This window comes from Hydrogenophaga palleronii NBRC 102513 (assembly GCF_001571225.1).
GTDB lineage: Bacteria > Pseudomonadota > Gammaproteobacteria > Burkholderiales > Burkholderiaceae_C > Hydrogenophaga > Hydrogenophaga palleronii.
Map to the genome: position 1 here is coordinate 1 of NZ_BCTJ01000018.1, position 56,700 is coordinate 56,700.

At 64.4% G+C, this 56,700-nt stretch carries 49 protein-coding genes (1 of these 49 only partly in view); 20 read left to right on the forward strand and 29 right to left on the reverse strand.

The window, feature by feature from the left end:
• Positions 1-43: 43 nt before the first annotated feature.
• A complete protein-coding gene (locus HPA01S_RS13645) occupies positions 44-700 on the reverse strand; it encodes a glutathione S-transferase (RefSeq protein ID WP_066270912.1) in 657 nt (218 codons plus the stop codon).
• Positions 701-840: 140 nt separating this feature from the next.
• Here HPA01S_RS13645 and HPA01S_RS13650 point away from each other — a divergent pair, with 140 nt between their 5' ends.
• Positions 841-2,052, forward strand: coding sequence for a polyhydroxyalkanoate depolymerase (locus HPA01S_RS13650; protein WP_066270914.1), 1,212 nt, complete (start codon positions 841-843; stop codon positions 2,050-2,052).
• A gap of 25 nt (positions 2,053-2,077) precedes the next feature.
• Here HPA01S_RS13650 and HPA01S_RS13655 read toward each other — a convergent pair whose 3' ends face one another.
• The 7 genes from HPA01S_RS13655 to HPA01S_RS13685 are packed head-to-tail and all read right to left on the reverse strand — an operon-like array spanning position 2,078 to position 11,513.
• The gene (locus HPA01S_RS13655) at positions 2,078-4,291 is read right to left on the reverse strand and encodes a TonB-dependent receptor (protein ID WP_066270916.1); all 2,214 of its coding nucleotides are present in this window, start codon (positions 4,289-4,291) and stop codon (positions 2,078-2,080) included.
• Between the two features lie 30 nt (positions 4,292-4,321).
• On the reverse strand, positions 4,322-5,272 hold the full coding sequence (locus tag HPA01S_RS13660) for a siderophore ABC transporter substrate-binding protein (protein WP_066270921.1): 951 nt from the start codon (positions 5,270-5,272) through the stop codon (positions 4,322-4,324).
• Positions 5,269-6,048, reverse strand: coding sequence for an iron ABC transporter ATP-binding protein (locus HPA01S_RS13665; protein WP_066270923.1), 780 nt, complete (start codon positions 6,046-6,048; stop codon positions 5,269-5,271). Before HPA01S_RS13665 ends, HPA01S_RS13660 begins: the two co-directional genes overlap by 4 nt.
• Positions 6,045-6,992, reverse strand: a complete 948-nt coding sequence (locus tag HPA01S_RS13670) for an iron chelate uptake ABC transporter family permease subunit (protein WP_066270925.1) — start codon at positions 6,990-6,992, stop codon at positions 6,045-6,047. Before HPA01S_RS13670 ends, HPA01S_RS13665 begins: the two co-directional genes overlap by 4 nt.
• A complete protein-coding gene (locus HPA01S_RS13675; protein WP_157085017.1) occupies positions 6,992-7,942 on the reverse strand; it encodes an ABC transporter permease in 951 nt (316 codons plus the stop codon). Before HPA01S_RS13675 ends, HPA01S_RS13670 begins: the two co-directional genes overlap by 1 nt.
• Positions 7,943-7,950: 8 nt before the next feature.
• On the reverse strand, positions 7,951-9,714 hold the full coding sequence (locus HPA01S_RS13680; protein ID WP_066270929.1) for an ABC transporter ATP-binding protein: 1,764 nt from the start codon (positions 9,712-9,714) through the stop codon (positions 7,951-7,953).
• A complete protein-coding gene (locus HPA01S_RS13685; RefSeq protein WP_066270933.1) occupies positions 9,714-11,513 on the reverse strand; it encodes an ABC transporter ATP-binding protein in 1,800 nt (599 codons plus the stop codon). Before HPA01S_RS13685 ends, HPA01S_RS13680 begins: the two co-directional genes overlap by 1 nt.
• 101 nt (positions 11,514-11,614) lie before the next feature.
• Here HPA01S_RS13685 and HPA01S_RS13690 point away from each other — a divergent pair, with 101 nt between their 5' ends.
• The gene (locus HPA01S_RS13690) at positions 11,615-12,241 is read left to right on the forward strand and encodes a TetR/AcrR family transcriptional regulator (RefSeq protein ID WP_174525301.1); all 627 of its coding nucleotides are present in this window, start codon (positions 11,615-11,617) and stop codon (positions 12,239-12,241) included.
• A gap of 24 nt (positions 12,242-12,265) precedes the next feature.
• Here HPA01S_RS13690 and HPA01S_RS13695 read toward each other — a convergent pair whose 3' ends face one another.
• Positions 12,266-13,459: a calcium:cation antiporter gene (locus HPA01S_RS13695; RefSeq protein WP_066270936.1), complete on the reverse strand. Its 1,194-nt coding sequence runs from the start codon at positions 13,457-13,459 to the stop codon at positions 12,266-12,268.
• A gap of 312 nt (positions 13,460-13,771) precedes the next feature.
• A complete protein-coding gene (locus tag HPA01S_RS13700) occupies positions 13,772-14,245 on the reverse strand; it encodes a CBS domain-containing protein (RefSeq protein WP_066270938.1) in 474 nt (157 codons plus the stop codon).
• A gap of 130 nt (positions 14,246-14,375) precedes the next feature.
• Between HPA01S_RS13700 and HPA01S_RS13705 the strand changes: the two genes are divergently transcribed.
• The 6 genes from HPA01S_RS13705 to HPA01S_RS13730 all read left to right on the forward strand — a co-directional run bounded on the left by HPA01S_RS13705 (position 14,376) and on the right by HPA01S_RS13730 (position 21,083).
• Positions 14,376-15,686 carry an O-acetylhomoserine aminocarboxypropyltransferase gene (locus HPA01S_RS13705; RefSeq protein ID WP_066270940.1) on the forward strand — a complete coding sequence of 437 codons (1,311 nt, stop codon included), beginning with the start codon at positions 14,376-14,378 and terminating at the stop codon, positions 15,684-15,686.
• A 2-nt stretch (positions 15,687-15,688) separates the two neighbouring features.
• On the forward strand, positions 15,689-16,507 hold the full coding sequence (locus HPA01S_RS13710; RefSeq protein WP_066270946.1) for an alpha/beta fold hydrolase: 819 nt from the start codon (positions 15,689-15,691) through the stop codon (positions 16,505-16,507).
• Between the two features lie 14 nt (positions 16,508-16,521).
• Positions 16,522-17,805, forward strand: a complete 1,284-nt coding sequence (locus tag HPA01S_RS13715) for a cytochrome P450 (protein ID WP_245638653.1) — start codon at positions 16,522-16,524, stop codon at positions 17,803-17,805.
• A gap of 139 nt (positions 17,806-17,944) precedes the next feature.
• Positions 17,945-19,525: a hypothetical protein gene (locus tag HPA01S_RS13720; protein ID WP_066270947.1), complete on the forward strand. Its 1,581-nt coding sequence runs from the start codon at positions 17,945-17,947 to the stop codon at positions 19,523-19,525.
• On the forward strand, positions 19,522-19,977 hold the full coding sequence (locus HPA01S_RS13725; protein WP_157085018.1) for a hypothetical protein: 456 nt from the start codon (positions 19,522-19,524) through the stop codon (positions 19,975-19,977). Before HPA01S_RS13720 ends, HPA01S_RS13725 begins: the two co-directional genes overlap by 4 nt.
• Entirely contained in the window at positions 19,974-21,083 is a 1,110-nt protein-coding gene (locus HPA01S_RS13730) for a M48 family metalloprotease (protein WP_084360680.1), read from the forward strand. The genes HPA01S_RS13725 and HPA01S_RS13730 overlap by 4 nt, the downstream gene beginning before the upstream one ends.
• A gap of 7 nt (positions 21,084-21,090) precedes the next feature.
• On the opposite strand, the gene HPA01S_RS13735 is transcribed toward HPA01S_RS13730, so the two are convergent.
• Positions 21,091-22,380 carry a YihY family inner membrane protein gene (locus HPA01S_RS13735; RefSeq protein WP_066270952.1) on the reverse strand — a complete coding sequence of 430 codons (1,290 nt, stop codon included), beginning with the start codon at positions 22,378-22,380 and terminating at the stop codon, positions 21,091-21,093.
• 35 nt (positions 22,381-22,415) lie between these two features.
• On the opposite strand from HPA01S_RS13735, the gene HPA01S_RS13740 reads away from it, so the two are divergent.
• From HPA01S_RS13740 to HPA01S_RS13770, 7 genes are read left to right on the forward strand one after another with little or no spacing between them, the layout of a single operon-like run.
• The gene (locus HPA01S_RS13740; protein WP_084360681.1) at positions 22,416-22,895 is read left to right on the forward strand and encodes a DUF2069 domain-containing protein; all 480 of its coding nucleotides are present in this window, start codon (positions 22,416-22,418) and stop codon (positions 22,893-22,895) included.
• Complete coding sequence (locus HPA01S_RS13745) at positions 22,892-24,325, forward strand: FAD-binding oxidoreductase (RefSeq protein WP_066270958.1); 1,434 nt, start codon at positions 22,892-22,894, stop codon at positions 24,323-24,325. The genes HPA01S_RS13740 and HPA01S_RS13745 overlap by 4 nt, the downstream gene beginning before the upstream one ends.
• Positions 24,322-25,230, forward strand: coding sequence for a transglycosylase SLT domain-containing protein (locus HPA01S_RS13750; RefSeq protein ID WP_066270961.1), 909 nt, complete (start codon positions 24,322-24,324; stop codon positions 25,228-25,230). The genes HPA01S_RS13745 and HPA01S_RS13750 overlap by 4 nt, the downstream gene beginning before the upstream one ends.
• Complete coding sequence (locus tag HPA01S_RS13755) at positions 25,227-26,039, forward strand: thymidylate synthase (protein ID WP_066270968.1); 813 nt, start codon at positions 25,227-25,229, stop codon at positions 26,037-26,039. The genes HPA01S_RS13750 and HPA01S_RS13755 overlap by 4 nt, the downstream gene beginning before the upstream one ends.
• Positions 26,040-26,060: 21 nt before the next feature.
• Positions 26,061-26,954: a DMT family transporter gene (locus HPA01S_RS13760; RefSeq protein WP_084360682.1), complete on the forward strand. Its 894-nt coding sequence runs from the start codon at positions 26,061-26,063 to the stop codon at positions 26,952-26,954.
• A 4-nt stretch (positions 26,955-26,958) separates the two neighbouring features.
• The gene (locus tag HPA01S_RS13765) at positions 26,959-27,465 is read left to right on the forward strand and encodes a dihydrofolate reductase (RefSeq protein WP_066270971.1); all 507 of its coding nucleotides are present in this window, start codon (positions 26,959-26,961) and stop codon (positions 27,463-27,465) included.
• 49 nt (positions 27,466-27,514) lie between these two features.
• The gene (locus HPA01S_RS13770; RefSeq protein ID WP_066270972.1) at positions 27,515-27,868 is read left to right on the forward strand and encodes a VOC family protein; all 354 of its coding nucleotides are present in this window, start codon (positions 27,515-27,517) and stop codon (positions 27,866-27,868) included.
• 35 nt (positions 27,869-27,903) lie between these two features.
• Here HPA01S_RS13770 and HPA01S_RS13775 read toward each other — a convergent pair whose 3' ends face one another.
• Positions 27,904-28,581 carry a helix-turn-helix transcriptional regulator gene (locus tag HPA01S_RS13775; RefSeq protein WP_066270974.1) on the reverse strand — a complete coding sequence of 226 codons (678 nt, stop codon included), beginning with the start codon at positions 28,579-28,581 and terminating at the stop codon, positions 27,904-27,906.
• Between the two features lie 70 nt (positions 28,582-28,651).
• Here HPA01S_RS13775 and HPA01S_RS13780 point away from each other — a divergent pair, with 70 nt between their 5' ends.
• The 3 genes from HPA01S_RS13780 (at position 28,652) to xth (ending at position 31,397) form a co-directional block, all read left to right on the forward strand.
• Entirely contained in the window at positions 28,652-30,106 is a 1,455-nt protein-coding gene (locus HPA01S_RS13780) for an MFS transporter (RefSeq protein ID WP_066270976.1), read from the forward strand.
• Positions 30,107-30,142: 36 nt separating this feature from the next.
• Positions 30,143-30,460: a tetratricopeptide repeat protein gene (locus HPA01S_RS13785; protein WP_066270978.1), complete on the forward strand. Its 318-nt coding sequence runs from the start codon at positions 30,143-30,145 to the stop codon at positions 30,458-30,460.
• Positions 30,461-30,620: 160 nt separating this feature from the next.
• Entirely contained in the window at positions 30,621-31,397 is a 777-nt protein-coding gene (gene xth / locus HPA01S_RS13790) for an exodeoxyribonuclease III (protein WP_066270980.1), read from the forward strand.
• Positions 31,398-31,448: 51 nt separating this feature from the next.
• On the opposite strand, the gene ntrC is transcribed toward xth, so the two are convergent.
• From ntrC to HPA01S_RS13820, 6 genes are all read right to left on the reverse strand, one after another.
• Complete coding sequence (gene ntrC / locus HPA01S_RS13795; RefSeq protein WP_066270982.1) at positions 31,449-33,020, reverse strand: nitrogen regulation protein NR(I); 1,572 nt, start codon at positions 33,018-33,020, stop codon at positions 31,449-31,451.
• A 48-nt stretch (positions 33,021-33,068) separates the two neighbouring features.
• Entirely contained in the window at positions 33,069-34,217 is a 1,149-nt protein-coding gene (glnL, locus tag HPA01S_RS13800; protein ID WP_281193135.1) for a nitrogen regulation protein NR(II), read from the reverse strand.
• A 5-nt stretch (positions 34,218-34,222) separates the two neighbouring features.
• On the reverse strand, positions 34,223-34,759 hold the full coding sequence (locus HPA01S_RS13805) for a hypothetical protein (protein WP_066270983.1): 537 nt from the start codon (positions 34,757-34,759) through the stop codon (positions 34,223-34,225).
• A 210-nt stretch (positions 34,760-34,969) separates the two neighbouring features.
• Positions 34,970-36,385: a type I glutamate--ammonia ligase gene (gene glnA / locus HPA01S_RS13810; protein WP_066270985.1), complete on the reverse strand. Its 1,416-nt coding sequence runs from the start codon at positions 36,383-36,385 to the stop codon at positions 34,970-34,972.
• Between the two features lie 266 nt (positions 36,386-36,651).
• Positions 36,652-37,467 carry a competence/damage-inducible protein A gene (locus tag HPA01S_RS13815; protein WP_066270988.1) on the reverse strand — a complete coding sequence of 272 codons (816 nt, stop codon included), beginning with the start codon at positions 37,465-37,467 and terminating at the stop codon, positions 36,652-36,654.
• Complete coding sequence (locus HPA01S_RS13820) at positions 37,464-38,375, reverse strand: EI24 domain-containing protein (protein ID WP_066270990.1); 912 nt, start codon at positions 38,373-38,375, stop codon at positions 37,464-37,466. Before HPA01S_RS13820 ends, HPA01S_RS13815 begins: the two co-directional genes overlap by 4 nt.
• Positions 38,376-38,445: 70 nt before the next feature.
• Here HPA01S_RS13820 and HPA01S_RS13825 point away from each other — a divergent pair, with 70 nt between their 5' ends.
• Positions 38,446-39,258: an alpha/beta fold hydrolase gene (locus HPA01S_RS13825; RefSeq protein WP_066270992.1), complete on the forward strand. Its 813-nt coding sequence runs from the start codon at positions 38,446-38,448 to the stop codon at positions 39,256-39,258.
• Between the two features lie 248 nt (positions 39,259-39,506).
• On the forward strand, positions 39,507-40,235 hold the full coding sequence (locus HPA01S_RS13830; protein WP_066270994.1) for a DUF2726 domain-containing protein: 729 nt from the start codon (positions 39,507-39,509) through the stop codon (positions 40,233-40,235).
• Between the two features lies 1 nt (position 40,236).
• Here HPA01S_RS13830 and HPA01S_RS13835 read toward each other — a convergent pair whose 3' ends face one another.
• The 11 genes from HPA01S_RS13835 to HPA01S_RS13890 all read right to left on the reverse strand — a co-directional run.
• Entirely contained in the window at positions 40,237-41,001 is a 765-nt protein-coding gene (locus HPA01S_RS13835; protein ID WP_066271104.1) for a 16S rRNA pseudouridine(516) synthase, read from the reverse strand.
• Between the two features lie 399 nt (positions 41,002-41,400).
• Positions 41,401-41,583: a hypothetical protein gene (locus HPA01S_RS23120; protein WP_157085020.1), complete on the reverse strand. Its 183-nt coding sequence runs from the start codon at positions 41,581-41,583 to the stop codon at positions 41,401-41,403.
• Positions 41,584-41,843: 260 nt separating this feature from the next.
• Positions 41,844-42,935, reverse strand: a complete 1,092-nt coding sequence (locus HPA01S_RS13840; RefSeq protein WP_066270997.1) for a hypothetical protein — start codon at positions 42,933-42,935, stop codon at positions 41,844-41,846.
• Positions 42,935-44,611 (reverse strand): AAA family ATPase, encoded by a 1,677-nt coding sequence (locus HPA01S_RS13845; protein ID WP_066270999.1) that lies wholly within the window; start codon positions 44,609-44,611, stop codon positions 42,935-42,937. The genes HPA01S_RS13840 and HPA01S_RS13845 overlap by 1 nt, the downstream gene beginning before the upstream one ends.
• Entirely contained in the window at positions 44,608-45,939 is a 1,332-nt protein-coding gene (locus HPA01S_RS22740) for a restriction endonuclease subunit S (RefSeq protein WP_084360683.1), read from the reverse strand. Before HPA01S_RS22740 ends, HPA01S_RS13845 begins: the two co-directional genes overlap by 4 nt.
• Entirely contained in the window at positions 45,939-47,393 is a 1,455-nt protein-coding gene (locus HPA01S_RS13860; protein ID WP_066271006.1) for a class I SAM-dependent DNA methyltransferase, read from the reverse strand. Before HPA01S_RS13860 ends, HPA01S_RS22740 begins: the two co-directional genes overlap by 1 nt.
• A 41-nt stretch (positions 47,394-47,434) precedes the next feature.
• Positions 47,435-50,938 carry a type I restriction-modification system endonuclease gene (gene hsdR / locus HPA01S_RS13865; RefSeq protein ID WP_066271011.1) on the reverse strand — a complete coding sequence of 1,168 codons (3,504 nt, stop codon included), beginning with the start codon at positions 50,936-50,938 and terminating at the stop codon, positions 47,435-47,437.
• Positions 50,939-51,685: 747 nt separating this feature from the next.
• The gene (locus tag HPA01S_RS13875) at positions 51,686-55,381 is read right to left on the reverse strand and encodes an ATP-dependent DNA helicase (protein WP_066271014.1); all 3,696 of its coding nucleotides are present in this window, start codon (positions 55,379-55,381) and stop codon (positions 51,686-51,688) included.
• Positions 55,381-55,908 carry a hypothetical protein gene (locus HPA01S_RS13880; RefSeq protein WP_066271015.1) on the reverse strand — a complete coding sequence of 176 codons (528 nt, stop codon included), beginning with the start codon at positions 55,906-55,908 and terminating at the stop codon, positions 55,381-55,383. The genes HPA01S_RS13875 and HPA01S_RS13880 overlap by 1 nt, the downstream gene beginning before the upstream one ends.
• 188 nt (positions 55,909-56,096) lie before the next feature.
• Complete coding sequence (locus HPA01S_RS13885) at positions 56,097-56,345, reverse strand: helix-turn-helix transcriptional regulator (protein ID WP_066271017.1); 249 nt, start codon at positions 56,343-56,345, stop codon at positions 56,097-56,099.
• Between the two features lie 138 nt (positions 56,346-56,483).
• Positions 56,484-56,700, reverse strand: partial view of a tyrosine-type recombinase/integrase gene (locus HPA01S_RS13890; RefSeq protein WP_066271019.1) — the 3' portion only. The gene runs 1,022 nt beyond the window's last position; 217 of the gene's 1,239 nt are visible here — the last part of the coding sequence; its start codon lies beyond the right edge, outside the window; the stop codon is at positions 56,484-56,486.

A 56,700-nucleotide genomic window follows, 5' to 3' on the forward strand; every position in this document is an offset into this window, starting at 1 on the left:
CTCGCCACGAAAGAAGAAGCACCACGCAGAACAAAAAAGAGACTCAGAACTCCGCATCCAACTCATCAATATCATCCGGCTCCGCCTCAGCAGCCGCCACCCATTCCCTCATCGCAGGCAAAGCCATGATGGTGTCGCAATACGCCACACAAGCAGGGCTGATCGCCACCCCGTAGGTGATGAAGCGCGTCACCACCGGCGCGAACATCGCGTCCGCCATGCAGGGCTTCTCGCCGAAGAGATACGGGCCGCCATAGGTGTCCAGGCACTCACCCCAGATCGCCTCGATGCGGTCGATGTCGGTCTGCGCACGCGACCACAGCTTGAAGTTCGGGAACGACGCCTTGATGTTCATCGGCAGCGACGAACGCAGTGCCGAAAAGCCCGAGTGCATCTCGCCGCAGATGGCGCGGCAGTGCGCGCGCGCCGCACGGTCGGCCGGCAGCAGGCCCGCCTTGGGCTTGATTTCGTTCAGGTACTCGCCGATCGCCAGCGTGTCCCAGACGTGGATGCCGTCGTGCTCCAGCGCCGGCACGCGCATGGAGGCGGAGAGCAGCAGCATCTCTGCCTTCATCGCCGGGTCGTCGGGCGAGATCACGTTTTCGGTGAACGGCAGCTTGGCCAGCCGCACCATCAGCCAGCCTCGCAGGGCCCAGGCACCGTAGTTCTTGCTGCTGATCGTGAGTACCGCATGGGCCATGGTGAACGTGCTCCTCGTTGGAGCCACCCTAAGAGCAAGGGTTGTGCCATCGCCGTGCGGTATCAGCGCACCGGCCCGGTGCACCTGCTGCTGGCCCGCAACTTGCCTGCAGTGCAGCACGTCGTCCCAGGAAAGAACCCATGCTGTATCAGGCCTATCAACTCCAGTCCGACCTGATTTCGCCACTGCGACTGAGCGCCCAGCACCTGGGCGCCGCGCTCTGGCTGCGCGACACAGAAGGCAGCCTGATGCGCAAGGTCGCCGCCGCCTGCGATGTGGTCTCGCGCATGCGCCTCACGCACACCCGGCCGCCCTACAAGATTCACCACATCACGGTGGGTGAGCAAACCTGTGCGGTGAGCGAAGACACCGTGCTCAGCCTGCCCTTCGGCACGCTGCTGCACTTTCGCAAAGCCGACGCGCCGGCTCAGCCCAAGGTGCTGCTGGTGGCACCGCTCTCGGGCCACTTCGCTACCTTGCTGCGCGAAACCGCGCGCACCCTGCTGCAGGACCACGACGTCTACATCACCGACTGGCACAACGCGCGCGACGTTTCGCTGCGCCACGGCGGATTTTCGCTCGATGACTACATCAGCTACATGATCCGCTTCACCGAGGCCGTGGGCCCGGGGTCCCACATGCTCGCGGTGTGCCAGCCCTGCGTGGCGGCGCTCGCGGCCACGGCCATCATGGCCGAGGACGACAACCCGGCACAGCCCCGCAGCCTCACGCTGATGGCCGGCCCGGTGGACTGCCGCGTCAATCCCACCGAGGTCAACAAACTGGCGGTGAGCCAACCCATCGGCTGGTTCGAGAAAAACCTCATCAGCCACGTGCCGCTGCCGCACGCCGGCTTCATGCGCCGCGTCTACCCCGGCTTCGTGCAGCTCACCGCCTTCATGAGCATGAACCCGGACCGGCACAAGCAGTCCTTCCGCAACATCTACGACCACCTCGCGGCCGGGCGCACCGAAGAGGCCGGCGTGATCCAGGACTTCTACGAGGAGTACCTCGCGGTCAACGACCTGCCGGCCGAGTTCTACCTGGAGACGGTGGAGAAGGTGTTCCAGACCTACGATTTGCCGCGTGGCGTGTTGACCTGGAACGGCCGCACCGTGAACCCGGCCGCGATCCGCCGCACCGCGCTGATGACGGTGGAAGGCGAGCGCGACGACATCTGCGCCGTCGGCCAGACCGTGGCCGCACAAGACCTCTGCAGCAGCGTGCGCCCCTACATGAAGACGCACCACGTGCAGACCGGTGTGGGCCACTACGGCGTGTTCAGCGGCCGCAAGTGGAACCAGCAGATCTACCCGCGCGTGCGCGACTTCATCCACGCCAGCGAAGGCTGACGCGCGGGGGCACCAGCCCGCCCGCTCAGAAGTCGAACGAGGCCGAGAGCATCACCGTGCGCGGTGCGCCCAGCGCCAGGCTCGACAACAGCGGCATGCCCCAATAGGCCTTGTTGGTCACGTTGTTCACGCTGGCGCGGTACGTCACCGGGAGGTTCGACATCCGCGTGGCGTAGCGGGCGCCCACGTCATAGATGGTGCGGCCGGGCACTGACAAGGCGTTGTTTGCGCTGATGTACTGCTTGGACACCGCGGTGGCATTGGCCGTCAGCGTCAGGCCCTGCACAGCGCGCAGGTCCCACTCCACCCCCAGCTTGGCCTGCAGGCGGGCAACCCCGGTGGCCTGTTTGCCAGTGCTCACCGCCGTGGCAGAACGGATGACCTTGGGCGCGACGTAGGCCATGCCGCCCATCAGCCGCACGCCCGTTGTCGGCGTACCGAAGAAGCTCCATTCCAGGCCCCGGTTGCGTTGCTCGCCACCAAAAGAGAACACGTTGGTGACGGGATCGGTGTAGCTGCTGGGACGCTGGATCTGGAACACGCTGAAGGTGTGCGCGAACTGGCCCAGGTCGACCTTCACGCCGGCTTCGGCCTGCTGCGTCTTGTAGGGTTCAAACACCGTGCCCGCGTTGGCCGCGGTCGCCGGTGCCGTGGCACCCTGGCTCAGGCCTTCGATGTAGTTGGCATAGACCGACACCTGGTCCGACGCTTTGGCGAGCAACGCCACCGCCGGCGTGACGGCGCTCTTGTCGTATCGCGAGCTGCGCGCCCCGGTGTTGATGTTCAGGCTGTCGCTGACCACCTGCTGCTGGCGCAGGCCCATGGTGAGTTGCACCTTGCCCTGTGCGAACGACATCGTGTCGGCCACGCCGTAACTGGTCAGGCTCACCGCGGTGCGCGAGATCAGCGGGGTGACCAAAGGCACGGCCGGCCCCCACACCGGGTTGTACAGGTTGGTGGTCCAGTTGGCGCCAGGCACCGAACGGCGGCCGGAGTCGGCCTGCTGGTGCTGGTAATGCGTGGCATTCAAGGCCCACTGGTGCTGGATGCCGGCCATCTGGAAATTGCCTTTGACACCGACGTCGGCCGACTTCTTCTCGACCTCGAACGCCAGTTGGCCGATGGTGGTGGTGTAGTCGCCCGCGGCGTTGAGCACCTGGGCGGACATGGCGCCGTTGTACTTGTAGGCGGTGCGGCTGGTGCCGAAGGCGGCGTAGGCGGTCAGCTGGTCGTTCAGGTCGACCTCGCCACGCACCATCACGCCCTTGTCCTTGGTTTCGACAAACGCCCACTCGGGGTTGATCAGGGTGTCGGGCTTGGGCACACGCGGAATGCCCAGTCCGGGCGCCAGGTTGATGCCGCGCGTCGGGCCGTCAATCCGCTCGTCGCTGGTGTAGAGGTCGGTCGACAGCCGCACACGATCGCTGCGCCAGTCGAGGCCGAGCGAGGCCATTTGCAGCTTCTTGTCCTGGTGGCGCACCGCGCCTTCCCCGTCGCGGTAGACGCCGTTGAAACGCAGGCCGAACGCTTGTTGCTCGCCCCAGCGGCGGCCCACATCGATGTGGCCACCGAGCTGTCCGTCGGACATGTAGGAAGCGGTGAAACGTGTCAGCGGCGTGTTGCCCGCGCGTTTGGGCACCAGGTTGATCGCGCCTCCCACCGAGCCGCCCGGCGGCATGCCATTGAGCAGCGCCGACGGGCCCTTGAGCACTTCGATGCGTTCGAACATCTCGGGCGAGGTGCGGTAGTACGGCGCCATGCCGAACAGGCCGCCGACGGTCATGTCGTTGGTGCTGGAGCCGAAGCCGCGGATCGAGTAGTTCTCGCTCCAGGCGCCGGTGACACCGTTGCTGAACACCGTGGGGTCGGTGGCCGAGATCACGTCGGTGATGTCCTTGGCCTGCCGGTCTTCGATGAACTTGTCGGTGTAGCTGATGGTGGAGAACGGCGTCTCCATGAAGTCCTTGTCACCCAGCAGGCCGACGCGGCCACCCGACGACACCTGCCCACCGGCGTACGGTGCGGTGGGGCCTTCGGCCTGACCAGAGACGGTGACGGTGGACAGGTTCTGCACGCCTTCGGCATCGGCCTGCGGGCTGGCGGGCGGTGCGGCGGCGGTCTGGGCAAACGCCATCGACGAGGCCGAGGCCATGGCCCCCAGCAACAAGGTGGTCTGCACGGCGGCGGCAATGCGGCCCAGGGTGAAGGCGCGGGCGGGGGAAAGGTGTCTTGGTGACATGGTGCTGGCTTTCGGTTGGGATGAGGGTGATCAGTTGCGGTAGCCCTTGATGACGTCGTCGATGACGATGCGCAGGGAGGTCGGGCTGGCGGCGGTGACGTACCAGGCCTGGGCATCGGCGAACACCACGCGGCCGTTCTTCCAGGCATTGGTCTGGCGCAGCAAGGGGTTGCTCAGGGTCTGGGCATCGAGCGCGGGGCGGCGCTGCATCACGGCCGTGCGGTCCACGATGTAGATGACATCGGGATTCGCCTGCAGGATGAATTCGCTCGACACCGGCTGGCCGTGCAGTCCGGTGTCGGTGGCGGGGCTGGCCGACTTCACGCCCAGGGCGCTGAAGACAAACGCATAGCGGGATTGCGCACCGAAAGAGCTGAACGATCCGTTGTTGTGCAGCACCACCAACGCGCGTTCGGGGCGGCCCTGCGTGACACGTCGCGCCTCGGCCACCTTGGCGTCCAGTTCCGCGGCCTTCTGCGCCGCGAGATCCTGCTTGCCAAAGATCCGTCCCAGCGTCAGCAGGTGGTCTTTGACGAGTTCGATGTGCCGGTTTGCGCTGTTGCGGTAGTCCACATCAAACTGGATCGTCGGCGCAATCTGCGTCAGCTCCTTGTAGTGGTTGGCCTGCAGCGAGGTCATCAGGATCAGGTCCGGTTTGGCCGCATGCACCCGCTCCAGGTTGGGCTGCACGATGGAACCCAGGTCCTGCACATCCGGCGCGTTGCGGTAGCGGGCCAGGAAGTCGGGCACGAAGTCCTTCGGCATGCCGACGATGGGCACACCGAGCTGGTCGAGGAAATCGACCTCGTTCATGTCGAGCGCCACCACACGCTGCGGCGTCTGCTTGATCACTGTGGTGCCCAACTGGTGCTGCACCGTCACGGGCGCGTCGGCACGCGGTTGGGCCAGCGCCGGCAGCGTCGTGGCCGACGCCACCAACAGGGCCAAGGCCCAGCGCCGGCTTCTTTGAAGTCCGTTCATGTCAGTTCTCCTGAGGGTTTGAAGTAGTTGCACAGGCGCGCACCGTGTTCGCCGCGCGTGATCTGGAAGTCCAGTCCGTAAAGGGCTTGCAGGCCGGCTTCGGTCACCACCTCGTCGACGCTGCCGGCAGCGTGCACCGCCCCGCCCTTCATGGCGACGATGTGGTCCGAGTAATTGGCGGCAAAGTTGATGTCATGCACCACCAGCACCACGGTGCGGCCGTGTTCGTCGCACAGCCGCCGCAGCGCGCGCATGATCTGCACCGCGTGGCGCATGTCCAGGTTGTTCAGGGGCTCGTCGAGCAGCAGGGTGTCAGTCTGCTGCGCGATCGTCATGGCCAGAAAGGCCATCTGGCGCTGGCCACCGCTGAGTTCGTCCACATGGGCGTGTCGCAGCGGCTGCAGCGACAGGAAATCCAGTGCCTCGTCGATGGCCCGCTGGTCGGCAGCGGTGAGTGCGCCGCGGCTGTGCGGGAAGCGCCCGAAAGCGACCAGCTCCCGCACCGTCAGGCGCAGGTTGAAGTCGGGGGTCTGACGCAACGTGGCCACGCGGCGCGCGTAGTCGGCAATGCGGATGTCCGACACCGGCCGGCCGTCGATGCGGACCTCGCCTTGCGTTGGCGCCAGCAGGCGCGCCATCGTCATCAGCAACGTGCTCTTGCCGGCCCCGTTGGGCCCGATCAGCGAACTGACGCAGCGCGCGGGGAATGCCGCGTTCACGTCCGAGAGCACGGCTCGGCCGCCATAGGCTTTGTGGAGGTTGTGAACGGTGATCATGCGGCGCCTCGCTTGCGGACCATCAGCGCCAGGAAGTAGGTCCCGCACACCAGGTTGACCAGAATGCCGACGGTGGTTTTGTAGTTGAAGACGTGTTCCACCGCGAGCTGGGCCGCGATGAAGATGCCGATGGCAATGGCGCAGCCCAGCGGCAGGGTGACCCGGTGCCGGACCGTGCCGGCCAGCGCATAAGCGGTGTTGGCAACGAAGATGCCGACAAAGGCCGTCGGCCCCAGCAGGCTGGTGGAGACCGCCACCAGCACGGCGATCAGCGCCAGTTGCAGGCGCACCTGCCGGCGGTGGTCCACGCCGAGCGACATGGCCTGGTCGCGGCCCAGTGCCAGCACGTCGAGCACCGGCAGGGTCCGGATGCCCACCAGGCACACGGCCGCCACCAGGATGCCCGCGTACACCAGTTGTTCGGGCTGCGCCTTGTTGAACGAGGCCAGCGTGAAACCCTGCAACACCGAGAACTCGCCGGGGCTGATCTTGAGCTGCACAAACTGTGTGAAGGTGCCCATCACCATGGTCAAGACCAGGCCCAGCAACAGCAGGAAGTACACGTTGTTGCGGCCGTCCCGGAACAGCCAGAGGTGGATGGCCCACGAATAGGCCAGCATCAGCGCCACGGACAAGACGAAGTTGCCGTTCTCACCCAAAACCACCAGGCTGTGCGTGCCCATCCACAGCAGCAACAGCGACTGCAACAGCAGGTACACCGCTTCGTAACCCATGATGGCCGGCGTCAGGATGCGGTTGCCGGTGATGGTCTGGAACACGATCGCCGAGCAGGCGATGCAGATGCCGCCAATCACCATGGCCGCCAACCGCGCCAGCCGCTTGGGGATCACGTAGTCGAGGTCGAAGCCGGCGCCATAAAAAACGAAGGTCAGCACCAGCACGAGCGCCAGCAGCCACAGCGTGCGGCGGTACAGCGCGCGCATCAGCGGTGCCTCCAGACGATCAGCCCGAGGAAAAGCAAGCCACCGATGCCTCCGGCCGTGAGACCGATCGGCACCTCGAATGGATGAATGAGCAGACGCCCGAAAATGTCGCAAACCAGCAGCAGCGAAGCCCCGCCCAGCGCCACGATGGGCAGCGTGCGCGCCAGGTGGTCGCCGTAGCGCAGCGCCACCAGGTTAGGAATGACAAGTCCGACAAACGGAATGGCGCCCACCGTGATGACGGTGGCCGAAACCGTGACGGCCACCAGCACCAGCCCCAGTGCCACCGTGGCCGTGTAGTTCAGGCCCAGGCTGGTGGCCATGCCCTCGCCCATGCCGAGCACGGTGAAGCGCTGCGCGTACAGATAGGTCAGCGCCACGATGGGCAGGATCAGGTAAATGATCTCGTACTGCCCCTGGACGACGCGCGAGAAGTCACCGAGCAGCCAGCCCTGCATGCTTTGCAGGATGTTGTGCCGGTAGGCGTAGAACTCGGCCACGGCGCTCAATACCCCGCCGTACATCAGGCCGATCACCGGCACCAGCACGGTGTTCTGCACATGGATGCGGCGCACGATGGCGACAAACAGCGCGCTGGCGGCAAAACAGAACAGCAGCGCCACCCCCATGCGGGTGGCCGTGCCAGCGGCTGGCACGAGCGTCATGGCCACCAGAATGCCGAGTTTGGCCGCGTCCAGCCCACCCGAGGTGGCAGGTTCGACGAAACGGTTGCGCACGATCTGCTGCAGGATGACACCGCAAACCGCAAGACCAACACCGGTCAGCACCAGCGCTGCCAGACGCGGCAGGCGGCTCGCCGTGACGGTCAGCCAGGCGTCATCGGACAGCGACAGCAGTGACGCCCACGACAGCTCCCTCGCCCCCACCAGCAGCGAGGCCAGGCACAGCAGGGCGAACAGCGCCAGCCAGCGCATGCGGATCAACGACATGCTGTGCTTCAGCGGTCAGCGTCGGGATCCGGCGCCACACGCCAGCCTTTGGCCGCCTGGCGTTGCGCCAGAAAATGCGCGTAGCGCCCCGCGCTGGCGCGCAAGGGCCCGGGCGCCCCTTGTTCGCTCACCACGCCGTCTTCCAGCACCACGATCTGGTCGGCCATGGCCACGGTGGAGAGCTGGTGCGCAATCACGATCAGCGTGCGCCGGCCACGCAGGCGCGCCAGGGTCTGCGCGATGGCGGCCTGGTTCTCCGCGTCCAGCGCCGCCGTGGCCTCGTCCACCAGCAGGATGGGGGCGTCCTTGATCAGCGCGCGCGCGATCGCGATGCGCTGACGCTCACCGCCAGAGAGCCGCGCACCGCCCTCGCCCACCGGCGTCTGCAGGCCCTGCGGCAGGCGCGCAAGGATCTCACCCACACCCGCCTGTTCGGCGGCCTCCAGCACCTGGGCATCGCTGGCATCGGCTCGGCCGACGCGGATGTTGTCGGCGATGCTGCCGGCAAACAGGTGGTGCTCCTGAAAGATCTGGCCGATCTGCGCCGCCAGCTGCGCGCTGGACATCTGCCTCACGTCCACACCGCCGACCCGCACACTGCCCTGCTCCACATCGAAGAAACGCGCGATCAGCCGCACCAGCGTGGTCTTGCCGGAGCCCGAGGCCCCGATCAGCGCCGTCATGCTGCCGGGTTCGATGCGCAGGCTCAGGCCGCGCAGCACCTCGGCCTGGTCGGCCGCGTAACGGAAATGCACGTCCTGCAGCTCCACCGACGCATCGCGGGGCGCCTGCGGGGCGCTGGCTTCGGGCATGGGTGCGACGGCGAAGATCTCGCGCACCGCCTCAAGCTGGCCACGCGCGCCGCGCATGACCTCGCTGTAGCCGGCCACGTCCAGCAGCGGCTCGATGTAACGGCCCACCAGCAGCAAGGCCACCACCACGGCAACGCTGTCGCTCGCCGGCAAGGCTCCGCCCAGACGGGTGTTCAGCCATCCCACGGCCACCAGCAGCAAGACCGAGAAGCTGGCCTGCACCGCCCAGGCATTGAGCACCGTTGAGGCCGAGGACAGGAAGATCAGGTCTCGCCCGCTGCGGCGTTGTTCGTCAATGGCCTGCTCCAGCCAGCGCGTGCTCCCGCCTTCGCCGTTGAACGCGCGCAGCACCGACTGGGCCTGCGCGAACTCCACCAGCCGTTGGCTGGTCTGGGCGAAATGGTGCTGGTAAAGCGCGTCGCTGCGCCGCCCCAGCCGCGCGGTCAGCAGCAGCACGAGCGCCAGAGCCGGCAGCGCCAGCAAGGCGACCAGGCCCAGTGGCGGGTGCAGCACGAACAAGGCCACCAGAATCACCAGCGGCGTCACCACACCGCTGATCACCGGGGTGAACACGTGCGCCGGCAGCTGGGCCACCGCCATCATGCCCTGGGTGATGACGTGGCTCAGCCGCGCCGTGTGTTCCGGTGTGAACCAGCCCACCGGCAGTCGCGCCACGTGGTCACCGATGCGGTGGCGCGCACCCTGCAGCACCGCCACGCCCACCGCCACGCCGGCCCTTTCCACACGGCGCCGCCAGGCCCAGCAGGCCAGCATGCCGAGCAGCAGCACCAGCAGCCAGCGCCCGGCCGCCTGCACATCCCCGACCAGCAGGCCTTGCAGCACCGGCACCAGGGTGGTGATGGTCAGCCCGCTGAGCAGCCCATAGAACACGGCCATGCCGGCATAGCGGCGGAACACGGGCGCGTCTTCGCCCAACAATTGCACGAATGTCTTGAGCATCAGGCCTCCGCCGCTGCTTCGGTGGGCGCGTCGGCGCCCAGTTGCCACAGGCGCGCGTAGCGGCCTCCCCGTCCCAGCAGTTCGGCGTGGCGCCCCTGTTCGCAAACCCTGCCGTGCTCCAGCACGACGATGTGGTCGGCGTGCATCACGGTGTCGAGCCGGTGGGCGATCACCAGCAACGTGCGGCCGGCGGCAAAAGACGACAGGGCGTTCTGGATCTGAACCTCGTTTTCGGCGTCGCTGGCAGCGGTGGCCTCGTCGAGCACCAGCACCGGCGGGTCGAGCAACACCGCCCGCGCAATGCTCACGCGCTGGCGCTCGCCACCGGACAGCTGCGCGTCCTCGCCCACCACCGAGTCGTACCCACGCGGGAGCAGAACGATGCGTTCGTGGATGTGTGCCGCGCGCGCCGCGTCCTCCACCTCCTGCGCGCTGGCCGAGGGCCGGCCCAGGGCGATGTTCTCGCGCACCGTTGCATGGATCAGCCGCACATCCTGCAACACGAAGCCGATGCGGCGGTACAAGACGGCGCTGTGAATCTGCCGCAGGTCCACACCGCCGAGCGTGATGCGGCCCTCGGTCGGATCGAAGAACCGCAGCAGCAGGCGCGCCAGTGTCGACTTGCCGGCGCCCGAGGCGCCGACGATGGCCGTCACCGTGCCAGGCCGCAAGCTGAGATCGATGCCCGAGAGCACCGGACTCTGCGCGTCATAGGCATATCCAACTTGCTCGAAACGCACTTCCGCGCCTTCGGGAACGCCCTGCTGCGCCGGCGCAGGCTGCTCCAGCACCGGCGTCTCCAGCAGCGCATTCACGCGCTGCGCAGCGCCCACGGCGTTGTTCAGGTCGTGTGTGATGTAGTGCAGCAGCAGCAACGGCCCCGAGATGCCGGGCGCCACCAGGGCAAACGGCACCACGTCCACCGGCGCCATCCAGCCCAGCGCCACGAACACCGTGCCGGCCACCAGCACCAGCCCCAGCACCGCCACGGGCGCGACCAGCGCATTGGCATTGGCCATCGAGCTCACCAGCGGGCGCGTGAAGCCCTTGAAGGCCTCTGCAAAGGCATCGATCGCGTCGTGGTAGGGTCGGTGCGCCCGGCCGCGGGCACCGAAGGACTTGACCACCGGGATGCCGTCCACGAACTCCACCACCGCGTTGTTGATGCGCCCCAGGCCCGCGACGAAGGTGTCCATGTTGGCCGCGCTGGCCTTCAAGGCCTTGCGGAAAAACAGGAAAAAGCCGGGAAAGGGCAACAACGCGACGATGGCCATGCGCCAGTCCATCAGGACCAGGTAAACCACCGAGATCAGCACCGCGCCAGCGGCGCGACCTGCAGTGGTGTAGAAGTGCGCAGTCAGTTCGTGCAGCGTGCCGACGTCGTCCTGCATCGCCTGCTTGACTTCACCCGATGCGCGGCTGGTGAACCAGCCCAGCGGCACCTGCGCCAGCCGTTGCACGGCGGCCCGGCGCAGCCCATGCGTCAGCCGGTTGTCGGCCAGGTGGGCGAGCAGCTCGGCGAGCGACACCAGCGCCATGCCGGCAAACAGACAGCACAGGCTGATGACCACGGTGCGCCAGACCTCGTCTGGTACCACGGCGGCCACCGCCGGGCCGCTGCCATCACCAAGGACGACCCCGACAATGTGCGCGATGCCCGCCAGCGGCACCAGTGTCAACATGGCGCCGACCGCGGCGATCAGCGCAGCCACGAAAAGGGTCCCGCGTATGGGGCTCAACACCCGCCCGATCGGGCCGGTGCGCTCGGGCGCAGACGGGTTGGCTTCGCGAGAACTCATGAAGAGGAATCGAAACAAGAATTACTTGCATCATACTAAACTAATTCAGTCGAGGCAGGCCCAGGGCTGTCATGCGGCCGTTTTTGATTCAGGAAAAACAGATGATCTCCCCACCGAAAAACCCACCGACGCGGGGGCGCCCTCGCACCATCACGCGCGAGCGCATCGCCGATGCAGGCATTGCCATCGGCCTGCCAAATGTCACTTTCGTCGGTCTGGCGGCGGCACTCGGCGTCAGCCACATGGCGCTCTACAAACACGTGCCGAGCCTGGCCGCGCTCAAGGGTCTGGTTGCCGAAGAAATTTTCAGCCGCTGGGACATTCCCAAGGGGCGTGTCGATGGGAGCGGTGGTTTGCAGGCGTACCTGACGGAGTTCACCCACTCCATACAGACCTTCGTCAAGGCGCACCCCGGCTTGACGCCCTATGTGATCCGCCGTCTAGCGGCCACCCAACCCATGCTGGTCAAGATCGACCAACACCAGAGCCACATCGCACGCGCCTACGGCATCCCGAAGGAACAGGCGCGGTGGTTGCTCGCGACGGTGGCCTTCCATTGCATCGCCGTCGCCGACACGGTGTATTCGGTCGCGACCGAGGAACCCAAGGTGAACGCCGAGCGCGCTGCGGAAGAAGCCGAGATGGAAGCCGAGTTCCGGCAGGGCATGCACGCGCTCATCGTCGGCGCACTGCTCCTGCTGGAACGGGGTGAGGTGCTGGGCCTCTAGCGTCGCCGTGCGCGCAGCGGCGTTTCAGGGAAAGAACAGCAGCACCGAAAACACCGCAAACAGCGCCAGGTGCATGTAGCCCTGCAGCGCCGAGCTGCGCTGACCGTTGAAGGTCAACATGCTCAGCACCAGGGTGGCGGCGAACAGCACCGTGTCCAGGTGCGACAGGCCCATGATCACCCGCTGGCCGCTCAACAGGCCAATCGCCAGCACCGCCGGCACCGTGAGCCCCACGGTGGAGACAAAAGCCCCCAGGCAGAGGTTGACGACGCGCTGCATCTCGTTGCCCAGCGCGGCGCGCACGGCGGTCAGGGATTCGGGCGTGAACACGATCAGCGCGATCAGCACACCACTCACCGCCACCGGCGCACCGGCCGCGGCGATGCCGTAGTCCAGCACCACGGCCAGGTGGTGGCCCAGCAGCACGATGGGCACGATCATGGCCAGCAACAGCAGTGCATGCACCCAGATGGCGGTGCGGCTGCCGGTGCCCGAAACGCGCGCGGCGTGCGCATCGGTCTCTGGCCTTCGGGGCACCCGCTCCATGTGGCGCACCACCATGGCCCCCGGCGGCGGCTGCACGAACAGACGCTTGTGGCTGCCCACCTGCTGCCAGAGAAACACCGCATACAGCACTGCGGTGAGCACGCCGATGCCGATTGCCTGCCCGGTGCCGAACTCGCCCGGTGTGCTGGTGAACTTGGGCAGCACCAGCGCCACCGTGGTCAGCAACGCGATCATCGACAGGTAGGCGGTGGCGCCATGCGCGTTGAACTCCTGCTCGCCGTGCCGCGCCCCGCCGGCGATCAGGCAGAGGCCGATCACCAGGTTCAGGATGATCATCATCACGGCGAAGATGGAGTCGCGCGCGATGGTGGCCGACTCGCCCGGCCCGAGCAACACCGAGGCGATCAGGATCACCTCGATCGACACGATGGACAAGGTGAGGATCAGCGTGCCGTAGGGCTCACCCAGCTTGTGGGCCAGGTAGTCGGCTTCGCGCACCACGCCGAAGGATGCCGCGACGATGGTGGACAGCAGCAGCGCAAACGCGCCAGCGGCCACGCCGGGTGAGAGCGGCGCGGCCAGCCAGCGGGCGCCGTAAACCGTGAACAGCCCGACCACCAGCCAGGCAGCGAACAACAGGGCCCAGGTGCGCGGCGTGACATGCCGTTCGCGGCGGGTGGTGGTGTTGTGGACGGGGGTGCCGGGCTTCATGCGCGAACCCCTTGCGGGTTCACACGGCGCGCGCGTGGGCGCAACGGACAGGTAGGGGTCGGGTGGGAGGGAAAGATCGAGGCCATGGCACTCACTTGGACAAGCAGTGCGGGGTCGTCCCACGCGGAAAAAACGCTGCGCCGGGGTCGTCCCCGGGCTCGGCCCGCGCAGGCCGCGCGAGCCGCCCGATTATAGGAAGCGCGCTGCTCACGGCAGCGCACCAAGGGTGCCAGCGCAGATGCAGATGGGGCGCCGCAAAACAAACGCCCCGGCAAGCGGGGCGTCAGACACGTTGGCGAGGCGGTTGCCGGCTCAGGGAAAGTTCGGCTCGTTCTTGGTCGATTCCGACTCTTCTTCCGGCCAGTCTCGGATGTAGGCCTTGAGCATCTTGTTCTCGAAGTTCTGGCTGTCCACCACAGCCTTGGCCACGTCGTAGAAACTGATCACCCCCATCAGCATCTTGTTGTCCATCACCGGCATGTAGCGGGTATGGCGCTCCAGCATCATGGGCCGCACCTGCTCCAGCTCGGTCTGCGGCGTGCAGGTCATGGGGTGGTCGTCCATCACGGTGCGCACCGTCTTGCCACCCAGCGAGCCACCGTTGGCCGCCAGGGTGTGGATGACTTCGCGGAAGGTCAGCATGCCGACCAGGTCGCCGTGTTCGATCACGGCCAGCGAGCCGATGTCGAATTGCGACATGGTCTCGATCGCGCGCTCCAGGCTTTCCTGGGGTTGAACGGTGTAGAGCGTGCCTCCCTTGACGCGCAGGATGTCGCTGACTTTCATGGCTGTGCTCCTCTCGGTTCCGAATGTGTCCCCCATGGGGCAGGGGTGCTGACAATATAGCCCACAATAGAAATCAAAACCACCGCGCAAGCCTTGCCGGCCGCGGCGAAAACAACCTCTGGAGACTCCCATGTCCGGTTACTCAGACCCTGGTTTTGACACGCTCGCCCTGCACGCGGGCGCGGCCCCAGACCCGGCCACCGGCGCGCGCGCCGTGCCGATCCACCTCACCACTTCGTTCGTCTTCGAGTCCAGCGACCACGCGGCCGCGCTGTTCAACCTCGAACGCGCGGGCCATGTGTACAGCCGCATCAGCAACCCGACCAACGCGGTGTTCGAGCAGCGCATGGCAGCGCTGGAGGGCGGCATCGGCGCCATCGCCACGGCCAGCGGCCAGGCCGCGCTGCACCTGGCCATTGCCACGCTCATGGGCGCGGGCTCGCACATCGTGGCGAGCACCGCCCTGTACGGCGGCAGCCAGAACCTGCTGCACTACACGCTGCGCCGCTTCGGCATCGAGACCACTTTCGTCAAGCCCGGCGACATCGACGGCTGGCGCGCCGCGGTGCGGCCCGACACCAAACTGTTCTTCGGCGAGACCGTGGGCAACCCGGGGCTGGACGTGCTGGACATCCCCACCGTGTCGCAGATCGCGCACGAGGCCGGCGTGCCCCTGCTGGTGGACTCGACGCTGACCACGCCCTACCTCGTCAAACCGTTCGAGCTGGGCGCGGACATCGTCTACCACTCGGCCACCAAGTTCCTCAGCGGCCACGGCACCGTCATCGGTGGCGTGGTGGTGGACGCCGGCAGTTTCGACTGGGAGAAGTCGGGCAAATTCCCCGAACTCACCGAGGCCTACGAAGGCTTCCACAACATGGTGTTCAGCGAGGAGAGCACGGTGGGCGCCTTCCTGCTGCGCGCGCGCCGCGAAGGCCTGCGCGACTTCGGCGCCTGCATGAGCCCGCACAGCGCCTGGCTGATCCTGCAAGGGATCGAGACGCTCTCGCTGCGCATGGACCGCCACATGGGCAACACCGAGAAGGTGGTGCAGTTCCTCGCCAGCCACCCGCTGGTGGGCCGCGTCGGCCACCCGCTGCTCGAGAGCCACCCCAGCCACGCGCTGGCCGAGAAGCTGCTGCGCTTCGGCGCCAAGGGCGCGGGTTCGGTGTTCAGCTTCGACATCAAGGGCAGCCGTGCACAGGGCAAGGCCTTCATCGAAGCGCTCAAGATCTTCAGCCACCTCGCCAACGTGGGCGACTGCCGCTCGCTGGTGATCCACCCGGCCAGCACCACCCACTTCCGCATGAGCGACGAAGCCCTGGCGGCCGGCGGCATCGGCCCCGGCACCATCCGCCTGTCGATCGGCCTGGAAGACCCGGACGATCTGATCGACGACCTGAAACGCGCGCTGAAAGCCGCCGAGAAAGCAGGAGCCTGACCATGTACCTGCAAGTCAACGGCGCCAGCACCTACTGCTACACCGGCGGCAAGCCATTCGATGCCGCGAAACCGACCGTGGTCTTCATCCACGGCGTGCTCAACGACCACAGCGTCTGGGGCCTGCAGAGCCGCTACCTCGCCCACCACGGCTGGAACGTGCTGGCGGTGGACCTGCCCGGCCACTGCAAGAGCGAGGGCGAAGCGCCTGCCTCGGTCGAGGATGCGGCGGCCTTCATCGCCGCCCTGCTCGACGCGGCCGGTGTGCAGACCGCGGCACTGGTCGGCCACAGCTGGGGCTCGCTGATCGCACTCGAAGCCGCGGCCCGCCTGAAGGAGCGTGTGAGCCACCTGGTGCTGGTGGGCACCGCCTACCCCATGAAGGTGTCGCCCGCGCTCATCGAGTCTTCGCTCAACGAGCCCGAAACGGCTCTGAAGATGGTCAACGTGTTCAGCCGCAGCACCCTGGCCGCACCGCCCTCCGCGCTCGGCCCGGGCACCTGGGTCTATGGCGCCGGCATGGCGCTGGGCCGGCGGGTGTTGCGCAGCAATGCCCAGGTAAACGTGTTCCACCGTGGCTTCGTGGCTTGCGACAGTTACGCCGGCGGCGAAGCGGCCATCGCGCAGATCACCTGCCCGGTGCTGTTCCTGCTCGGCGGCCAGGACCAGATGACGCAGCCCAAAGCCGCGCAGTTGCTGATGCAGACCGCGCGCGCGGCCGGCAAGGCGGTGAGCACGAGCACGCTGCCGGTGGGCCACCACCAGATGACGGAAACACCGGACGCGACCCTGTTCGCCATCCGCGACTTCCTCGCCCGCTGACACACGCCACCGCGATGCTGGCCGACGCGATCACGCCACCGATGGACCGCCAGCGCGCGCAGGCGATTGCAGACACGTTCGACCTGCGCGCCCTGCCGGCCGACTTTCTGGCCAACCCCTACCCGGTGTATGCCGCGCTGCGCGAGCAGCAGCCGGTGCGCCGCATGCCGGATGGCTCGGTGTTCCTCACGCGCTGCGCCGACCTGATGGCGGTGTACCGCGACGCGCAGGCCTTCAGCTCCGACAAGCATGTGGAGTTCGCGCCCAAGTACGGCACGGGTTCGGCGCTGTTTCAGCACCACACCACCAGCCTGGTGTTCAACGACCCGCCGCTGCACACCCGCGTGCGCCGCCTCATCATGGGCGCGCTCACGCGCCGCGCCATCGCAGAGATGGAGCCCGGCCTGGTGAGCCTGGTCAACCAGCTGCTTGACCAGATTGCGGCGCGCGGCGGCGGTGACCTGATCGAAGATTTCGCCTCGGCCATTCCGGTCGAGATCATCGGCAACCTGCTCGACGTGCCGCACCCAGACCGCGGCCCGCTGCGCGCCTGGTCGCTCGCCATCCTGGGTGCGCTGGAGCCCACGCTCAGCGCGCAGCAAGAGGCCGCCGGCAATGCGGCCGTGACCGAGATGACCGACTACCTGCGCACGCTCGTGGCCGCACGCCGGCGCCAACCGGGCGACCCGGAGCGCGACGTGCTCACGCGCCTGATCCAGGGCGAAACGGGTGGCGAACAGCTGAGCGAGGTGGAGCTGCTGCAGAACTGCATCTTCCTGCTCAACGCCGGCCACGAAACCACCACCAACCTGATCGGCAACGGCCTGATCCTGCTGCAGGAATTCCCGGCCGCGCGCGCCGGCCTGCTGCACGCGCTGCAACAGACCTCAGGCAATGCCGATGCCGAAGAAGCCGTGCTCGACCGTGCGGTCGACGAGTTCCTGCGCTTCGAACCGTCCAACCAGTTGGGCAACCGCCGCGTGCTGAAAGACACCCAGGTGGGCGGCGTGGACCTGCCGGCCGGCACGCTGGTGACGCTCTGCATCGCCGCCGCCAACCGCGACCCGGCGCAGTTCAGCGAGCCCGAAACACTGAAGCTCGCACGCGAAGGCAACAAGCACCTGGCCTTCGGTTTCGGCATCCACCAATGCGCCGGTCTGAGCCTGGCGCGGCTCGAAGGCCGCATCGCCATCGGCCAGTTCCTGCGGCGCTTTCCGGACTACCGCCTGAGCGAAGCGCCCACGCGCGGCGGGCGGGCGCGGTTCCGCGGCTTTCTGCGCGCGCCGTTCAGCGTCTGATTTCAAGACGGTTCGGAAAAGACCGTCAAAAACGTTGACACCCTCGCAAATTCGGTGATGAAATAGATGTAAGCAAAGGTTAACCGAGGGCGGAAAATCCCCGCGCGACCAGCCAGCAACTCTTTTAGTCGGGGGGCGCGTGAAGGTCATCAACCACCAGGGGCCGGGGCGGGACTCGGTTTGGCGTCGCATCGTCTTGTGGATCGTCCATTTGCTGCACCACCACTGGAAAACGGCGCTGTTCATGGCCTGCCTGCTGCACCTGACGCAGGTGCAGGATGCGATGGCGCCGCTGAAGACCGGTGCACTGTCCTGGGCGCAACTGATCCAGCACTTCCATGCTCCCGATATCCAGGATCAGCGACCGCGGGACAGCGTGGTGCTCATCTCGCCCCAGCGATTCGAGGAACAATACGGCGGAAGACGACCGCTCCCCCGCAACGCCCTGCAGAACGACCTGGAGAAACTTCCTCCAAACAGCTTCGTTGCACTGGACATCGACGTGTCCCCGTTGCCTGAGGGGCAGCACAACGAACAGCAGGAACACGAGGCGCGGCTGTACAGCTACCTCAAGACCCACGCGGCGCGGTTTCTTCTGATCTTGCCGTTTCCAGTCCACGACGCTGGTGTGCGTGAGCGCAAGGCCGCTTGGTTGCGGGAAATGTGCGAGGCCCATGTGCCCTTTGCCGACCCGCGCATCGAGCAAAGCTTTGGGGTGGTCACGCGAGAGTTGCCTTATCCCGAGTTGTCGATGTCCCGTTTGCTCAGGGAAGTGAAAGAGCGTGCGCCTGCCGGATCGGCACCTCGCAACACGGGTAAAGGTGTGCTCTGCGAAAAAATTCTGACACCGGGTTCCAGCGTGGCCGAGCAACTGCTGACCCCCGGTCTGGACGAGCTCATTCTGGAAAAGTTTGCTCGAGCAACGTGTGCGGCGCTCAACGCCGAAGGCAGAAAGCCGGCCGAAGACTGCACAGGCCGAAAGCCCAAGCTCCTGCCCTTTGGCAAAGCACACACCAGCGTGGAAAGCTTCCAATGGTGCAGCGGCGAAAGTGCAGCGCCCATGGAGCAACGCGATTGTGATGCCCCCCGGCCTGGGCCGCCGCACTCCGACCCAGAGGTGGTGATTTTCGGCGGCAACTACGAACTCGCAGACCGGTTCATGACGCCGCTGGGCGAACTTCCCGGGGCCGCGTTGCACGCCACCGCAATGCTGAAGCTGCCCATCGCCGAGTGGGACAAGGCGGGTCTGCTGGCCGACTTTTTGCTCGGTGTGATTTTCGGCACCGTGGCGCATCGCTTCTGGCGTCTGTGGCTGGAGGCGCAACAACGCCGCACGCGATGGCAGTTCCTGGGTTTGCGCGTGCACCTCTATCCGCATACGCGGTGGGTCGCGCTGTTTCTGCTTGCGATCTCTCTAGGGGCTCTGACTGCGCTCGCATTGCTGCTGGCAGCCTATCTTCTCGTCCTCGGCAGCGTGTGGCTGACCCCGGTTCCGATGGTGGTGGGGATGACCCTGGATGCGCTGGTACTGGGGCAGGCAGGCGCCAACGCTGACAGCCTTGGCGTGTCGGAGCCTCACGCCACTCGCTGGGGAGACAGGATCGTCGCTTTCGTGCCCTGGCTGGTGTGGGGCACGGTCATTGTTCTGGGCCTGGGTTTTCTGGGTGGCGCCCTCGCTGCGGCCCTGGCCCTGCCGGACGTACTCAAGGATTGGAAATGAAACGAACCCTGCATGCGTTGGTTTTGAGTTTCTTGCTGCCGATGATGGCCGCGGCCCAGGAACCACCCCCGTGTGACACCTCCAAAGCCATCCGCAGCAATGCAGGCAATGCCGAGTTCCTGTCGGCCGTGTTGCGCTCCATCCGTTTTTCGGGAAAAGGGCCATCGGACTGCGGCACGTTCATCGCCGTGATCCGCCAGCTCGTCAGCAACAAGCCTCGCGCGGGTTCACAACTCAAAGGCGCTGGCGGGCCCGATGCGGCAAAGGCCGCCAACGAAATCGCCACGCTGCGCAGCGACGCAGGTCTGGCCGCTGAACTCGCCAACATCCAGAAAGAGCCCGACGCGTTCACCCGCACCCTGCTGGAAGCCTCGCACTTCCACGCCAACGGCATGTACACCGCCAGGGATCTGCGCCTGGAAGAGGCCCGAACACTCGTGGAGGTGAAATGATGAAAGCCATCTGTTGCCTGACTGCAGTCCTGTCGCTGCTGCTGCCACTGACAGCCGGCGCACAGGATAAAGCCGCCGACACCCTCCGCGTGGGCCGGAAAAACATCACTCTGTCCTCCATCGAGGGCGACAGCAAATGCACACAGGTGGTGGCGCCTTATGAGGTGACCAGCAACCTCGGTGCGCTGCTGCGCGTTGGTGCCACCGAAGGACTCAAGTCGCTCGGCAGCCTCTTCGGACAAGGCGGCGTCACATCGACGAGCAGACACAAGGTGTCCGAGCCCGTGCGTGCCGCGGCCATCCGGATGAACTGGCTGCCCATGACGCTGGAGGTGGCCTATGGCGAGCACTACCTGGGCCTGATGCGGGACGGTGGGCAGCTTCACGAGCGTGGAGGCCGCCACGCGAAGCTCTATGCCCAAGCAGATGAACTGCTGGCCCTGGCGCTGCAGAACGTTAAAGAGCCGCACCCCTACACCTTTCAGATCTACATCCGGGCGTCCAACGATGGCAATGCACTTGCCTTGCCCGGTGGTTTCCTGTTCCTCGACGAGAACCTGCTGAGGGACGCCAAGAACCAGAACCTGGTGCACCTGGCCCTGGCCCACGAGATCGCACACGTGCTGCGCCGCCACGAAACGCGCGCGCTGCAGGCCCGCATTGTGGACACGCTTTCGCTGACGGGTGGCGTCACCGATTTGCTGAACCAGTTGCAGGACATCACACGAGGCTCCAACGAAATCCTCAAGCTCATCGTGAGCGGCAAGCTGCAGTTTGAGCGGCACAAGATCGACCAGGAGTTGCAATCGGACGCTTGCGGCGTGCGACTGGCCCAAGGCATGCTGAACGACGATTCGCGGCTTTTCGCGGCCGTGAGCACCCTGCTCTCCTCGCTGCCTCCGCCCATGAAATCCACCGACCCGGCCTACCAGGCCGTGACAAGTACCAACCTGGAGGATGTGGCCGCGATCATCGAGCGGCCGGTGGACCGCCACCCATCCACCGGGGAGCGGCAGGCCTTGCTCAACGCCGTGCTTCGGGAGCTCACGTCGGCCGGCGTGCGGGGTCGCCAGCCCACCAGGGCGGCCCCGGTCAGGAAGCCTTGAGCCCCGGTCAGCCGGCGGCAGCCGCGGAGTCCAAGGGCCCGTCGCCGGTGCCCGTCGCCGGATCGGGCGTGTCCACGATCGCCTGCGCCACCGTCACGTCCATCCAGCGGCTCTCGGCCCAGAAGCGCGCGGTGTGGGGCTGGTGTGCCAGCAGCAGGCGATCGACCAGTGGTGCCACCGGTGTCATGGCGGGGTCAACCAGCAGCACATACCGTTCGCCGTCTTCGTCCAGCCGGCCCAACCAGTCCAGCCGCACCATCACGGCCACCGGTTCTTCAAGCTGCAGCGCATCCACCCGCAGCACCTGCGCCAGCGTTTCCAGGCTCATGCCCTTGGGTGCGCCGTGGCGGCTGGCCTGCAGTTGTTCCAGCACCTCCAGCGCGAGCTGGAAAGTCCAGCCCGGCGTGTCGCCGCGGCGCGCAATGCCGGCACGCAGGCTCGGCAGGTAGGCCGCGACCACGGCGCCCAGCAACACGATCACCCAGGCCACGTAGATCCACACCAGCAGGATAGGCACGGTGGCAAAGGTGCCGTAGACCACCGAATAGGTCGGCACCTGGGTGAGGTACCAGGCCAGCACCTTCTTCGCCAGCTCCAGCCCGGCGCCCACGAACAGCGCGCCCAGCAGCGCATGGCTCCAACGCACCCGCGTGTTGGGCACGTAGCGGTAGAGCGCGGCGATGCCGCCGGTGAGCAGCGCGAACTGCACCGTGTCGAGCAGGAAGCGCACGCCGCCCGGCAGGCTGGAGACCACGCCGCGCGAGGCCGTCACGGCGTAGGAGGTGGCGGTGAGGCTGGCCGCCATCAACAGCGGCCCGAGCGTGAGCGCGGCCCAGTAGACCAGCACACGCTGGGTCAGCGGGCGCGTCTGGCGCACGCGCCAGATGTCGTTGAGCTTGCGGTCGATGGTCAATATCAACGCCAGCGCCGTCACCAGCAGCACCAGCGCGCCGGCCCAGCCCATCTGCCCGGCCTTGCTGGCGAACTGGTTCAGGTAGCTGAACACCTGCTTGGCGATGTCGGGTGGCACCAGGCTCTGCACCAGCCAGCGTTGCAGCGTGACCTGCAGGCGGTCGAACATCGGGAAGGCGCTGAAGATCGCCAGCGCCACGGTGAACAGAGGCACCAGCGAAATGGTGGTGGTGAAGGTCAGCGCACTGGCGGTGATGCCCAGGCGGTCTTCGCGGAAGCGCTCGCGCAGCGTGAGCGCGGTGTTGCGCCACGGAAAATTCAGCGCGTCGCGCCACAGCGCGCGCGCCAGGGTTTCAAGGGCCCGCAGGCGCTCGTTCAGGGTCATCCCGGTATCATGCCACCTGCCCTTCGCGCCACCCCATGAACGATTCCACCCCCCTCTCCCCTCCCTCTCCACCGTCCGCAGCCGACCCCGCGCAGACCGCTTTCGCCGTGCGCGGCACCCGCTGGCTGGCCGTGGGCAGCCTGCTCGGCCTGATCGTGCTCGGCCTGGCCTGGGAGCTCTGGCTTGCCCCGCTGCGCGAAGGCGGCTCCTGGTGGGCCATCAAGGTGCTGCCGCTGACCATCCCACTGGCCGGCCTGCTGAAGAACCGCATGTACACCTACCGCTGGGTCAGCCTGCTGGTGTGGCTGTACTTCACCGAAGGCGCGGTGCGCGCCAGCAGCGAGTCGGGCACCTCGATGTGGCTGGCCATCCTGCAGGTGCTGCTGTGCGTGGCGCTGTTCGTGGCCTGCGCGCTGCACGTGCGCATCCGCCTGCGCGCCGCCGGCAAGGAAGCCGTGGCGGCCGACGTGGCGAACAACCCGGCCAACCGCGCCGCCGCGGACCCGCGGCCATGAGCGCGGCACAACTGCTGGCGGCGCTGCGCGAGGCCGTGGGCCCGGCCCATGTGCTCACGCACGAAGACCCCACCGCCGACCTCTCGGCCTGGGAGAACGACTGGCGCAAACGGGCGCAAGGCCGTGCGCTGGCCGTGGTGCGCCCCGGCAATACCGACGAAGTGGCCGCCGTGGTGCGCGCCTGCGCCGCGGCCGGCACGTCCATCGTGCCGCAGGGCGGCAACACCGGCCTGGTGGTTGGCTCGGTGCCCGACGGCTCCGGCAGCCAGGTGGTGCTCAGCCTCACGCGCCTGAACCGCGTGCGCGCCATCGACCCGGCCAACCTCACCATGACGGTGGAAGCCGGCTGCGTTCTGCAAAGCCTGCAGGAGACGGCGGAAAAGGCCGGCTTCCTGTTTCCCCTGAGCCTGGCGGCCGAGGGCAGCTGCACCATCGGCGGCAACCTGGCCACCAACGCCGGCGGCACGCAGGTGGTGCGCTACGGCAATGCGCGTGAACTCTGCCTGGGCCTGGAGGTGGTGACGGCGCAAGGCGAGGTCTGGCACGGCCTGACCGGCCTGCGCAAGGACAACACCGGCTACGACCTGCGCGACCTGTTCGTCGGCAGCGAAGGCACGCTGGGCGTGATCACTGCCGCCACGCTCAAGCTCTACCCGCTGCCGGCCGCGCAACTCACCGCCTGGGCAGCAGTGCCCTCGCTGGACGCCGCCGTGGCCCTGCTCGGCCTGGCGCATCGGCAACTGGGCGCGGGCCTCACCGGCTTCGAGGTGATGGGCCAGTTTGCGCTCGGCCTGGTGGACAAACACTTCCCCGCACTGCGTGTGCCCTTGTGGAAAGACAGCCCCTACTGCGTGCTGCTGGAAAACAGCGACAGCGAGTCCGAAGTCCACGCGCGTGGGCAGTTCGAGCGCCTGCTGGAAACCGCCTTCGAGCAAGGCCTGGTGAGCGATGCGGTGGTGGCCGAGAGCCTCTCGCAGGCACACGGCCTGTGGCACATCCGCGAGAGCATTCCGCTGGCGCAGGCCGAAGAAGGCCTGAACATCAAGCACGACATCAGCATCCCGGTCTCGCGCATCCCGGCGTTCTGCGCCGAGACCGACGCGCTGCTGGCGCGTGAGATTCCGGGCGTGCGGCTGGTCAACTTCGGCCACCTGGGTGACGGCAACCTGCACTACAACGTGCAGGCGCCGGCCGGCGAAGATGCCAAAAAATTCCTCAAAGAAGGAGAAGCGCGCATCAACGCACTGGTGTTCGACGCGGTGGCCCGCTACGATGGCTCGATCAGCGCCGAGCACGGCGTCGGCAGCCTCAAGGCCGACCACCTGCCGCATTACAAAGACCCGGTTGCCCTGGGTCTGATGCGCGCCATCAAGCAGGCGCTCGACCCCCAACAGATCATGAACCCCGGCCGCGTTCTCGCATCCCCATGAAACCCCGCCTTTTGCCCCGTCTGCTGCTCGTTTGGCTGCTCTGCGCCACGGCCTCGGTGCACGCGGCCGAGGCTAGCGACGCGCAGGCCTGGCGCGAGCAGGCCCAGGCGCTGGAGCGTGGCGAAGGCGTGGCGCGCGACACCGACGCGGCCATTGCGCTCTACTGCCGCGCGGCCCTGGCGGGTGACGTGTTCTCCACCTACAAGTTGGGCTGGCTGTACGCCAACGGCCGCGGCGTGCCGCGCCACGAGGGTTACGCCGCGCACTGGTTCGCGCTGGCAACCCAGCAGGGCGACGCCCACGCCGACATCATGCTCAGTCGCATGCGGGAACCGGCCGTCACGCCCGAGTGCGTGCTGCAGGCCAAGCGTGACGAGCAGCAGCGCGTGGAGCAGGCGCAGCAGCTCACCGACGCGCTCACGCGTTACCGCGAGTTGGTGAGCACGGTGGAGCAGCAGCGCATCATGAAGATCGTCTACAAGCTCGCGCCGCAGTTCGGCGTCGAGCCCGGGCTGGCGTTTGCGGTGATCCGCGCCGAGTCCAACTTCAACGTGAACGCCCTGTCGGACAAGAACGCGCAGGGCCTGATGCAACTCATTCCGGAAACCGCCGCGCGTTTCCGCGTCAACAAACCCTTCGACGCCGAGCAGAACATCCGCGGCGGCCTGTCCTACCTGCAATGGCTGCTGGCCTACTTCAAGGGCAACGTGCCGCTGGTGCTCGCGGCCTACAACGCCGGCGAAGGCACGGTGGACCGTTACCGCGGTGTGCCGCCCTTCCCCGAGACGCAGGGTTACATCAAACGCATCCAGCAGATCTTCGCGCTGCAGCAACACCCTTTCGACGCGCGCATCACCGCGCCCTCTCCCGCCTTGCCGAGCATCCTGTCCGCCGCCACCCCATGACCGACCGCCCCATCCGCTCGCAATATGAAGACTTCATGCGCCACGTGTACACCACGGGCGTGCAGAAAACCGACCGCACCGGCACCGGCACCACCAGCGTGTTCGGCCACCAGATGCGCTTTGACCTCAACGAAGGTTTCCCCCTGGTGACCACCAAGAAGGTGTTCACCAAGGCCATCATCGTCGAGCTGCTGTGGTTCCTGCGTGGCGACAGCAACGTGAAGTGGCTGCAGGAGCGCGGCTGCACCATCTGGGACGAATGGGCACGCGAAGACGGCGACCTCGGCCCGGTGTACGGCGTGCAGTGGCGCAACTGGCCCACGCCCGATGGCCGCCACATCGACCAGATCAGCGAGGTCGTGAAGCAGCTCAAGAACAGCCCCGATTCGCGCCGCATCATCGTGAGCGCCTGGAACGTGGCCGACCTCGACAAGATGGCGCTGATGCCCTGCCACGCCTTCTTCCAGTTTTACGTGGCCGACGGCAAGCTGAGTTGTCAGCTGTACCAGCGCAGCGCCGACATCTTCCTCGGCGTGCCATTCAACATCGCGAGCTACGCGCTGCTCACCCACATGCTGGCGCAGCAGTGCGACCTGGAGGTAGGCGAGTTCATCTGGACCGGTGGCGACTGCCACATCTACAGCAACCACCACGAGCAGGTGGAGACGCAGCTGGCGCGCACGCCGTACGCCTACCCCACGCTGCACATCAAGCGCCGCCCGGCGTCCATCTTCGACTACGAACTCGACGACTTCGAGATCCGCGACTACCAGCACCACGCCGCCATCAAGGCCCCAGTGGCGGTCTGAGCGGCGACACACCCCCGTCGCGTGATCTCCCGCCGCCAGCTCTGGGCGCTGCTCGTCCTCACGCTCATGTGGGGCGTGAACTGGCCCATGATGAAGCTCTCCCTGCAAGAGCTCACCCCGCTGTACTTCCGCGCCATCACCATGTCCCTCGGTGCGCTCTGGCTGTTCGCCTACGTGGCCAGCAAGGGCGAACGCATGCGCCCGAGCCGTGCCGAGTGGATCACCATCGCCTGGCTGGGCCTGCCCAACGTGCTCGGCTGGCACACGCTCTCGATCTTCGGCGTGCAGGAGCTCGCCTCGGGCCGCGCGGCCATCCTGGGCTTCACCATGCCCATCTTCACCGTGCTGCTGGGCGCCGCGTTCTTCAACGAACGCATCACGCCGCGCGTGCGCCTGGCGGTGCTGTGCGCCGGCATCGCCATCGGCCTGCTGCTGTGGCATGAACTGCAGCGCCTGAGCGGCCGGCCCGCCGGCATCGCCTGGATGTTGGGCGCCGCGTTCTGCTGGGGCCTGGGCACACTGCAGTTCCGCCGCGCCCACCTGACGCTGTCGCCCATGGTGGTGACGGTCTGGATGCTGCTGCTCGGCAGCGTGGTGGTGTGGGCGCTGGCGCTCATGCTGGAGCCCTGGCCGCAGGCAGCGGGCTTCTCGCTGCCGATGTGGCTCAGCCTGGCCTACGGCGTGTTCATCAACTACGGCGTGGCACAGCTGATCTGGTTCGGCATGGCCCGAGACCTGCCGCCCGCGACCAGCGCGATGAGCGTGATGGCCATCCCGCTGGTGGGCACGCTCAGCGCCACCTTCATCGTGGGCGAAGTGCCGCACTGGCAGGACTGGGTTGCGATTGCCTTCGTGATGATGGCAATTGCCAGCGTGCTCTGGCCTGCGCGGCAGCGTGCACCGGCGGCACAATAGCCGCATGCCCGAGACGACCCCCACCCGCCTGCACCTCATCTTTGCGCGCGCCGCCAACGGCGTGATCGGCAAGGACAACGCCCTGCCCTGGCATCTGCCGGAAGACATGGCGCACTTCAAACGCACCACCCTGGGCAAGCCCGTCATCATGGGCCGCAAGACCTGGGATTCGCTGCCGCCCAAATTCCGCCCGCTGCCGGGCCGGCTCAACATCGTGGTCACCCGCGATCCGGGCTGGCAGGCCGAAGGCGCCTCGCGCGCCGGCTCGCTGCAGGAAGCCGTGGCACTGTGCCCCGCGGGCGCAGACGCCTGGGTGATCGGTGGCGCGCAGATCTACACCGCGGCCCTGCCGCTGGCCGACACCGCCGTCGTGACCGAAATCGCAAAGGATTTCGAGGGCGATGCCTTCGCACCCACCTTCGGCCCCGAGTGGACCGCGAGCACTCGCGAAGAGCACACCGCGGCCAACGGCCTGCCGTTCGCCTTCGTCACCTACACCCGCCAGCGTTGAACGCAAGGGCCGTGGGCCCGAACCTTCGCTGAACCCACCAGGAAACCCCATGGCCGACCGCCAGATCGACAACATCGAATTCAACGTCAGCGACATCGCGCGCAGCAAGGCCTTCTACGGCGCCGCCTTCGGCTGGACCTTCGTCGACTACGGCCCGACCTACACCGAGTTCCGTGACGGCCGCCTGAGCGGCGGCTTCACCACCGGTGAGGCGGTGCGCCCGGGCGGGCCGCTGGTGATTCTGTACGCCGACGATCTGGCCGCTGCGCAACAGCGGCTGGAAGACGCGGGCGCCACCATCAGCCGCGCGGTGTTCGAATTCCCCGGCGGGCGCCGCTTCCACTTCATCGACCCGGACGGTTACGAACTGGCGGTGTGGTCGGCCTCGGCCGAAGGGCACTGACGCGCGCCCGTGCAGGTGCGCAGGTGCGCAGGCGCTCAGGGCCGGCGCGCCGAGGCCGGTCTGGCCACCACGCGGTACACACAGCGCGCGGCACCGGCCAGCAGGTGCTGTTCGCGCGTGACCAGGCTGTCGCCGCCCACGATTTCCTGGAACATCTGCAGCTCCGAGCGGCAGAAGCCCTGGCAGCTGCGCGCCGCCACACAGATCGGGCAATGGTCTTCGATCAGCAGCCAGTCGGTGCCGTCGCGCTCCACACGCGCCATGTAACCCTCTTCGCTGCGCACCTCGGCCAGCTGCCGCAGGCGCCGCGCCACCGTCTTGCCGTTGCAGCGCTGCTGGTACACGCTGCGCGTGTCGGCCTCGCGCTGCGAGATCAACCGGTCCAGGCCCTGTTCACCAAACAGCTTCCGGATCGAGCCGATCAGCTGCACGGTGAGCACGGCATGGGTGTCGGGAAAGCGGCGGTGACCGGCGTCGGTCAGGACCCAGTGCTGGCCGGGACGGCCGACACCGGCCGCGGCCTGCGCCTGGCCGGCCAGCAGCCCCGCCGTGACCAGCTTCTGCACCTGCTGGCGGGCTGCTTCGGGTGTTACTTGCAGCGCCTGCGCCAGTTGCGCGGTCGAGCTAGGCCCCTCGGCCTTGACCAGCGACAGAATGCGCTCCGCCGTGGGCAACGCCCCCGAATTCTCCAAGGCCTTCCTTGCATAAGTCATGACACCACCTTAATATGCAATCATTCACTTGCATATTAACCGCCACCGCCCGCGCCGCCGGGAAATCCCCATGCCCTCCTCCACCCCACTGCCCGCCAACGCCTCCTGGGGCGATCTGCTCAAGGGCAAAAACGGCCTGCTCGCCCTCGCCCTGACCGGCGGCGTCGCGCTGCACGCCATCAACGTGCACATCGTCACCACCGTGCTGCCTTCGGTGGTGCAGGAGGTCGGCGGCCTCGACTGGTACGCCTGGAACACCACCCTGTTCGTGGTCGCCTCCATCGTGGGTGCGGCATTTTCGGTGCGCCTGTTGTCCTCACTCGGTCCACGCGGCGCATGCCTGGCGGCGCTGGGCGTGTTCGCCCTCGGTTCGGCGCTCTGCGCGAGTGCCGGCTCGATGGGCTGGATGCTGCTCGGGCGCAGCGTGCAGGGGCTGGGCGGTGGCACGCTGGCGGCGCTCAGTTATGCGTTGATCCGGGTGGTGTTTGAACCTTCGCTGTGGCTGCGCGCCGTCGCCCTGGTGTCGGGCATGTGGGGCATCGCCACCCTCTGTGGGCCCGCCGCTGGCGGCCTGTTCGCGGCGGCCGGCCACTGGCGCTGGGCATTCTGGATCCTGCTGCCGATCTCGCTCTTCCAGGCATTGGTGGTGCTGGTGCAACTGCGCCCCGCCGCCGACGCGCCGCCGCCGCAAGCCGGCAAGCCCGAGGTGCCTTTTGTGCAGGTGGCGCTGCTGGCCTTCTCGGTGCTGCTGATCGCGGCCGGCAGCCTGTCGCCGCAGCTGCTCTGGCAAGCCCTGGGCGTGGCCGGTGGCCTGGCACTCGGTGCGGCGGCCATCGCCCTCGACCGGCGGGCCAGGGTGCGCCTGTTGCCGGTGGGGGCGACCTCCATCGGCTCGCCTCTGGGGTCGGTGTACGCCATCGTGGCGCTGCTGCTGGTGGGCGTGACGACAGAGATCTACGTGCCCTACTTCCTGCAACTGCTGCACGGGTACACGCCGCTGGCCGCGGGCTACCTGACGGCCGCCATGGCCGGTGGCTGGAGCGCCGGTTCGCTGCTGTCTTCGGGCCGCAGCGGCGCGGCCGCTGGCAGCATGTTGCGCGCCGGCCCGCTGCTGTCCACCCTGAGCCTGCTGGTGCTGGCCGTGCTGGTGCCCAGCAGCGCCGAGCTGGCCCCGGGCCTGCGTTTGCTGCTGCTGGGTCTGGCCCTGGCCGGTGCAGGCGCGGGCGTCGGCATCGGTTGGCCGCACCTGCTGAACCGTGTGTTGAGCCTGGCACCAGCCGGCGAAGGGGGTACCGCTTCGGCCGCCATCACCACCATCCAGCTCTACGGCATGGCCGTGGGCGCGGCGGTGGCCGGTCTGGTGGCCAACGTCGCCGGCCTGACCGACCCCGGTGGTGTGCCCGGTGCACGGTCGGCCGCCGTATGGCTGTTCGCCAGCTTCGCCCTCGCACCCGCGCTGGCCACGCTGCTCGCGCGGCGCATCACGCGCACGGTCACCACGCCGTCTGCCGCCACTGCCGGTTGAACGCGCCGGCGCTGTGGGAACAAAGAAGACCACCCCATGCGCGAACGCCTGGAAAAGATGCTGGCCGCCGGACATGACAACGCCCTGCTGCGCTTCGGCCTGGGCCAGGCCTGCCTGAAAGACGGCGACGCAGAGGCCGCCGTGTTGCACCTGACACAGGCCACGGCGCAGAACCCGCAGCATTCGGCGGCCTGGAAGCTGCTGGGCACGGCGCTGCGTCAAGGGGAACGCCCGGATGACGCCCTCGCTGCCTGGACGCGGGGACTTGCGGTGGCCGAACAACAAGGTGACCACCAATCGGTGAAAGAAATGACCGTGTTCGTCAAACGCCTGCAACGCCCGGCGGGCGGCTGAGCGCGCGGCGAAATACGGACCCGGTTCATCGCATACTTGCAGCTTCCGGCCAACCATGGCCGGGCCTTGTCTGGCGCCTGCCACACCGCCGCTTGCAGGCGCGTGCGGCGGCACGCCGGCACACACGAACACACCGCGCAACCAACACGATGGGGCCACCATGAAATTCGCCACCTGGAACATCAACTCGCTCTCCGTGCGCCTGCCGCAAGTGCTGGACTGGCTGGCCGCCAACCCGGTCGATGCACTGGGCCTGCAGGAACTCAAACTGGTCGATGAAAAATTCCCGTTCGAGGCACTGAAGGAAGCCGGTTACCACGCCGCCGCCTTCGGCCAGAAAACCTACAACGGCGTCGCCATCCTCAGCCGCAGCCCGCTGCGCGACGTGGTGCGCAACATCCCCGGCCACAGCGACGAACAGGCGCGTGTGATCGCCGCCACGCTGGACACGCCAGACGGCCCGCTGCGCCTGATCAACTGCTACTTCGTCAACGGACAGGCGCCGGGCAGCGACAAGTTCGCCTACAAGATGCTGTGGCTCGCCGCCCTGCACCGCTGGGTAGCCGAAGAACTGAAACTCCACGAGAGGCTGGTGCTGGTGGGCGACTTCAACGTGGCACCGGAAGACCGCGATTCGTTTGACCCGGTCGGTCTGAAGGACACCATTCACCACACGGTGGAAGAGCGCGCGCACTTTCAGGACCTGATCAAACTGGGCCTGACCGACGCCTACCGCATGTTCGAGCAGCCCGAGAAAAGTTACTCGTGGTGGGACTACCGCATGCTGGGTTTCCAGAAGAACCGCGGCTTGCGCATCGACCACATCCTGGTGAGCGAGGCCCTGCGCGAGAAGGTGACGGCCTGCCACATCGACCGTGCGCCGCGCAAGAACCAGCAGCCCAGCGACCACACACCGGTGGTGGTGACGCTGGCCTGAGCAAAAGCACGCTCGCCGCTGCGCCCCTGGAAAGGCTCGGCTGAGGCAGCCTTACTCCAGGTGCAGTTCCTGGATCTTGCGCGTGATGGTGTTGCGCCCGATGCCCAGCTTGTGCGCGGCCTCGATGCGTCGGCCGCGTGTATTGGCGAGCGCCGTCTGGATCAGGCGTGTTTCGAAGCGGCGGGTGAGCACGTCCCAGACGTCGGTGCGGCCGTCTTCCAGCAAGGCCATTGCTTCGGCCTGCAGGCCACTCTCCCAGGCCGAGGGCGCCAGGCCTGCGCCGCCCGCCTCGGGCACGGGGACGGCGGCGGGCTCGGCATGCGCAATGGCGTCCGATGCCCGGTTGTAGATCACCTCGGGCGCTGGCGCGCTGGTGGGCATGCCGAAACCCGCCGGCACCTGGGACGCCAACGGCATCTCGGAAGCACCCGCGAGTGCCGGGACTGGTGCGCCGCTGGCCATGGACAACACTTCGGGTGGCAAGTCCTTGAGCTCGATCACCTGCGCCGGCGCCATCACAGTCAGCCAGTGGCAGACGTTTTCAAGCTGGCGCACGTTGCCCGGAAAGTCGAAGCTGCCGAGCAGGCGCAATGCCGCTTCGGAAATGCGCTTGGGCTCCACCCCCAGCTGCTTGGCACTCTGCTGCAGGAAAAAGCGCGTGAGCATGGGCACGTCTTCGCGCCGTTCGCGCAGCGCGGGCAGGCGCAGGCGGATCACGTTGAGGCGGTGGAACAAGTCCTCGCGGAACACGCCTTCCTTGACGCGCTGCTCCAGGTTCTGGTGGGTCGCGGCGATCACGCGCACGTTGGCGCGCACCGCGCTGTGGCCGCCCACGCGGTAGAAGTGCCCGTCAGACAACACCCGCAGCAGGCGCGTCTGCAGGTCGAACGGCATGTCGCCGATTTCGTCCAGGAACAGCGTGCCGCCGTCGGCCTGTTCGAAGCGTCCGCGCCGCATGGTCTGCGCGCCAGTGAAGGCACCGCGCTCATGGCCGAACAGTTCGGACTCCAGCAGGTCCTTCGGAATCGCCGCGGTGTTGATGGCCACGAACGGGCCGCCCGAACGCGGCGAGTGCTTGTGCAGCGCGCGCGCCACCAACTCCTTGCCCGAACCCGATTCGCCGGTGATGAGCACCGTGACCTGGCTCTGGCTCAGGCGCCCGATGGCGCGGAACACGTCCTGCATGGCCGGCGCCTGGCCCAGCATCTCGGGCGCCGCGGTCATGCGTTCTTCGGCCACTTCCTCGCGCTGGCTTTCTTCCACCGCGCGGCGAATCAGCTCGACCGCCTTGGGCAGGTCAAACGGCTTGGGCAGATATTCGAAGGCGCCGCCCTGGAAGGCCGAGACGGCGCTGTCGAGGTCGGAGAAGGCGGTCATGATGATGACCGGCAGGCCGGGCAGCTTTTCCTTCACCTTCTCGAGCAGGTCGAGGCCCGAGCCGCCGGGCATGCGGATGTCGCTGACCAGGATCTGCGGGCCTTCCTGCTCGGGCGTGTCCAGCAGGGCCTTGAGCACCTCTTGCGGGTTGGTGAAGCTGCGGGTCGGCAGGTTCTCGCGCAGCAGTGCCTTTTCGAGTACGAAGCGAATCGATTGATCGTCGTCCACTATCCAGATCGGCTTCATTGAAATGTCTTCCCTTCTTGTGGCGCGGCGTTCGACGGTCGGTGATGGCTAGGGCAGCGGGATGAGGATCTTGAAATCCGTCTCCCCTGGCACGCTCTCACACTCGATCAGGCCATGGTGCTGCTGGACAAACGTCTGTGCCAGCGTCAGCCCCAGGCCGGAGCCACCATCACGTCCCGACACCAGCGGGTAAAAGATGCGGTCCTTGATCGAGTCTGGAACGCCAGGCCCGTTGTCGATCACATGCAATTCCAGTGCCAGCCGATAGCGCTGCTTGCCGAATGTCACCTGCCGGCCCACGCGCGTGCGGAACACGATGCGCGCGTCGCCCGCTGCGATGCGCTCGCCAAGAGCCTGCGCGGCGTTGTGCGCGATGTTGAGCACGGCCTGAATGAGCTGCTCGCGGTCGCCTCGGAACTCCGGGATGGAAGTGTCGTAGTCGCGCACGACCTTCAGGCCCTTGGGAAACTCGGCCAGGATCAGCGAACGCACGCGCTCGCAGACTTCGTGGATGTTGACGTCGCCCACCACATGCGGGCGGCGGTGCGGCGCCAGCAGGCGGTCCACCAGCGACTGCAGGCGATCGGCCTCGTGGATGATGACCTGCGTGTACTCGATCAGCTCACGCGACTCCAGCTCCATCTGCAGCAACTGCGCCGCGCCACGAATGCCACCCAGCGGGTTCTTGATCTCGTGCGCCAGGTTGCGGATCAGCTCCTTGTTGGCCTGCGCCTGATCGATCAGGCGTTCCTCGCGCTCCTGGCGCGCCTGCTGCTCCAGCGGCAACAACTCGACGATGACTTCACCCGGGTTGTCGGTCTGCGCCACCACCACGTGCACCGGCAAGGCGTCGTGGTTCAGGCGCTTGAGCCAGGCGTCGTAACGCAGCGCGGCAAACTGGTTGCCGCTGGCGCCCTGCAAGGCGTTCTCCAGCAAAGCCGGTTCGGTGAAGCAGGCCTGCAGCAAAGCCCCGGTGATGCTGCGCCGGGACATGCCCAGGGCATCCTCCAGCGCCGCATTGGCGTACAGAACGCCGCCGCTGGCGTCGACCACCGCCACCAAGGTGGCCAGCAGATCAAGCGACTGGAAACGTGAGGGAGCCTGCGCCTGTTTGCGGTCGACGGCTCGCGCTGTGGCTTCGGCGGGAACGCGCCGGGCAGACGCGGGGAGAAACGAAGGTAGGTCGATCTTTTTCAAGCGGCTTATTTTGCGGCAGAACTGCCCGGTGCGCCCGCGGCCGGCAGACGGCCCAGTTCGCGTTGCAGGCCGGCAACGTCGCTCTCGGCACGGCCCACCGCGGCCTTGAGATCGGCCACGCGGTCCAGGTAACGCTGGTAGTTGCGCGACTCGATGCCCTGCTTCTCCGGCTCGCCATTGGCGTAGGCCTTGCGCGCCTCCGCCAGCCGCTCTTCGGCCTTGCGCAACTCGGCTTCGAGAATGGCGCGCGCGTCGCTGTCGCGTGCGCGCTGTGCGGTCGCGTCCACGCGCTCGGTGCTGCTGCCGCTGCGTGCGGGGGTGTTGCTCGCGGTTGTGGGACTGCGTGCCGCCGTCGGGCGGGTGCCCTCGATGATGGTGATGTTGCCGCCCTCCATCGGACTGCAACCCTTGTTCTTGGCGACCTGCGCGTCGTTGGTGTATTCGTTGCCGCAACGGTAGATGCGTGGTGCCTGCGCATGGGCCTGCAGCACGCACAGCGCCAGGCTGGCGACAGCCAGCGTGCGGATCGTGAGGAAAGGCATCGGGTTCAAGGTGACATCAACTCCAGAGAGGCGGTGGGGGCCGCGGCGCACGGGCCCAAAAAGCGTTTTTCAGTATGACCGAAAACCCCTGCAAAAGTGCCTCATCGGCGCCTGAACGGTGGCGATTGGCCGCCCGAACAACAAAAAAAGGGCCGCTGACGCGGCCCCTTTTGAACTCGGTGAAGGCAGCCCGGCGCACCGGGCGGGCCATCACAGGCTGTAGTACATGTCGAACTCGACCGGGTGCGGTGCCATGCGGAAACGCGTGACTTCGCCCATCTTGAGCTCGATGTAGGCGTCGAGCATGGCGTCGGTGAACACACCACCCTTGGTCAGGAAGCTGCGGTCCTTGTCGAGGTGCTCCAGCGCCTGGTCGAGGCTGTGGCACACGGTCGGCACCAGCTTGTCTTCTTCCGGCGGCAGGTGGTACAGATCCTTGGTAGCGGCTTCGCCCGGGTGGATCTTGTTTTCCACGCCGTCCAGACCCGCCATCATCAGGGCCGAGAAGGCCAGGTACGGGTTGGCCGATGGATCGGGGAAACGCGCTTCGATGCGACGGCCCTTGGGGTTGGCCACGTACGGAATGCGGATCGAGGCCGAACGGTTGCGGGCCGAGTAAGCCAGCTTCACCGGGGCTTCGAAGCCAGGCACCAGGCGCTTGTACGAGTTGGTGCCGGGGTTGGTGATGGCGTTGAGTGCACGGGCGTGCTTGATGATGCCGCCCACGTAGTACAGGGCGAAGTCGCTCAGGCCGGCATAACCGTCGCCAGCGAACAGGTTCTTGCCGTCTTTCCAGATCGACTGGTGCACGTGCATGCCGGAGCCGTTGTCGCCGGCATAGGGCTTGGGCATGAAGGTCGCGGTCTTGCCGTAGGCATTGGCCACGTTCCACACCACGTACTTGAGCACCTGGGTCCAGTCGGCGCGCTCGACGAGCGTGCTGAACCGGGTGCCGATTTCGTTCTGGCCAGCGCCCGCCACTTCGTGGTGGAACACTTCAACCGGAATGCCCAGCGATTCGAGGATCAGGGACATCTCGGCGCGCATGTCTTGCGTGCTGTCGACCGGAGGCACGGGGAAGTAACCGCCCTTGACGGTGGGGCGGTGGCCGCGGTTGCCGCCTTCGAGCTTGGCGCCGCTGTTCCAGGGGGCTTCGTACTCTTCGATCTCGTACATCACGCGGCCGGGCTCGTTGCTCCAGCGCACGCCGTCGAAGATGAAGAATTCGGGTTCCGGTCCGAAGTAGGCGGTGTCGCCCAGTCCGGAGGCCTTCAGGTAGGCTTCGGCGCGCTTGGCGATGGAACGCGGATCGCGGTCATAGGCCTTGCCGTCGCCCGGTTCGATCACGTCACACTGCAGGAACAGCGTGGTTTCTTCGAAGAAGGGATCGATATTGGCGGTGTTGGGGTCGGGCATGAGCTGCATGTCCGATGCCTCAATGCCCTTCCAGCCGGCCACGGAAGAACCGTCGAACGCGTGGCCCGAGGTGAACTTGTCTTCGTCGAAGTGGGACACGGGCACGGTCACGTGCTGCTCTTTGCCCCGGGTGTCGGTGAAGCGGAAGTCAACGAATTTCACTTCGTTGTCTTTCACCAGTTGCATCACGTCTGCGACGGTCTTGGCCATCAAATACTCCTGTAGCTGGGTGAGTGGAAAAATGAGAACGACGCTGGTGACAAGCAGAATGTGTGCCACAACTTGGGTCACGGGCCTGCAGCAGATTCACTCGCGGCACACGGCGCAGGGATTATCGCGCAGCCCACGCGCCACAAAGGTTCGGTGCTGCCAGGCAGTCTCTCGATTTTGGGGCGCCCGGCCTGTGCAGCACGCAGCGACGGGCCGCAGTAGCACCTTAAAGGTGCGTCACATGACGCGCACCGCGGAGGTGCAGATCAGTCGCGCACCATTTCAGGGCCGAGTGATGCCCCGTGTACACGCAGGCCCGCGAGCAAGACACCGTAGGCCGCCAACACGCCATCGGCCGCACCCTTGACGCCCAATTCGATGTGGCGCCCGTATTCCGGGTGGTCCACGCTGGGCAGGCTGAACACCTTGACCGGGTGCGTGCGTTCGATCTGCTCCATCAGCGGCGTGAGCACCGCTTCCATGGCGCCGAACACGATCACCGAACGCTCAGCCCAGGCGCCGCGGCGCTGCAGGTGCGCGTACTGCGTGTCGAGCACGCCCTCGATCATCGGCCAGGCCATCACGGGGAAGCCGGGCAGGAAATGCACCTGCGCCCCCGCGGGGCTGGTGCAGCTGAAACCGGGAATCTTGTTGTACGGGTTGGGGATGATGCGGGCGCCGACCGGGAATACGCCCATGTTGTATCGGTGCACGTTGTCCGGCCGCTCGGGGGCGAACACCTGACCCTGCTCTGCCGCCTGATCGCGCATGCGCGACTCGATCAGCTGCTGCGCCTCCGGGTGCAATGCGAGCTCGACACCGAGCGCTGCAGCCGCGCACTGGCGCGTGTGGTCGTCCGGCGTGGCGCCGATGCCGCCGCAACTGAACACCACGTCGTTGCCGGCGAAGGCATCGCGCAATGCCGCGGTGATGTGTTCTCGGTCGTCGCCGACCAGCCGCATCCAGCTCAACGCGAGGCCGCGCTGGGTCAGCAGTTCGATGACTTTGGGCAGGTGCTTGTCGCTGCGTTTGCCGGAAAGGATTTCATCGCCGACGATGATCAGGCCGAAAGCGGTTGTCATGTGTGGGGTGGAGACGGTGGGAAAACGGGCTCGACCGGGGCCGAGCCTGGCAGCGTTGGTGGAGTCGCGGCAACAGGGCCTGCCGTCGGCAGGTCATCCACGACCTCCACTACGGCGCGGGCGCGCATGCGCTGCAGCACCGCCAGGGCATAGTGAGCGAACCAGAGCGAGGCGAAAGCAAACACCAGGGTGTAGATCCAGATCGCCACCGGCACCAGCAAGGGTGCGAGCGCGATGAACATGGCGCCGGAGGCCCACAACAGGCTGGGCGCTGCGCCCAGGTAGCCGCTGAGCACACCCATCAGCAACAGGCTACCGCGATGCTCTTTGAGAATGCGCTTGCGCTCGTCGCTGCTGGCGTGTGTGGCCAGGGCGTCGAAGGCAAACACCCGGTAGGTCAGCCAGCCCCATATCAGCGGCGGCAGGATCAACACCAGCGGCGGCACCAGCCACAGCGGCATGGACAGTACCAGGGCCACGACCGCCAGCAGCGTCGAGCCGAGCGACCACAGCACGCTCACCAGCAAGGAGCCTCCGTGCTTGCGCTCCAGCGTAGGGAACCGCCGCTGCCCCACCAGTTCAACCATGGTCGAGGTCATGAACATGGCGACCAGCAACAGGCACAGCAGCACGATCAGCGGCGTGGCCAGCACCAGCACCAGCAAGGGCGCAAACACCGTGCGCAGCGAGCCCATGCCCAGACGCTCGAGCCAGCCCAGAAAGGCCTGCACCAGATCAAAGGCTTCCAGCCATGCGGCCACCGAGGCCACCGCACTTTCCCAGAAGAAATAGCCCAGGCCAAACGACAGCACCACCATCAGGATCAACGGCAGGAACGACAGCGCGATCACGCGAGGGTGCACGCAGTAGGCGACGGCACGCCAGAACGAGTCGAACAACAGGGACATCCCGGCAAGAATACATGCATTCCATGACCGCGCGACAGCGCCTCCAGGCCCGCCTCGGTACGATGCCGGCATGAACCGCATTGACATCGCAGGCATCTCACTCGAAGTGGCCCACATCGCAGGGTCCACCGATCAGGCCCCGTTGGTTTTCCTGCACGAAGGCCTGGGCAGCGTGGCCATGTGGGAACAACGGGGGCGCCACTGGCCGGCCGAGTTGTGTGCCGCCACCGGCCGTGCCGGCTGGTTGTATTCGCGGCGCGGCTACGGCGAGTCCGACCCCGTGGCGGATGTGCGCGGCGCGCCCCGCTGGCAGGGCGAATGGCATGTGGGCCGCCATGAGCCCGACTACATGCACCACGAAGCCTGGCAGGTGCTGCCCGCGCTGCTCAAGCAACTGGGCATCTCGAACCCGGTGCTGGTCGGCCACTCCGACGGCGCCACCATCGCCCTGCTGCACGCCAGCCGCCACGCGGTGGCGGGCTGCGTGGTCATGGCGCCGCACGTATTTGTCGAAGACATCGCGCTGCAGGCCATCGCGCAGGCCAAGGCCTTGTACGAAGCCGAGCCCAGCCCCCTGCGCCCGCGGCTGGCGAAGTACCACCACGACGTCGACAACGCCTTCTGGCAATGGAACGATGTCTGGCTCAGCCCGGACTTCCGGGCTTTTGACATCCGGAACGAATGCAGGCGCATCACCGCGCCCTTGCTGCTGGTGCAGGGTCTGGGTGACGAGTACGGCACGCTGGCCCAGCTCGATGCCATCGTCGGGGCCGCCCCGCAAACCCAGCGCGTGGAGCTGCCTGACTGCGGGCACAGCCCGCACCGCGACCAACCCGAAGCCTTGGCCCGTGCGGTGGCGGCGTTTCTCTCCCAACTGCCCTGACGCACCCGCCTATGGCGTGCACATCCAAAGACCTATTTTCCAAAATCACGGCCGGCGCCGCGGGCCAGCGACACTGTGCCCCGCGGCAAAATGGCGGTCTGCAGGCGCGTGGTGGCTGGCTCACCACCATCGATACCGCCCCCAAACCGTAAGGAAATCACACGTCGATCGTGCGAATGCACAAGTTTGCGCGCTGAATGGGTCGCAAACCCCTACACTTTGATACAAATCGACTCATCCCCCGCGATATGAACACTTGGAACAACCCATGGCTGCTTGCCGTGCCGACACTGGCCCTGTTGGCACTGGGCGCGTTCCTGCATCGGATATGGATGGATCGCCAGGCCCGCGAGCGCCGCCGCATTCCCAAACACTGGCCATTGAGCACGCGTGCCCTGGCCAACAGCGAAGAGGCCCGCGTCTGGCACTGGCTCGCGCGCGCTTTCTACGATCACCACGTCATGATCAAGCTGCCGGTCACGCGCTTCACCCTGCCGCGTGACCGCGAGCAAGGTGTGGAGTGGTACAAGCTGCTGGGCGGCGTGTACTGCACGTTCACCGTGTGCCGCTCGGACGGGCGTGTGCTCGGCTGCCTGGATGTGCCGGGCAGCGCCGGGCTGCCGCGCAGCACCCGCGCCCTCAAACACTCGCTGCTCACCCAGTGCGGCCTGCCCTACTGGGTGGTGCGCTCCAACAGTCTGCCCACGGTGGCCGAGATTCGCGCCGAGTTCCTCGGAGAGTCTTCGCTCAACCACGCCATGCGCGAACGCGAAATGGAAGAGCGCGCCATCATTGCCGCGCAAGCCAACTTGCGCACCGCGCTCACGCGCCAGCGCAGCAACCGCAGCAGCGACTTCAGCCCGCTCTCGAACTGGCCCAACAGCACCGCCGGCGAGCCGCGCAGCGACTTCAATTCGCAGTGGCAGGAAAACTCGTTCCTCATGCCACTGGACAGCCGCCGCGGCGACCTGCTCTGAACTACTTCGCCTGAGGCTGCGGGGCTGGCACTGTGCCGGCCTTTTGCGTCAAGGCCAGCACCTCGTCGGCAGTCAGCCAGCGCCACTGGCCTGGCTTCAGCTCGGGGGTCAGCACCAGGCAGCCCATCGCGGAGCGGTGCAAGCCCTCCACCCGGTTGCCCACGGCCGCCACCATGCGCTTGACCTGGTGGTACTTGCCCTCCGTCAAGGTCATGCGCAGGTGCAACTCGCTCACCGCTTCGCACGCCTGCGCGCGCACCGGCTTCGGATCGTCGTCCAGCACCACCCCGTCCAGCAGTCGGCTCAGTTGTTTCTGGTCCAGCGGGTGCTTCACCTGCGCCTCGTACACCTTGGGCACATGGTGGCGCGGCGAGGTCATGCGGTGGATGAACTTGCCGTCGTCCGACAGCAGCAGCAGTCCCGTCGTGTCCTGGTCCAGCCGCCCCACCGCCTGCACACCCGCAGCCGCCCCACCACCACGCTGACGCAGCGGACCGGGCAGCAAGGTGTAGACGCTCGGATAGGTGCTGGGCTTTTGCGAACACTCGAAGCCCGTCGGTTTGTTCAGGATGAGATAGGCCAGCGCGTGGTATTTCCACAGCTCACCCTGCACCCGAAAGCTCAAGCCCTCTTCTTCAAAAAAGGCGGTCGGATCGGTACAAGGCTGCGCATCCGAGCCCACAACCACCAGGCCCTGCTGCACAAGACCGCTGCAGATGCGGCGCGTGCCAAAGCCCTGGGAAAAAAGTATGTCCTGCAATTGCATCATGGTGCCGGCATTGTCGCCGCTCACCGGACAGGCCCTCCCTCGATCTGCGCAACGCCTCCCGTGCCGCTGTGCTGACGACTCAAAAGCAGGTGCGCAACAAAAAGCCCATCCGGATTTGCATCCAGATGGGCTTTTGCAACAGATGGTGGGCTGGGGTCTATTGAATGAAGTCCTGATGGCCGCATAGATGCTAACAATCGAGACTTCAAGAAAGTCAATTGTTCCCCACTTTGTTCCCCACAAAAAGCGATGCAGGGAGCGCGGACGCTAAGCAAATTCCACCAGCCACGATGTCACTATCTTACATGCAACGGGTGCGTACCCACCTGTCACGCGTGACAGGTGCGTGACAGGTGCGTAATGGGAGCACGCGTGAAGTGACTCGAAGGTGTGACCTCAGCCGCTCTGAATCTCCCGAAGCGTCTTGAGCGCCATGGCCCTCGCGGCCATCATCACCGCTTGCTCGCTGGGTTTGACCACACTGTCCTTGATGACCTCAGAAATCGCAATCAACGCCGCGGCCTCCAAAGCCTTAAGCGATGGAGTTATTGGAGTTGGTATCGAAAGTGATTTGTTCATCTTCTATAACCACAGGGGCATCTCGCGGCGCAGGCGCTTAGTATCGGCCATAAGACTCGAAAGTCGGCAGTGCAGCGATTGCTACTGCTCGCCAGCACGGCCCGGATGTCCCCATTCTCGTGGACTGTCGTCAGTGAAGGTCATGGCAACGGCAACGTTTTTAAGTCTACAAGCATTGTTGATCATGCCAAAGGCGCGATCTTAGGTTTAACAGCCATGCTAGGGCCTATTTGAGTTTGATGCGCGTGGGCGAACGCCATTCATTGAAAGAATAGAGCCTCCACGTCATTGATCACTTGGGGCGTTGGAGCAATTGCTTTCCGCAAGGCCTCACGGCTCCCAGGGTTCATAACACTCACCGCTGCGTAGACACGCGCACGCCAATAGTTAAAGGGCGTTTGCCTTTGCGCTTGGCTTTTGGCAGTCCCGCTCTCTCGGAGCTTCACCAGAAAACATGCATCATCTTGTGCGCGTGCATCTTCGGCCACCTTTGCTCCCAACTCCCTGAATTCCCCCTCCACGCGAGACTTGATCTTGTAGACATCATCCCAAGTCGCCAGCTTCTCCTGTCGATCGGGATCGATGCTCTTGAAGTTAACGACCACGCGCGGGAACAGCTCGTGTGCGTCATCAATTACCACCTCAATCTCGTTCAATAACGCGCGTTCAGACCATGGCGAAAAACTGAGACGCCGGACCCCGTCCTTAAGCAGCAGGTCCTTGGCCAGCTTAGCTTTGGAATTGCATGTGGTGCAGATGGGGAGCAGATTTTTCGGGGCCACCCCGTATAGGGGGTAAAGGTCTTTGGCCAACAGGTGGTCATAAGGGCCCCGCCATTGCTCGTTGTCGTTCGCGTCTGCCTGAAACGGCGCAAGATATTCAGTCCCACAAACGCAACACAAATTGCCGTTACCTGGGGCGATGCCATGACGGAACCGAGCGTAGTGGTCGTCGACGCGTTCGCCACATGCTTGCTCTACGTCCTTGAGCCTCGCCGTGCGCTGAAAGAGGTGAATTGCAAGGATCTTCAATTGCGGAAGAACCGCATCAGGTAAGACTGGCAGCGATGCAGTCCGGTCGGACAGAAACGCAGACGGATCTGTGTTCAATGCCAAAGCGTCCTTGATTGCTTGCTTGTTCCCCTGATCGAGCGCCAACAATTGTGCTCTGAGGGAGTCAACTGCCGTCTGAGTCGGTTGATTTCCAGCTATCGCAGCACACAAGCCAACTGGGAGCAGAGTCTCATCCACGGGCCTACCCTCAAGCGTGGCCAGCATCGTCTCTCGAAAGAAGCGGTTGAGCGCTTCAAACACTTCCGACTGCTGAAGATTGGGGTGGACCTCGAACAGCATCAGCCAGCTCTCAACTTGTTGATGAGGTACGAACGCTCCATCGACTCGCCAACAGACTCCTCAAGCCATGCAAGTTTTTGTGCGGTCGTGAGCTGAGGGTTTGCCAACTGCTCACGAATTTCGTGGACAGCGGTTTCAGAGATCGTTGCGCGTAGGTTGAAGTGCTTTTTGATCAGTACGTCAAATGATGCCCCGAAGGTCTCTCCTGGCGGATTCGTCATCTCTGTTGCACCGTTGATCTTCTTAAAGTGGAACACTGCTTCTCGGGGCAGCGAAGAGACTAAGAAGGGCGAGTGCGAGGAGACAATGGCTTGAGCTTTGCCATTGGCTTCGTTAGCGCTTTCAAAGTCCAGGTGGAAGCGGGCACGCCAGCTTGGGTTCAAGTGTGTTTCGGGCTCGTCGTAGAGGAACAGCGTTTCATCATCACCGAAGAGCCGGACGGCACCCAGGGTCAATAGAAGTTGCACTTCCCCGTCGCTCAGGTCGTCAAACGCGACCGTTTTCACGCCATCGGACATCCAAAGTTCCTGCACCGAAAGAGGGAGCTTCCCCTTAAGCGGCTTTTCAACATGCCCTTGAAAGCTATCGCGACGCAACGCGCGCTTTACGATTCCTGACCATTCATCAACGCCTAGAAGTTGAAGCTTATAGAGCGCAGAGAACCACTGGTCGGGCTCTCGAGAGTTGTCAGCCATCCGATTGATGACATCGGGATCTTGGAAATCGAGCTCTATCTCACCCGCCAAATGATCCAGCTCCAATAATTCGTACTGACCTTCACTGGTTTTTGGGGAGATCGGCGTACACCTTTCAAGGCCTGCCAATTCGATCAGGCGTTTGATGTCGCGGGCGTTGTCCGTAGCCGTAGCTTGTCCGCGAAGGTCATACCTCAACACTACACGCGTTGGGTGACGGAAAGGGATCTCATGCCATACCGAGTCACGAGCTTCGTTCGTGAGCATGCCAAGCATCGCAATCAAGAGCGCAGCGCAATCATAGTCAAGGAAAAGGTTCCTGGGTATCGCCGTGTCTGTCTCCCGCAGTCTGAAAAGGCCTGATTCTGGGTTTTGCCCTTCGGGTGCGAATATGCCCGGGTTACGCTTTAGATAGCGCTCATTGATGATCAGCGTTGCCTCTTCATCCACTTTTGGGTGAGCAAGCTCATTCTTCAAGTGCGCCCTGACCCGAATCACATCAAAGTACTGAAGCGCATTGCGCATGAAAGCACGCTGAAGATTCTCAGACATGCCGGAGGCGTATCCGATGACCCGTGGAAGCACCAATTCTTCCAATGAGCCGCCCGCCGTGATTTGCCACATTGTCGTCTGGGCCGGCTGCGCATCGCCGTCTTGAACCACGTGGACAAGGTGATGCACTGAAACACGAAGGCCATTCCGTGTGTCCACGCCGAACCGGCGTAAGCCTTCGTAGCGAGACGAAGCCATCTCGTACATAACGCGGAAGTCATACCCTAGGGGCATGCGTACCCGGAAGTCTTTTCGCTGTTGCCGTTCAAGAAAGGCAAAAGCTTCGGCGATGAGCTCTATGACCTGCGACTTGCCCGAACCATTGGCGCCAATGAGGACCGCCACATCGCCTTCCACCATTGAGAAGTCGAAGAGCTGATCCTTTAAGCCTTTGTATTGCCCAAAAAGCTCAATCGACAGAAGCCTCATATAGCGGTCTTCCTTCCGCGTTTTTTTGTACTGATCGATGGCGCTTCCTGCTGCAACCGGCGCAGCAGTTTGCTAGCCGGCTCGTCATTCGGGTCTTGCGGCACAAGTTGGCCACTGAAGGCCTTGGCCATAAAAGCTGGAGTGAGGCGCTCTGTAGCCATCTGCACGTCTTGCACACGGGCATCGATCCGGTCAGCGAAGGCGAAGAGGGTTTCGACACGGCGAACGATTTCGGCTTGCTCGTCCTTTGAGGGCAGCTTCAACGGGAGCGTTCGCAAATCCTCAATGTTGATGCCTGTGTAAGCAACACCCTTGGCCACGCCGGTCAGCCACCGCTGACATTCGTCACTGGCGATCCAAAATGAAATGTATGCTGGGTCAGCCAAAGCCTGGTCAATGGGCACAACTGCAACTTCACGAGACACATTCCAGCCCGTCATATCGTCTGTGGCTACCGCTACCCCACCCAGCGTGCCGCGAACGTTTACCAAGACTTCTCCACCACGCAGCACTGTGCGTTGGTACTCAGCGGAGAGTCTTGGATGAATCAGCTTCATTCCATCGAGTTCAAATCGAAGCCAGCGGACGTTGCTCGTACGCAAACAAGGCGTACCGCCGGGCGTGTCATCTCCCAGCTTGACGACACCGTATGTGATGACACGATCAGGCATACAGATTGTTTGGAGAGTTGTCTCTACCCCCGCATTTATGCCATGCGTGGCGCGCCAATCCGCCGTTAACTGCCCCGAGGTGGCGGCGGCGAGAACGGATTGGCGAAAGCGTTTGAGGATGGGGGCCACGCGGGCCAGGCGGGTGTTGACGGTGTCAACGCGAGTGAGGACGGTGTCGAGTGTGTCGGCAATGCGCTTTTGTTCCAATCGTGGTGGCAAAGCAACCTCAGTGCCTTCAAAGACGCCCTTGGTGACGTGCTGCAACCCCGCACCGCCATGCGCTACACCGATCAGCTCAGTCAGCTTCTGATTGATCGCATGGCGGAAGAAACGTCGATCCAAAAGCGCGTCATCAAAATCAACACGAAAAATGTGCTGGTTGAGAAGTGCTTTGCCACCAAGCCATACATGTGCTCCGAACGAGGTTCCGGGCGTCCCAGACCAAGCGAACAGGAGTTCCCCACCTTTCAAGTAGTGCCTGTTGTCGTATGCACCGTTGAATCGATTGAACGGTGCAGAGCCATTGTTCAAGTTCTGTATCCGAACAATGGGCAGACCATCTTGTGACCACTCCGCAGGCTTGAAAGCACGACCGTTTTTCAGATCGCAAAGGCTGCCGATGGGTGCTTGTACCCAGTTTGTGGGAAGCAAGCTCATCAGTTGCTTTCCCCCAGTTCAGCCAACATCGCCTTCAGCTCAGCCAACGCCCCGTTCAGCTCCTCCACAGCATCGCGCGCCAACACGGCCGGTTCGGGCAAGTCAGCTGCATCCTCCGCGCTGTCATCCTTGAGCCAAGCGATGTCCAGTCTGTCGCCTTTTTCGCTGGCGATCCAGTCGCGGCTGAAGCGGCGGAAGCGCCCTTGTTTGCCTTGGTCTTGTCGGGCGGCTTTGCCGCTGTGCTCGTCGCCGTACTCGGCGATGAAGTCGGCGAAGTGCGCGTCGGTCAGCGGTGTGCGTTTGCCGAATTTGGGGGCGTTGGCGCGCATGTCGTACACCCACACGTCTTGCGTGCTGCCTGTGGCAGCCTGGCTGACTTTCTCGAAGAACAGCACATTTGTCTTGACGCCCTGGGCATAGAAGATGCCGGTGGGCAGACGCAGGATGGTGTGCAGCCTGCACTTGTCCATCAGGTCACGGCGGATGTCGGCGCCTACGCCGCCCTCGAACAACACGTTGTCGGGCAGCACCACGGCGGCGCGGCCGCCGTCGCGCAGGTGTCGCACGATGTGCTGTAGGAAGGCGAGCTGCTTGTTGCTGGTGGCGAAGGTCAGGTCGTCGCGGGTGGGGCCGCCACCACCCTTTGCGGTGCCAAAGGGCGGATTGCTCAGGATGATGTGGCTCTTGGGCAGGCTGCTGCCGGCGCTGCCCAGGGTGTTGCCCACGTGCACGACACCTTCGGCATCACCTTCCATACCGTGCAGCAAGCAGTTCATCAACGCCAGGCGGCGGGTGCCAGACACCAGCTCCATGCCCAGGAAGGCCTGGTTGCGCTGGAACTTGCGCTCCTTTTCGCTGAGGTTATAGAGGTCGTCGGTCCGGTCCTTGATATAGCGGTCGGCGGCGATCAGAAAGCCAGCGGTGCCGGCGGCCGGGTCTTGCACGGTCTCACCGGGCTGGGGTTGGATGACCTGGACGATGGTGTCGATGAGCGGGCGGGGCGTGAAGTACTGGCCCGCGCCGCTTTTGGTTTCGCTAGCGTTCTTTTCCAGCAGGCCTTCGTACAGGTCGCCCAGGCCGTCTTGCCGAGCGCTGAACCAGTCGATACCGTCCAGGCTCTTGACTAGCTGTTCCAAGTGCCGCGGCTCTTTCAGACTGGTCTGTGCGTCGGCATAAATGGCGGCGATCAGCCGGTCCTCACTGGCGGAAAGCTTGAGCAGGGTTTCCCGGTAGTGTCGCAGTAGGTTCAAGCCACTTTCGTCACGAAGCTTAGGCCAGCGCGCATACGCTGGCAACTTGTGGCGTTCAAGGATGCCGTTTTCGGCGTTCTCATACTCCATCTTGATGAAGAGCAGCAGAACAAGTTCGGTGACATAGTCGCTGTAGTTGATTCCGTCGTCACGCAGTACGTCGCAAAGGTTCCAGAGTTTCTGGACGATGTCTTGGGTAGTCATGAAAAGATTACTTGGAGATATTGAGGCTCAGCGACGCATCGTCATGCCGCCCGGAGCCATAGGCCATCAGACAGCGCCCCCATCACGCCTTCAAGCTGCCCAGCAAGCAGCTTGTCGAGCTGTTTGGCGCCGCCGTCGTTGACGAAGGCGTTGTTGATGAAGGCATGGTCGATGACGAGTTCGTGCGTGAGTTGTTTGCCAAGACGGTCTAGCCACTTGCGTTGCACTGGAGTCCAAGGGTGTATGGCGTAGATCCTCTGCATGGCCTGAGCCACACGTTGGTCGAAAGGCTGCAAGGCTTCGCCCAACGCGGCTTGGCGGATGTAGGCAATTACGCCCGCGGCTATGTCTTGGTTGCTGTGGTTTCGCCAGGCGGCCTTGAGGCTGGCTTCGGAATATCCCGCACCATCGAGGAGCAGCCGCACTTCCTTGAGTTGTTCACGGGTGAGGTCCTTGGGTCGATTGACCACTGTTGCCATGGCTGCGGACAGATTGACCTGCTCGCGCACGAAGTGGCCGAAGCTGTCGAGGTAGTCCTCGGGTTTGGCATAAAGGCCCCAGCTCTGACTGCGTTCTTTCAGTTCATCAACATGTGTAGAGATGATAGGCATATAGGCTGTGCCCAGGATCTGCTTGACCTCGGCGAGCTGAAGAAGCAAGCGCGTGTTATGGCGCAGGAAGTCGGCCGCAGCCTGCGGTCCGCCCTCCTGCCCTAGCTGGTGCAAGTGTCGGTGCAATTGCTGCGGGGGAACGCCCCATTGCTGTTCTAGCTGATCGAGCTTCTCTTTGAGTTCGGGCTTTTTATCGGCCTTGTGCGCTGCATCGCGCAATACACGCATGAGCTTCTGATTGAGTTGGTCAAGCACATCGTGCGCATGGGTGCGGTCTGGCGTGGCACCGACGGTCTCATATGCTGCCGGGTTGTTCAGTTCGTCCAGAAGTTGTTCCAAAGTGACTTTGGGGTCCTTGACCAGAGGCTGCATGGTGTTGACCGCTTGCAACGAGGCATACAAGTCTACCGGGTCGTAAATTTTGAAGACCGTCTTACCGATCTCGTCGCAACGACGGGTAGCACGGCCAATCATCTGCTCGTACAGGATGCGGGAGCGCACTCGGCGCATGAAAACAAGATGACAGATAGGCGGAACGTCGATGCCAGTGGTGAGCAAGTCCACCGTGATGGCGATAGTGGGAAAGCGTTCGTTCTTGTAGCGGCGTATGAGCTGGTCTACCTTGTCAGACGCTCCGGTAATCTTCGCCACCGAGGCTTGGTTGTATTGGTCGCCGTGAACAGCCTTCAAGGCTTCGTCGAGTAGACGTTTGACCATGTCGGCATGCGCATCTGTGGCGCAAAAGATCATGGCCTTCTCTTCGCCCATGGGGTCCAACTCTTGAGCGAGCTGTTCGCAGACCACACGGTTGAACGGTTCATTGATGACACGCTTGTTAAAGCTCTCCAGCTCGAAATGCAGGTCGTCTTCCAGCTCGGCAGTTTCGATTTCGCCTGTACCAAGATTGATGGCCTCGACCTGCTGGCCGCTGTCGAAGTGAATACCGTGCTGGCTCAATAGTGTCTGGTAGCGGACAGGGGGTTCGTGATCAATCAGCCAATCGTCGGCCACGGCTTCGCGGTAGGAATAGGTGTAGACCGGGAGACCAAAGATGTCGGTGGTATGGCGTGCTGGAGTGGCAGTCAAACCCACTTTGATGGCGTCGAAGTAGTCGAGGACTCGCCGGTAAGTGGAAAGGTACTGAGCTTGATCACGTAGGGTGAGTTCTCCCTCGGTCATGTCCTGGTCTAGTGCGTAGCCGCGATGGGCTTCGTCCACGATGATGCAGTCGAAGGCATCTAGCGGGGGCGGGTTGTCGCTACCAAAGATGCGCTTAACCATGGCCTGAACGGTAGCCACCTGCACACGAGTTTCGGCTTCGGCCGCCATGTCGCCCAGCTCAGCGATGTTGTAGATATTGGAAAGAGGCTGACTTTGCTCCAACGGCGCTTCGTTGAAGGCATCAATGGCTTGGTTCCCCAGGGCTGTGCGGTCCACCAAAAACAATATGCGACGGAACCGCTCAGCCTTGAGGAGACGGTAAATGAGGCCGATGATGGTGCGTGTTTTCCCCGTACCGGTGGCCATGGCCAACAAGCAGTTCGCCTGACCGGCGGCAAGTGCAACCTCGACTGCGCTGATGGCCTTCTCTTGGTAGTCACGCAGCCCCAGGTACGAGAATCCTTCTCGCTGCAGTTTGGCTTCAGCTTCGGCCTTGTTCCGGCGGAGCTGGTCGAGCAGACCTTCGGGAGAGTGAAAGCCTTGCAGCGGTTTGGCCAGGTTGCCCTTGTGGCGTACATCGCGGAACCAGGTCCCACTGGCCTCCGGGCTCTGCTTCACCAACGGGCGACCGTTGCACGAGTATGCGAATGGCAGGTTGAACGAACTGTCTTGCCCGTCAGGCCAGGGGCCTTGACGCCCCTCTAAGAGCCACGCTGCCTCGTGCTCTGGTTGGATGTTAAATCCACGGGCGTAGCGCTCAGCTTGGCCCAGCTTTCCTGCCACATTAACGTTTATGCGCTTGGCCTCGATCGCCGCAATGGGCGAGAGACCCGCGAAGAGCAAATAATCAGCGCTCTGCTTGCCGGCGATGGGCCATTCGGCAATTGCCAAGTTGCGGTTGCGCTCAGGACGGATGCCCTTCGAATGAGTGAGTTCGAGTGTGTCTACTTCCCAGCCAACCTCCCTGAGCATCTGATCAATGATAAGGCGGGTGGACGCTTCGTCAATTGCGACCTTCTGAGCAGCCTGGGTCGCGCGCTGCGCAAAGGTTTGAATGTCCTGCGAGCTGGCAGTGGTGGGCTGAGCATTGACAGTCTGCAGGTGGGCGTCGAACTCGGCCTTGAGGGCTGCGTAGCGAGTGCTAGCCTCTTCCGCCAGGCTTTCGTACACGCCACGTTCTTCAGTTGCCCGTTCGGCCAGCAGTTTCTCTTGCGCTGCCTGGGCAGCTAACAACTCGGCCATCCGAGCCTTGTCTGCCTGCTCGGCTTGGGCTTGCTGGAGGTGCTGTGTCAGGTCGGTTACTTGCTGCTGCAGCGTCAATAACCTGTGGCTTGGATCGTCCGGCAGGATGAATGCACCGGGCTTGAAATTTGCGTCGCGGCCGAAAGTGCGGTGGAACCACAACGCTACTTCCCGTGCGACCTTCAGCGTCTCCAGCCCTTCGCGGTAGCCGAAGCCGTGGTTGGCCCGATGGGCCGCCTCGTTCCCCCGCTGGCGCAACAGGTGGAACATCTGACGCACCTGCGAATCCAGTCCGAGGCGTTGATCTACGGCTCGCAGCAATTCAGCCTGCGTGGGCTGTTGGAGGCGCACACCGATGCGCGCTGCCACATCCTGAGTTATCGACTCCGCCAGCAAGCGAAGCTTGAGCACGCAACTGGCTGGATCGAACGGATAGACACGTTCGGCTGTCGATCCGAGATCAGCCAGCAACGGACTGTGCGCAGCCAAGAAGCTGAAATTGCTGGCTCCGGGTGTGTTGTCTCGATCCATTGCTATCCTGATGTTGTCAGTCAGCTCCACAGTTCGTCTGCCCAGACCTTCCCTCGGACGAAGCACCTCGCACAGCTTCCAAGCCATGCTCTTGCGCGTACGTCAAGACCAGCACCTCGACCATGGACGCTACGGACCGGTGCTCTCTTTCCGCCGCGAGCTTCAGCAACTGCTTGACGTTTCCTGAAGTGCGGATAGACAAGGTCTCATCCTTTAGCTGCTTCATGGTGGTGTATCCAAATGTCTTGGCGTGCAAATGTACTGCGTTTTGCAGACATCCTGCAAAGCATGGTGTGCTTCTTTCCGTGTTCATGACATCTTCAGGCACCTCCAGGTTGCTCGTTGCACAATTGAATGCATGAATGCGAGCGAATCGTCTTCTTGGCCGCTATTGGTCGAATCAGTCCTTCACCGCTAGACGCCTCCTGGACAGCTCACAGTCTCATGGCGACTTCGAGGATCGAAGTGCTGCATTGCAGCGTGAGGAGCCCTTCGAACCCTCGCCACCAACGGCAGCGTAGTGGCGCATCGCTGCTAGCAAGGCGCAGCCGCGTTCAAGGGTCAATACGCAGCTCCAGCCGGTCGTATCGTTCCGTCATCAATCTAAGGCGTGGCCAACTAAGTGACGGGGCTTCCACGTGCACAAGAACCGCCCGTACCGCGCCTCTTGCAGGTCCGGTGGATGCGCAATACGTCAAGCGCATCCTCGCGAGATCAGAAGGGCGCTTTCGGGAGCGACCCCGCCCGTCAGCGGTTGAGGGCCACTCTGACGCGCTGAGCAACCATAGCTATGTGCGCCATGTCGAGCCCCGGCCCCTCCGTCGAGGTGAACAAGTTCTGGCCCTCGATGTAATCGTTGGCGGCGTACCAAGCCTTCTTTTTTTCCCAGCCCCGCCTGTAGTCGTCCCGATCAAGCATCCCGAGGTGTTCCCAGAGGATCAGCTCCCCCGCATCTGTCTCCCAACTGAAGTCGGGGCGCAGCCGGTAGGGATAGCCTTCGCCTTCCAGCCGGCGGTTGTACGCGTAGTCGCCGAGATTGACATCCGGGCTGGCGAAGTACGTGGCCAGCGTGAGCTCAGACTTGCTCTGCACCATGACGTTCTTGCTGGTGCGATGCACGAGGTGCTGCGCATAAGGGAAGTCGTCGCTGCAGCGCACGCCGACGGAAAAGAGGTTGGTGTTGCGCCGCGCCGTCTCAGAGTTCGTCGGCTGTGAAAGATCAAACAATGAAGCGGCATTCTTGCCCTGGATCAGCAACACGAGCCGCTTTTTCGAGCGCGTAAGCGCCGTGTAGACCAATTCGCGCGACAGAAACCGCGCCTTTTCGGGCAGTACCACGAACACCTTGTCGAATTCGCTGCCCTGCGCCTTGTGAACGGTGAGTGCGTAGGCAAGTTCGAGAGGCCCTGAATTGCTGGAAAACTGGCCCGGGCTGAATCCGAAGCGCACGTCAGCACGCTGGGCAAAGGCAACGTTCAGATACCTGCCCTTGTTGGGCGCGGGGGCTGTGACGCCGATTTCGCCATTGGCCAGGTACATATCATCGACTCTCGCCTTGAGCCTCCCGTTCCAGCCATCGCGCTTGCCGTTGCGCGTCAGGATGACCTTGTCGCCCCAGACGATCTCTTCGTCGCCAAGGCTCAGCCCCCACGGCTGGCGCGCGGAGTTGAGCTGCTGACGCCGGAAGGTGCCCTGGACCCAGCGGTTTATCTGGTGGATTCCATGGGACTGCAGGCGAACGGGAGAGAGCATCTGAAAGCGCTCGGCGCCATCGTGATCATCGAACGGTACGAAGCCTTCAGTGGTCAGTCCGAGCGCAGCGTTGAACCCAGTCACATCGTCCGGCGTCTTCAGCCCGAGCTCTGAAACGAACTGCTCGCCAATGAGCCGGTACAGGTCCGCAGGTGTCTGCCACGTGCACACCCGTAGGTCGTTTAGGTTCTCGCCTTCGCCCTCTTCACTGAGCACCCATTCCGCGTCGGCCGGCTGCTGCTCCCGCGTGAACCAGGAGGCAAGCTTCAGCGTGTCCGACGCCTTCCCCTGATCGGCGGTGCGCAGTTCGATGCCGAGCCTTGCCAGCGCGCTGGCCTGCGGCGAGCCATTGTCCGCGGCGTCCATGTAGGCGACCAGATCAGCGAAGGGACGGCCGACGCCGATCGGCGGCAGTTGGTTCGGATCGCCCACGAGAATGACGCGCTGGACATGAACCAGATCGAGTGCCAGCAGCGTCGCCAGCAGGTCGTCCATGGTGAGCATCGAGCACTCGTCGATAACGACGGTCTTCTCCTGCCTGTACTTCTCCTCGCCGTCGAAGTGCACCCGCTGTCGCAGACCGTCATAGCGTTTGAGCTGATACAGGAACTGCGCGACCGTCATTGCGTTCGCGTTCGCTTTCTGTGACAGCCGGACGCGCGCTTTACCGGTCGGGGCAAGAAACAGGATGCCGCCGGTGGCAAGCTTCGCTGATTTCAGCAAGCCCGCCAGCACGGTCGTCTTCCCGGTTCCGGCGCGGCCCACTAGGACGGCCAGCTTGGCTGTCGTGATCTGCTCCAGCGCCTTAGCCTGCTCCTCCAACGCAGATACATGGCGCGGGTTGCCGAGATCAGGATTGGTGCCGTTCTCCTTCAGCGCCTCGACTATCAGCTTCTGCCAGGCCTCGCCTGTGCTCGGCAGCCTTGCCGTTGCTCGGCCACTGAGCAGTTTGCCAAGCCGAATCTCCCGGTCCTGAAGCTCTTTGAGCTGCAGGCATTGCACGGCTTCATCGGTTTCGTGGTTCAGCAACAGCCGCAGCCGGGACACCTCATCGGCCAGCAGCGCTTCGTTGCCGTTGAGCCAGTCCACGGGCACTTCACAGGGCTGCGCGAGATTGAGCTTGCCCAGGGCCAGTAGCGCTTCAAGATCGGACAACAGCGCGTCGCCCTGCACGGCCGCGGCGCGCAGAACGGCAACCAGCCCCGCACGCACGCGCCTGCCATCAAGCGGCGAATCCACGCGCGAAGGCTCTTCGACGGGATGAGCTGCGCGAATTGCGCTGTCCGGCATGACTCCGCGATCGACGGTGGCCAGTGAGATGGCGTTGTCCTTGTCATCGCCGATGTCGCATTCGGCGATGCGATAGGGGTTCCCGATGATCGCTGCGTCCGATACAGGCTGCCGCGACGCATTCTTGCGCCGGTTCGGGTCAAGCCACCGCTTCGCCTGCGACGCGCTCAGGCTCATCCGGGACAGTAGCCGGACCAGGGCCCGCCGTTCTTCCGAAAGACCGGTCCAGGTGTTAGCAACGGCTGCTATGTCGGCTTTGTAGGCGCTCTGCGGTGGCGCCGCTTTGCCGCGCAGGATGAGGTCGATGACTGGCCAGGGATCGTCCGTCGACTTTACAGATCCTTTGGCAATCAGCTCCAGCACCAGTGACGTGCCCAGCCGCATGCCGAGGGCCTCCAGGACAGGGCCGGCTCCAGGAAAGGCGCCGCGATCCTGCCAGGTGTTCTCGATCTGCGCGTTGAGCCATTCTTCGCGGTTGTCCCAGGGGCCAGGCGCTATCCCGTGCTCCTTGATCTTCCGAACTGCAGAGAGGCATTTGGTCAGAACCGACAGCGCAACATCGGCAGTTGACAGCTCACCTGCGTAGGAGAACGACATCACATCGACGGCTTCGGGCACGACTGCAATCTCATCGAGCAGCGACCGGCGGCGTGCATCCTCGGCAGCGTCGCCGGTTGGCTGCAGATAGTCGTGGTAAGGCAAGATGAAGCCCGCCTTCCCTTCCGGCCTGATCGAGTGCTGGAACTTGCCGTCCCACAGCGGATAGGTGTCGCCCGAGATCGAAGTGTCGTACTCAATCACGGGAGCGCGAGACTCGACAAGACCGACACCGACCACGAGGCGGGAATAGGCTTCTTCCAATGGGTGGCCGCTCTTTGTGTAGAAGAACACCAGCGAACGACCCGCGGTCAGTCTGCCGAAAAAGAGGTTGCAGATGGCGCGCTGGCGGGTTTTGGAGAAGACCCAGGGTGAAGGGAAAGGTGGCTCCTCGTCAGGGGGAAGCTCCTCGGGAAGCTGTGATTGCAATTCGTCCTGATTTCCGCGCAACATCCAGTAGAAGGGCACTGCAAACGTCGAGTACGGCTGGACAGGAATGTTTGTCTTCAGCAGGTGGCCGTGCGTTTCCTGCGTCTTCTTGTTGCTGGCATATGGATGCTCAACGGTCCTGATCCACTGGTGTTGATTCATGAAGGCGGTTGACTCGTCCTTGCATGGCGGCAGGTCAGCAGGCGGGATGTCGGCGAACAACCTGCCTTTGAATTGGACCTCCTTCAGGTCAATCCGGCTGGAGCGGATGCGTTCGAGGTCGAGGCAGTATGAATTCAGCAGCGGATCGTTGCAAACCGTTCCGTTCCAGCGGTTGTCATGCCACGCAACTCGAACATTCAAATGAAAAGTCATCAGCAGTCTTCCATTGCATTGAACTGGCGCGAGCCTGAGTCGTCGAGGCTGCTCCGTTGAATGTAGCGTAGTGCGACCCGAGCAATCAGAATCAAGCTGGGGGAAGCCCAGGGCATGCGCCCCTTGCGGGTGACATGTATGAAACCGGCATCGATGAGTTCCTTCTTCGCCCGATACAAGGTCGTGCGCGACCGCCAGCCTCGTTCGCTGACCTGCGACCACGCGACGGTCAGATCGCCATTGTTGTCGCCACGATATTGACCGATCAAGTCAAAGAGCAGCTTGCAAGCAAATGAGCTCAACGCGTAGAACGCGGGGCATTCAAAAACACTGTAAACGATGCCCACGAAGTTCTCGTCGAACTTGCTGCCCTTGTGCCTTTTCTTAGCCATGGCCGCTCTCCCCAAGTTGAGAAAGGCGAAGCAGCAATATTGAACACCTACCAGGCCCGTGGTAGCCAACGCCGCCAGATTCTGCAGGCCCGGACGATGGTCCGCCTCCGCCATCAAGCTGCCAAACGATTGCATGCATGCAAGTCTTCGATGTAGACATGTGCATGGGTACGTTGATCGCTTTGCAATGCAGAGCGCCGCGACGATGTGAACGGCGGGCACCGATCGAGGGCACCCTGGAACGAGCGGACACCAGAGTTGGGGCGATGGCGATGCGGTCTACCACCATACGGCAGGCATCCAGATTGGTCGTCGCCAACATCTCAGAAGTCCACGGAGAGTTCGACGCGTTTGGCGTGCAGGCGGATCACGAGCGCGCGAATTTCGCACTCTGTTTTGCCAGCAATGCGTGCAATATTGATCGCACGCACCTCGTCAGCGGGCCAGCCGACAGAACGCTGGCCGATGGCCACGGGCTTCGTGAAGGTGCCCGCCTTGATGGCGTTGTAGATCGATGCGTGCGAGCGGTAGCCGGTCTCAGCCTTGACCTGTGGCAGTCGGATAATCTGCATTTCGTCTTCCAAAGAAAGCTAGGGAGCACTGATTTAGTAACCTGCCACGTAGAGCTCCGGACATTTGTTCAAGTCAAAAACAAAAAAAAGCGACCCACCGGGGTCGCTCGTGTGCGAAAAGACAACAGCGCGGGCGGATCAAGCCGCTTGCAACTGGTGGACCTTCGCGCCCGCCATCAGCGCGTCTAGATAGTCGGCCCACTTTTGCATCATCGCCGCGCGCTGCCTAAGGTAGGTCGTGCGGTTATAGGCGCGGCCGTTGGCGTCCTTCACCGAGTGGGCCAGTTGGGCCTCGATCACCAGGGGATCGCATTCCAGGCGCTCGGTGAGCATGGTCCTGGCGGTCGCGCGGAAG

What these genes read in the sequence shown, in the direction of transcription:
- HPA01S_RS13680 (WP_066270929.1), bottom strand. Translation starts at nt 9,714, where the DNA reads ATGCTCAAGACATTCGTGCAATTGTTGGGCGAAGACGCGCCCGTGTTC.
- HPA01S_RS13650 (WP_066270914.1), top strand. Translation starts at nt 841, where the DNA reads ATGCTGTATCAGGCCTATCAACTCCAGTCCGACCTGATTTCGCCACTG.
- HPA01S_RS13645 (WP_066270912.1), bottom strand. Translation starts at nt 700, where the DNA reads ATGGCCCATGCGGTACTCACGATCAGCAGCAAGAACTACGGTGCCTGG.
- HPA01S_RS13775 (WP_066270974.1), bottom strand. Translation starts at nt 28,581, where the DNA reads ATGACTTATGCAAGGAAGGCCTTGGAGAATTCGGGGGCGTTGCCCACG.
- HPA01S_RS22740 (WP_084360683.1), bottom strand. Translation starts at nt 45,939, where the DNA reads ATGAGCTTGCTTCCCACAAACTGGGTACAAGCACCCATCGGCAGCCTT.
- HPA01S_RS13710 (WP_066270946.1), top strand. Translation starts at nt 15,689, where the DNA reads ATGTACCTGCAAGTCAACGGCGCCAGCACCTACTGCTACACCGGCGGC.
- HPA01S_RS13715 (WP_245638653.1), top strand. Translation starts at nt 16,522, where the DNA reads ATGCTGGCCGACGCGATCACGCCACCGATGGACCGCCAGCGCGCGCAG.
- HPA01S_RS13735 (WP_066270952.1), bottom strand. Translation starts at nt 22,380, where the DNA reads ATGACCCTGAACGAGCGCCTGCGGGCCCTTGAAACCCTGGCGCGCGCG.
- HPA01S_RS13805 (WP_066270983.1), bottom strand. Translation starts at nt 34,759, where the DNA reads ATGCCTTTCCTCACGATCCGCACGCTGGCTGTCGCCAGCCTGGCGCTG.
- HPA01S_RS13685 (WP_066270933.1), bottom strand. Translation starts at nt 11,513, where the DNA reads ATGAGTTCTCGCGAAGCCAACCCGTCTGCGCCCGAGCGCACCGGCCCG.
- HPA01S_RS13670 (WP_066270925.1), bottom strand. Translation starts at nt 6,992, where the DNA reads ATGCGCGCGCTGTACCGCCGCACGCTGTGGCTGCTGGCGCTCGTGCTG.
- HPA01S_RS13730 (WP_084360680.1), top strand. Translation starts at nt 19,974, where the DNA reads ATGATGAAAGCCATCTGTTGCCTGACTGCAGTCCTGTCGCTGCTGCTG.
- HPA01S_RS13695 (WP_066270936.1), bottom strand. Translation starts at nt 13,459, where the DNA reads ATGAAGCCCGGCACCCCCGTCCACAACACCACCACCCGCCGCGAACGG.
- HPA01S_RS13875 (WP_066271014.1), bottom strand. Translation starts at nt 55,381, where the DNA reads ATGACTTTTCATTTGAATGTTCGAGTTGCGTGGCATGACAACCGCTGG.
- HPA01S_RS13660 (WP_066270921.1), bottom strand. Translation starts at nt 5,272, where the DNA reads ATGAACGGACTTCAAAGAAGCCGGCGCTGGGCCTTGGCCCTGTTGGTG.
- HPA01S_RS13750 (WP_066270961.1), top strand. Translation starts at nt 24,322, where the DNA reads ATGAAACCCCGCCTTTTGCCCCGTCTGCTGCTCGTTTGGCTGCTCTGC.
- HPA01S_RS13815 (WP_066270988.1), bottom strand. Translation starts at nt 37,467, where the DNA reads ATGACAACCGCTTTCGGCCTGATCATCGTCGGCGATGAAATCCTTTCC.
- ntrC (WP_066270982.1), bottom strand. Translation starts at nt 33,020, where the DNA reads ATGAAGCCGATCTGGATAGTGGACGACGATCAATCGATTCGCTTCGTA.
- HPA01S_RS13830 (WP_066270994.1), top strand. Translation starts at nt 39,507, where the DNA reads ATGAACACTTGGAACAACCCATGGCTGCTTGCCGTGCCGACACTGGCC.
- glnA (WP_066270985.1), bottom strand. Translation starts at nt 36,385, where the DNA reads ATGGCCAAGACCGTCGCAGACGTGATGCAACTGGTGAAAGACAACGAA.
- HPA01S_RS13880 (WP_066271015.1), bottom strand. Translation starts at nt 55,908, where the DNA reads ATGCAATCGTTTGGCAGCTTGATGGCGGAGGCGGACCATCGTCCGGGC.
- HPA01S_RS13770 (WP_066270972.1), top strand. Translation starts at nt 27,515, where the DNA reads ATGGCCGACCGCCAGATCGACAACATCGAATTCAACGTCAGCGACATC.
- HPA01S_RS13690 (WP_174525301.1), top strand. Translation starts at nt 11,615, where the DNA reads ATGATCTCCCCACCGAAAAACCCACCGACGCGGGGGCGCCCTCGCACC.
- HPA01S_RS23120 (WP_157085020.1), bottom strand. Translation starts at nt 41,583, where the DNA reads ATGAACAAATCACTTTCGATACCAACTCCAATAACTCCATCGCTTAAG.
- HPA01S_RS13745 (WP_066270958.1), top strand. Translation starts at nt 22,892, where the DNA reads ATGAGCGCGGCACAACTGCTGGCGGCGCTGCGCGAGGCCGTGGGCCCG.
- HPA01S_RS13700 (WP_066270938.1), bottom strand. Translation starts at nt 14,245, where the DNA reads ATGAAAGTCAGCGACATCCTGCGCGTCAAGGGAGGCACGCTCTACACC.
- HPA01S_RS13665 (WP_066270923.1), bottom strand. Translation starts at nt 6,048, where the DNA reads ATGATCACCGTTCACAACCTCCACAAAGCCTATGGCGGCCGAGCCGTG.
- HPA01S_RS13655 (WP_066270916.1), bottom strand. Translation starts at nt 4,291, where the DNA reads ATGTCACCAAGACACCTTTCCCCCGCCCGCGCCTTCACCCTGGGCCGC.
- HPA01S_RS13840 (WP_066270997.1), bottom strand. Translation starts at nt 42,935, where the DNA reads ATGCTGTTCGAGGTCCACCCCAATCTTCAGCAGTCGGAAGTGTTTGAA.
- HPA01S_RS13820 (WP_066270990.1), bottom strand. Translation starts at nt 38,375, where the DNA reads ATGTCCCTGTTGTTCGACTCGTTCTGGCGTGCCGTCGCCTACTGCGTG.
- HPA01S_RS13725 (WP_157085018.1), top strand. Translation starts at nt 19,522, where the DNA reads ATGAAACGAACCCTGCATGCGTTGGTTTTGAGTTTCTTGCTGCCGATG.
- HPA01S_RS13755 (WP_066270968.1), top strand. Translation starts at nt 25,227, where the DNA reads ATGACCGACCGCCCCATCCGCTCGCAATATGAAGACTTCATGCGCCAC.
- hsdR (WP_066271011.1), bottom strand. Translation starts at nt 50,938, where the DNA reads ATGGATCGAGACAACACACCCGGAGCCAGCAATTTCAGCTTCTTGGCT.
- HPA01S_RS13785 (WP_066270978.1), top strand. Translation starts at nt 30,143, where the DNA reads ATGCGCGAACGCCTGGAAAAGATGCTGGCCGCCGGACATGACAACGCC.
- HPA01S_RS13860 (WP_066271006.1), bottom strand. Translation starts at nt 47,393, where the DNA reads ATGACTACCCAAGACATCGTCCAGAAACTCTGGAACCTTTGCGACGTA.
- HPA01S_RS13885 (WP_066271017.1), bottom strand. Translation starts at nt 56,345, where the DNA reads ATGCAGATTATCCGACTGCCACAGGTCAAGGCTGAGACCGGCTACCGC.
- xth (WP_066270980.1), top strand. Translation starts at nt 30,621, where the DNA reads ATGAAATTCGCCACCTGGAACATCAACTCGCTCTCCGTGCGCCTGCCG.
- HPA01S_RS13765 (WP_066270971.1), top strand. Translation starts at nt 26,959, where the DNA reads ATGCCCGAGACGACCCCCACCCGCCTGCACCTCATCTTTGCGCGCGCC.
- HPA01S_RS13705 (WP_066270940.1), top strand. Translation starts at nt 14,376, where the DNA reads ATGTCCGGTTACTCAGACCCTGGTTTTGACACGCTCGCCCTGCACGCG.
- HPA01S_RS13825 (WP_066270992.1), top strand. Translation starts at nt 38,446, where the DNA reads ATGAACCGCATTGACATCGCAGGCATCTCACTCGAAGTGGCCCACATC.
- HPA01S_RS13675 (WP_157085017.1), bottom strand. Translation starts at nt 7,942, where the DNA reads ATGTCGTTGATCCGCATGCGCTGGCTGGCGCTGTTCGCCCTGCTGTGC.
- HPA01S_RS13780 (WP_066270976.1), top strand. Translation starts at nt 28,652, where the DNA reads ATGCCCTCCTCCACCCCACTGCCCGCCAACGCCTCCTGGGGCGATCTG.
- HPA01S_RS13845 (WP_066270999.1), bottom strand. Translation starts at nt 44,611, where the DNA reads ATGAGGCTTCTGTCGATTGAGCTTTTTGGGCAATACAAAGGCTTAAAG.
- HPA01S_RS13740 (WP_084360681.1), top strand. Translation starts at nt 22,416, where the DNA reads ATGAACGATTCCACCCCCCTCTCCCCTCCCTCTCCACCGTCCGCAGCC.
- HPA01S_RS13835 (WP_066271104.1), bottom strand. Translation starts at nt 41,001, where the DNA reads ATGCAATTGCAGGACATACTTTTTTCCCAGGGCTTTGGCACGCGCCGC.